59 protein-coding genes, 1 other RNA gene and 1 pseudogene (1 of these 61 only partly in view) are annotated in these 55,023 nt (G+C 60.5%); 33 read left to right on the top strand and 28 right to left on the bottom strand.

Features of this window, described 5'->3' with window-relative positions; genetic code table 11:
• The 3 genes from ACTF58_RS06890 to ACTF58_RS06880 form a co-directional block, all read right to left on the bottom strand.
• Positions 1-375: the start of an 8-oxoguanine deaminase gene (locus ACTF58_RS06890; protein WP_438991235.1), read on the bottom strand. The gene continues 960 nt to the left of window position 1, outside the view; only the first 375 of its 1,335 coding nucleotides appear in the window; the start codon lies at positions 373-375; the stop codon falls past the left edge of the window.
• Positions 376-472: 97 nt separating this feature from the next.
• Positions 473-1,270, bottom strand: coding sequence for a histidinol-phosphatase (hisN, locus tag ACTF58_RS06885; protein ID WP_438991234.1), 798 nt, complete (start codon positions 1,268-1,270; stop codon positions 473-475).
• Between the two features lie 115 nt (positions 1,271-1,385).
• Positions 1,386-1,757 carry a helix-turn-helix domain-containing protein gene (locus ACTF58_RS06880; RefSeq protein ID WP_438991233.1) on the bottom strand — a complete coding sequence of 124 codons (372 nt, stop codon included), beginning with the start codon at positions 1,755-1,757 and terminating at the stop codon, positions 1,386-1,388.
• Between the two features lie 391 nt (positions 1,758-2,148).
• On the opposite strand from ACTF58_RS06880, the gene ACTF58_RS06875 reads away from it, so the two are divergent.
• Both ACTF58_RS06875 and ACTF58_RS06870 read left to right on the top strand, forming a co-directional pair.
• Positions 2,149-3,108, top strand: coding sequence for an NADPH:quinone oxidoreductase family protein (locus tag ACTF58_RS06875; protein ID WP_438991279.1), 960 nt, complete (start codon positions 2,149-2,151; stop codon positions 3,106-3,108).
• Between the two features lie 148 nt (positions 3,109-3,256).
• Complete coding sequence (locus ACTF58_RS06870; RefSeq protein WP_438991232.1) at positions 3,257-3,991, top strand: Bax inhibitor-1/YccA family protein; 735 nt, start codon at positions 3,257-3,259, stop codon at positions 3,989-3,991.
• Between the two features lie 249 nt (positions 3,992-4,240).
• Here ACTF58_RS06870 and ACTF58_RS06865 read toward each other — a convergent pair whose 3' ends face one another.
• Together ACTF58_RS06865 and rpmG are read right to left on the bottom strand one after the other, a co-directional pair.
• A complete protein-coding gene (locus ACTF58_RS06865) occupies positions 4,241-4,813 on the bottom strand; it encodes a CIA30 family protein (protein ID WP_438991231.1) in 573 nt (190 codons plus the stop codon).
• 249 nt (positions 4,814-5,062) lie between these two features.
• Positions 5,063-5,230, bottom strand: coding sequence for a 50S ribosomal protein L33 (gene rpmG / locus ACTF58_RS06860; RefSeq protein WP_274961353.1), 168 nt, complete (start codon positions 5,228-5,230; stop codon positions 5,063-5,065).
• Positions 5,231-5,387: 157 nt separating this feature from the next.
• Between rpmG and ACTF58_RS06855 the strand changes: the two are divergent.
• Positions 5,388-6,182 (top strand): annotated as a pseudogene (locus tag ACTF58_RS06855) (DMT family transporter); the annotation flags it as partial.
• Positions 6,183-6,250: 68 nt separating this feature from the next.
• Here ACTF58_RS06855 and rnpB read toward each other — a convergent pair.
• The 5 genes from rnpB to gatC all read right to left on the bottom strand — a co-directional run bounded on the left by rnpB (position 6,251) and on the right by gatC (position 10,070).
• Positions 6,251-6,645: RNase P RNA component class A (gene rnpB, locus ACTF58_RS06850), an RNA gene on the bottom strand.
• Between the two features lie 161 nt (positions 6,646-6,806).
• Positions 6,807-7,469: an N-acetylmuramoyl-L-alanine amidase gene (locus ACTF58_RS06845; RefSeq protein ID WP_438991230.1), complete on the bottom strand. Its 663-nt coding sequence runs from the start codon at positions 7,467-7,469 to the stop codon at positions 6,807-6,809.
• A 23-nt stretch (positions 7,470-7,492) separates the two neighbouring features.
• Positions 7,493-8,248, bottom strand: a complete 756-nt coding sequence (locus ACTF58_RS06840) for a hypothetical protein (RefSeq protein WP_438991229.1) — start codon at positions 8,246-8,248, stop codon at positions 7,493-7,495.
• Between the two features lie 47 nt (positions 8,249-8,295).
• Complete coding sequence (gatA, locus tag ACTF58_RS06835) at positions 8,296-9,783, bottom strand: Asp-tRNA(Asn)/Glu-tRNA(Gln) amidotransferase subunit GatA (RefSeq protein WP_438991228.1); 1,488 nt, start codon at positions 9,781-9,783, stop codon at positions 8,296-8,298.
• Positions 9,783-10,070: an Asp-tRNA(Asn)/Glu-tRNA(Gln) amidotransferase subunit GatC gene (gatC, locus tag ACTF58_RS06830; RefSeq protein WP_438991227.1), complete on the bottom strand. Its 288-nt coding sequence runs from the start codon at positions 10,068-10,070 to the stop codon at positions 9,783-9,785. The genes gatA and gatC overlap by 1 nt, the downstream gene beginning before the upstream one ends.
• Before the next feature lie 248 nt (positions 10,071-10,318).
• Here gatC and ACTF58_RS06825 point away from each other — a divergent pair, with 248 nt between their 5' ends.
• Positions 10,319-11,014 (top strand): metal-dependent hydrolase, encoded by a 696-nt coding sequence (locus ACTF58_RS06825; protein WP_438991226.1) that lies wholly within the window; start codon positions 10,319-10,321, stop codon positions 11,012-11,014.
• 201 nt (positions 11,015-11,215) lie between these two features.
• Here the strand turns inward: ACTF58_RS06825 and ACTF58_RS06820 are convergent, their stop codons facing one another.
• Entirely contained in the window at positions 11,216-11,662 is a 447-nt protein-coding gene (locus ACTF58_RS06820) for a nucleoside deaminase (RefSeq protein ID WP_438991225.1), read from the bottom strand.
• A gap of 62 nt (positions 11,663-11,724) precedes the next feature.
• Between ACTF58_RS06820 and ACTF58_RS06815 the strand changes: the two genes are divergently transcribed.
• The 7 genes from ACTF58_RS06815 to ACTF58_RS06785 all read left to right on the top strand — a co-directional run bounded on the left by ACTF58_RS06815 (position 11,725) and on the right by ACTF58_RS06785 (position 18,885).
• Positions 11,725-12,555 carry a pseudouridine synthase gene (locus ACTF58_RS06815; protein WP_438991224.1) on the top strand — a complete coding sequence of 277 codons (831 nt, stop codon included), beginning with the start codon at positions 11,725-11,727 and terminating at the stop codon, positions 12,553-12,555.
• A gap of 221 nt (positions 12,556-12,776) precedes the next feature.
• A complete protein-coding gene (locus ACTF58_RS06810; protein WP_438991223.1) occupies positions 12,777-13,655 on the top strand; it encodes a 5-bromo-4-chloroindolyl phosphate hydrolysis family protein in 879 nt (292 codons plus the stop codon).
• 25 nt (positions 13,656-13,680) lie between these two features.
• Positions 13,681-14,880 carry a toxic anion resistance protein gene (locus ACTF58_RS06805; RefSeq protein ID WP_438991222.1) on the top strand — a complete coding sequence of 400 codons (1,200 nt, stop codon included), beginning with the start codon at positions 13,681-13,683 and terminating at the stop codon, positions 14,878-14,880.
• 4 nt (positions 14,881-14,884) lie between these two features.
• A complete protein-coding gene (locus ACTF58_RS06800; protein ID WP_438991221.1) occupies positions 14,885-15,835 on the top strand; it encodes a DUF2927 domain-containing protein in 951 nt (316 codons plus the stop codon).
• A gap of 21 nt (positions 15,836-15,856) precedes the next feature.
• Positions 15,857-16,972 carry an SPFH domain-containing protein gene (locus ACTF58_RS06795; RefSeq protein WP_438991220.1) on the top strand — a complete coding sequence of 372 codons (1,116 nt, stop codon included), beginning with the start codon at positions 15,857-15,859 and terminating at the stop codon, positions 16,970-16,972.
• 161 nt (positions 16,973-17,133) lie between these two features.
• Positions 17,134-18,222: a primosomal protein N' (replication factor Y) - superfamily II helicase gene (locus ACTF58_RS06790; protein ID WP_438991219.1), complete on the top strand. Its 1,089-nt coding sequence runs from the start codon at positions 17,134-17,136 to the stop codon at positions 18,220-18,222.
• Positions 18,223-18,885, top strand: coding sequence for a nitroreductase (locus ACTF58_RS06785; protein WP_438991218.1), 663 nt, complete (start codon positions 18,223-18,225; stop codon positions 18,883-18,885).
• A 6-nt stretch (positions 18,886-18,891) separates the two neighbouring features.
• Here ACTF58_RS06785 and ACTF58_RS06780 read toward each other — a convergent pair whose 3' ends face one another.
• The gene (locus tag ACTF58_RS06780) at positions 18,892-19,401 is read right to left on the bottom strand and encodes a peptidoglycan-binding domain-containing protein (protein ID WP_438991217.1); all 510 of its coding nucleotides are present in this window, start codon (positions 19,399-19,401) and stop codon (positions 18,892-18,894) included.
• Between the two features lie 199 nt (positions 19,402-19,600).
• Here ACTF58_RS06780 and ACTF58_RS06775 point away from each other — a divergent pair, with 199 nt between their 5' ends.
• The 4 genes from ACTF58_RS06775 to ACTF58_RS06760 are packed head-to-tail and all read left to right on the top strand — an operon-like array spanning position 19,601 to position 22,060.
• Positions 19,601-19,924 (top strand): 2Fe-2S iron-sulfur cluster-binding protein, encoded by a 324-nt coding sequence (locus tag ACTF58_RS06775; RefSeq protein ID WP_438991216.1) that lies wholly within the window; start codon positions 19,601-19,603, stop codon positions 19,922-19,924.
• A 2-nt stretch (positions 19,925-19,926) separates the two neighbouring features.
• Positions 19,927-20,697, top strand: coding sequence for an FG-GAP repeat domain-containing protein (locus tag ACTF58_RS06770; protein WP_438991215.1), 771 nt, complete (start codon positions 19,927-19,929; stop codon positions 20,695-20,697).
• Positions 20,698-20,718: 21 nt separating this feature from the next.
• Positions 20,719-21,777 (top strand): alpha/beta hydrolase, encoded by a 1,059-nt coding sequence (locus ACTF58_RS06765; RefSeq protein ID WP_438991214.1) that lies wholly within the window; start codon positions 20,719-20,721, stop codon positions 21,775-21,777.
• A 13-nt stretch (positions 21,778-21,790) separates the two neighbouring features.
• Positions 21,791-22,060: a DksA/TraR family C4-type zinc finger protein gene (locus ACTF58_RS06760; protein ID WP_438991213.1), complete on the top strand. Its 270-nt coding sequence runs from the start codon at positions 21,791-21,793 to the stop codon at positions 22,058-22,060.
• Positions 22,061-22,448: 388 nt separating this feature from the next.
• Here the strand turns inward: ACTF58_RS06760 and ACTF58_RS06755 are convergent, their stop codons facing one another.
• The 3 genes from ACTF58_RS06755 to ACTF58_RS06745 all read right to left on the bottom strand — a co-directional run bounded on the left by ACTF58_RS06755 (position 22,449) and on the right by ACTF58_RS06745 (position 25,571).
• Positions 22,449-24,269, bottom strand: coding sequence for a M3 family oligoendopeptidase (locus ACTF58_RS06755; protein ID WP_438991212.1), 1,821 nt, complete (start codon positions 24,267-24,269; stop codon positions 22,449-22,451).
• A 75-nt stretch (positions 24,270-24,344) separates the two neighbouring features.
• Positions 24,345-25,277: an alpha/beta fold hydrolase gene (locus ACTF58_RS06750; protein WP_438991211.1), complete on the bottom strand. Its 933-nt coding sequence runs from the start codon at positions 25,275-25,277 to the stop codon at positions 24,345-24,347.
• Positions 25,278-25,571, bottom strand: coding sequence for an SCP2 sterol-binding domain-containing protein (locus tag ACTF58_RS06745; RefSeq protein WP_438991210.1), 294 nt, complete (start codon positions 25,569-25,571; stop codon positions 25,278-25,280).
• Positions 25,572-25,639: 68 nt separating this feature from the next.
• On the opposite strand from ACTF58_RS06745, the gene ACTF58_RS06740 reads away from it, so the two are divergent.
• The 5 genes from ACTF58_RS06740 (at position 25,640) to ACTF58_RS06720 (ending at position 30,685) form a co-directional block, all read left to right on the top strand.
• Positions 25,640-26,200 (top strand): hypothetical protein, encoded by a 561-nt coding sequence (locus ACTF58_RS06740; RefSeq protein WP_438991209.1) that lies wholly within the window; start codon positions 25,640-25,642, stop codon positions 26,198-26,200.
• Positions 26,201-26,242: 42 nt separating this feature from the next.
• Positions 26,243-29,077, top strand: coding sequence for a helicase-related protein (locus ACTF58_RS06735; protein WP_438991208.1), 2,835 nt, complete (start codon positions 26,243-26,245; stop codon positions 29,075-29,077).
• On the top strand, positions 29,077-29,463 hold the full coding sequence (locus tag ACTF58_RS06730) for an RNA-binding S4 domain-containing protein (protein ID WP_438991207.1): 387 nt from the start codon (positions 29,077-29,079) through the stop codon (positions 29,461-29,463). Before ACTF58_RS06735 ends, ACTF58_RS06730 begins: the two co-directional genes overlap by 1 nt.
• A 120-nt stretch (positions 29,464-29,583) precedes the next feature.
• Entirely contained in the window at positions 29,584-29,922 is a 339-nt protein-coding gene (fdxA, locus tag ACTF58_RS06725; RefSeq protein ID WP_438991206.1) for a ferredoxin FdxA, read from the top strand.
• A 253-nt stretch (positions 29,923-30,175) separates the two neighbouring features.
• Positions 30,176-30,685: a CarD family transcriptional regulator gene (locus tag ACTF58_RS06720; RefSeq protein WP_298801821.1), complete on the top strand. Its 510-nt coding sequence runs from the start codon at positions 30,176-30,178 to the stop codon at positions 30,683-30,685.
• A gap of 398 nt (positions 30,686-31,083) precedes the next feature.
• On the opposite strand, the gene ACTF58_RS06715 is transcribed toward ACTF58_RS06720, so the two are convergent.
• Positions 31,084-31,683, bottom strand: a complete 600-nt coding sequence (locus tag ACTF58_RS06715) for a biotin transporter BioY (RefSeq protein WP_438991205.1) — start codon at positions 31,681-31,683, stop codon at positions 31,084-31,086.
• A gap of 67 nt (positions 31,684-31,750) precedes the next feature.
• Positions 31,751-32,137, bottom strand: coding sequence for a DUF6314 family protein (locus ACTF58_RS06710; RefSeq protein WP_438991204.1), 387 nt, complete (start codon positions 32,135-32,137; stop codon positions 31,751-31,753).
• A gap of 130 nt (positions 32,138-32,267) precedes the next feature.
• Here ACTF58_RS06710 and purB point away from each other — a divergent pair, with 130 nt between their 5' ends.
• The 8 genes from purB to ACTF58_RS06670 all read left to right on the top strand — a co-directional run bounded on the left by purB (position 32,268) and on the right by ACTF58_RS06670 (position 39,914).
• Positions 32,268-33,575 carry an adenylosuccinate lyase gene (purB, locus tag ACTF58_RS06705; protein WP_438991278.1) on the top strand — a complete coding sequence of 436 codons (1,308 nt, stop codon included), beginning with the start codon at positions 32,268-32,270 and terminating at the stop codon, positions 33,573-33,575.
• A gap of 57 nt (positions 33,576-33,632) precedes the next feature.
• On the top strand, positions 33,633-33,785 hold the full coding sequence (locus ACTF58_RS06700) for a hypothetical protein (protein ID WP_438991203.1): 153 nt from the start codon (positions 33,633-33,635) through the stop codon (positions 33,783-33,785).
• Between the two features lie 157 nt (positions 33,786-33,942).
• Entirely contained in the window at positions 33,943-35,013 is a 1,071-nt protein-coding gene (locus ACTF58_RS06695; RefSeq protein WP_438991202.1) for a flagellar motor switch protein FliG, read from the top strand.
• An 87-nt stretch (positions 35,014-35,100) separates the two neighbouring features.
• A complete protein-coding gene (locus ACTF58_RS06690; protein ID WP_438991201.1) occupies positions 35,101-35,982 on the top strand; it encodes a DMT family transporter in 882 nt (293 codons plus the stop codon).
• Between the two features lie 6 nt (positions 35,983-35,988).
• Positions 35,989-36,870, top strand: coding sequence for a lysophospholipid acyltransferase family protein (locus ACTF58_RS06685; RefSeq protein WP_438991200.1), 882 nt, complete (start codon positions 35,989-35,991; stop codon positions 36,868-36,870).
• Between the two features lie 312 nt (positions 36,871-37,182).
• Entirely contained in the window at positions 37,183-38,553 is a 1,371-nt protein-coding gene (locus ACTF58_RS06680; protein ID WP_438991199.1) for a DUF2927 domain-containing protein, read from the top strand.
• A gap of 6 nt (positions 38,554-38,559) precedes the next feature.
• The gene (locus tag ACTF58_RS06675) at positions 38,560-38,724 is read left to right on the top strand and encodes a hypothetical protein (RefSeq protein ID WP_438991198.1); all 165 of its coding nucleotides are present in this window, start codon (positions 38,560-38,562) and stop codon (positions 38,722-38,724) included.
• Positions 38,725-38,732: 8 nt separating this feature from the next.
• The gene (locus ACTF58_RS06670) at positions 38,733-39,914 is read left to right on the top strand and encodes a vWA domain-containing protein (protein WP_438991197.1); all 1,182 of its coding nucleotides are present in this window, start codon (positions 38,733-38,735) and stop codon (positions 39,912-39,914) included.
• A gap of 146 nt (positions 39,915-40,060) precedes the next feature.
• On the opposite strand, the gene ACTF58_RS06665 is transcribed toward ACTF58_RS06670, so the two are convergent.
• Positions 40,061-40,795, bottom strand: a complete 735-nt coding sequence (locus ACTF58_RS06665; RefSeq protein WP_438991196.1) for a maleate cis-trans isomerase family protein — start codon at positions 40,793-40,795, stop codon at positions 40,061-40,063.
• Between the two features lie 57 nt (positions 40,796-40,852).
• Here ACTF58_RS06665 and ACTF58_RS06660 point away from each other — a divergent pair, with 57 nt between their 5' ends.
• Together ACTF58_RS06660 and ACTF58_RS06655 are read left to right on the top strand one after the other, a co-directional pair.
• Complete coding sequence (locus ACTF58_RS06660) at positions 40,853-42,031, top strand: cytochrome P450 (protein ID WP_438991195.1); 1,179 nt, start codon at positions 40,853-40,855, stop codon at positions 42,029-42,031.
• Between the two features lie 3 nt (positions 42,032-42,034).
• Positions 42,035-42,721 carry a M48 family metallopeptidase gene (locus tag ACTF58_RS06655; RefSeq protein ID WP_438991194.1) on the top strand — a complete coding sequence of 229 codons (687 nt, stop codon included), beginning with the start codon at positions 42,035-42,037 and terminating at the stop codon, positions 42,719-42,721.
• Here ACTF58_RS06655 and ACTF58_RS06650 read toward each other — a convergent pair.
• The 5 genes from ACTF58_RS06650 to ACTF58_RS06630 form a co-directional block, all read right to left on the bottom strand.
• On the bottom strand, positions 42,718-43,257 hold the full coding sequence (locus ACTF58_RS06650; protein ID WP_438991193.1) for an RSP_2648 family PIN domain-containing protein: 540 nt from the start codon (positions 43,255-43,257) through the stop codon (positions 42,718-42,720). The genes ACTF58_RS06655 and ACTF58_RS06650 overlap by 4 nt on opposite strands.
• The gene (locus ACTF58_RS06645) at positions 43,254-44,450 is read right to left on the bottom strand and encodes an RSP_2647 family RNA methyltransferase (RefSeq protein WP_438991192.1); all 1,197 of its coding nucleotides are present in this window, start codon (positions 44,448-44,450) and stop codon (positions 43,254-43,256) included. Before ACTF58_RS06645 ends, ACTF58_RS06650 begins: the two co-directional genes overlap by 4 nt.
• Positions 44,451-44,489: 39 nt before the next feature.
• A complete protein-coding gene (locus tag ACTF58_RS06640; RefSeq protein ID WP_438991191.1) occupies positions 44,490-45,155 on the bottom strand; it encodes a DUF6778 family protein in 666 nt (221 codons plus the stop codon).
• Between the two features lie 155 nt (positions 45,156-45,310).
• Positions 45,311-45,571, bottom strand: a complete 261-nt coding sequence (locus ACTF58_RS06635) for a hypothetical protein (protein WP_438991190.1) — start codon at positions 45,569-45,571, stop codon at positions 45,311-45,313.
• Positions 45,561-48,347, bottom strand: coding sequence for a bifunctional [glutamine synthetase] adenylyltransferase/[glutamine synthetase]-adenylyl-L-tyrosine phosphorylase (locus ACTF58_RS06630; RefSeq protein ID WP_438991189.1), 2,787 nt, complete (start codon positions 48,345-48,347; stop codon positions 45,561-45,563). The genes ACTF58_RS06635 and ACTF58_RS06630 overlap by 11 nt, the downstream gene beginning before the upstream one ends.
• Positions 48,348-48,401: 54 nt before the next feature.
• Here ACTF58_RS06630 and ACTF58_RS06625 point away from each other — a divergent pair, with 54 nt between their 5' ends.
• From ACTF58_RS06625 to ACTF58_RS06615, 3 genes are all read left to right on the top strand, one after another.
• Positions 48,402-48,869, top strand: a complete 468-nt coding sequence (locus ACTF58_RS06625; RefSeq protein WP_438991188.1) for a YbaK/EbsC family protein — start codon at positions 48,402-48,404, stop codon at positions 48,867-48,869.
• 110 nt (positions 48,870-48,979) lie between these two features.
• Positions 48,980-49,405 carry a DUF2852 domain-containing protein gene (locus ACTF58_RS06620; RefSeq protein WP_438991187.1) on the top strand — a complete coding sequence of 142 codons (426 nt, stop codon included), beginning with the start codon at positions 48,980-48,982 and terminating at the stop codon, positions 49,403-49,405.
• A gap of 53 nt (positions 49,406-49,458) precedes the next feature.
• Positions 49,459-49,908 carry an RDD family protein gene (locus ACTF58_RS06615; protein ID WP_438991186.1) on the top strand — a complete coding sequence of 150 codons (450 nt, stop codon included), beginning with the start codon at positions 49,459-49,461 and terminating at the stop codon, positions 49,906-49,908.
• A 66-nt stretch (positions 49,909-49,974) separates the two neighbouring features.
• Here ACTF58_RS06615 and ACTF58_RS06610 read toward each other — a convergent pair whose 3' ends face one another.
• From ACTF58_RS06610 to ACTF58_RS06590, 5 genes are all read right to left on the bottom strand, one after another.
• Positions 49,975-51,417, bottom strand: coding sequence for a Do family serine endopeptidase (locus ACTF58_RS06610; protein WP_438991277.1), 1,443 nt, complete (start codon positions 51,415-51,417; stop codon positions 49,975-49,977).
• Between the two features lie 187 nt (positions 51,418-51,604).
• Positions 51,605-51,808: a DUF2065 family protein gene (locus tag ACTF58_RS06605; RefSeq protein ID WP_438991185.1), complete on the bottom strand. Its 204-nt coding sequence runs from the start codon at positions 51,806-51,808 to the stop codon at positions 51,605-51,607.
• Entirely contained in the window at positions 51,808-52,686 is an 879-nt protein-coding gene (gene hflC, locus ACTF58_RS06600; protein ID WP_089889640.1) for a protease modulator HflC, read from the bottom strand. Before hflC ends, ACTF58_RS06605 begins: the two co-directional genes overlap by 1 nt.
• The gene (gene hflK / locus ACTF58_RS06595) at positions 52,686-53,846 is read right to left on the bottom strand and encodes an FtsH protease activity modulator HflK (protein ID WP_438991184.1); all 1,161 of its coding nucleotides are present in this window, start codon (positions 53,844-53,846) and stop codon (positions 52,686-52,688) included. The genes hflC and hflK overlap by 1 nt, the downstream gene beginning before the upstream one ends.
• Before the next feature lie 88 nt (positions 53,847-53,934).
• Positions 53,935-55,023: FAD-dependent oxidoreductase (locus tag ACTF58_RS06590; RefSeq protein WP_438991183.1), on the bottom strand; the 1,089-nt coding region annotated here is incomplete at its 5' end.

Genomic DNA, 55,023 nt, shown 5'->3' with positions numbered 1-55,023 from the left:
ATAAAGATGGTCCGAGCTCATGGTGCAGCCCGTCAAGGCCAGCTCCGCCAGCCCGACTTGCGCACTCACAAACATCTCCTCAGGGCCGAATTTGGCCCAGATCGGATAGAGCGTCTGGAGCCAGCCAAACAAAAGCGCATCCTGCCCACCGGGCACCGCGCGGGTGAGGCTCTGATAGAGATGATGGTGCGTGTTCACGAGACCAGGGGTGACAACACAGCCCGCCGCGTCAAGCACGCTGCCTTCTGTCGTAAGCCCGTGCCCCACAGCCGCAATCACGCCATCGCGGATCAAAATATCCGCGCCACGCAGCTCCTCGCGCCTGTCGTTCATGGTCAGAATATGGTCCGCGCCGCGGAGTAGTGTTTCGCGCATAAAGCCCCTCTTTCAGGTGCCCCCTCATCTGCTCAAAACAGGGCGCACTGGAAAAGGGCCGAGAAGCGCGCCCGCCTAGCCTAACGCATTATCAAGCTCAAGAAAAGCGCGAGAGAATCTCAAGCGCCGCCGCGTGTTGCTCTTGCCCCGCCGCCGCCAGAACGCGCCCGCCCTCATGGGCTTTGCCGCCCTGCCAGTCGGTGACAATCCCGCCCGCCGCCTCAATCAGCCCGATGGGCGCGCAGATGTCATAATTTGACAGCCCCGCTTCAATCACAAGGTCGATATGCCCCGCCGCCAGAAGTGCATAGGCATAACAATCCATGCCAAAGCGCGTCAGCTTGACCTGCTGCGCCACCGCCTCAAAGCCCGCGCGCTCGCTCGGGCTGCCAACTTCTGGGAAGGTCGTAAACAAAACCGCCTCGCCAAGCACACGGTTGCCGCGCACCCGCAAAGGCCTGTTGCCCATCGGCCCAGTCATCTGGGCCGCACCAAACCCGCCCCAAAAGCGTTCGCCCACATAGGGCTGATCGATCATACCAAAAATCGGGCCACTCGCATCGCAGAGCGAAATCAGCACACCCCAAGTTGGCGTGCCGGCCAAAAAGCCCCGCGTCCCGTCAATCGGATCAAGCACCCAAGTCAGCCCCGAGGCCCCCGTCTCTACGCCAAATTCCTCGCCGATAATGGCGTCCTCTGGCCGCAGATCCGCCAGAACCTTGCGCATGGCCCGCTCTGCCGCGCGGTCGGCCTCGGTTACGGGGTCAAACCCGTTAGAGAGCTTGTTGTCCGCGCTCAGATCGGAGGCGCGAAAATAGGGCAGAACACTGCCCCGTGCGGCCTCCGCCAGCACGTGTGCTGTGGTGACAATACCGTCTATTTCATGCTGCTGCATAAGCGCCCCCTGCCGCGTTTTGCAAAAGACCTGCCTCCAGCTCCCTCAAAACGCTCCTCGCGCAGTATGCCGCCGCTTGCCCATCGGGTGCAAGCCCTGGCGTGTCTTGGCCTGCTTAGGCCACGTCGCTCAAGACCCGCGCCAGATCAAACAGGCGTTTGCGCTGGTTTTCCGGGATGGCATAATAAGAGCGGATCAGCTCCATCGCCTCTTTGTCGCCCATCAAATCCGATGGCAGGCTTTCGCCCTTGTCCGCAGCGGCTGGCACCACATCCAAGCCCTCGAAGAAAAAAGACACAGGCACATCCAGAACTTCGGAAATATCCCAAAGCCGCGAGGCGCTGATACGGTTTGCGCCCGTTTCGTATTTCTGGATCTGTTGGAACTTGATGCCGACTTTCTCGGCCAGTTGCTGTTGTGTCATGCCAACCAGCCAGCGGCGATGCCGCACTCGTTTTCCTACATGAACGTCGACAGGATGCGCCATTTTTTACTCCTCAATTCTTACTCATACACTCAAAACGCCCAAGCCGCCAATCGGTTGACAGGCTCAGAGCCGCAGGGCCTTGGCAGGGATACCCAATTGGGCCGCAAAAACAAACACAAATTCTTGATCACCAGAGTGCACATCACGGGGAAACTACCGCATAAAGCTAAACAAACCCTTTCACACACGCATTACGCGTTTTGCTCGGTCATTTGTCAAGCTTGCGCCCGCAGCGCCTCTGTCCTGAGCTGCTTTACGCTCATTTTCCCCTAATTTTAAGGGGTTTCGCTTTCCCTAACGGCAGGTGCACTATCGGCTGGAAAACCCGCCAAATTCGCGCCAAACTGCTTGAAATAAAGTCAAAGGAGCCCCGATCATGAGCCAGAACACAATGCGCGCCTTACGTTGCATGACCAAAGGTCAACTTCCCCAGCTTGAGGAGATTTCCCGCCCCAACCCAGCCAAAGGCGAGTTGCGCATCAAGGTTTCAGCTTGCGGGTTAAACTTTGCCGATTTGCTCATGGTGCAAGGCAGCTATCAGGATACGCCGCCCTACCCCTTCACAATGGGCATGGAAGTGTCAGGCATTGTCGACGCCTTGGGCGAGGGCGTCAGCGGCCCCGCCGTCGGCACGCCGGTGATCGTGTTTGGCGGCCAGGGGGGCTTGGCAGAGTACGCCTGTTTTGACGCGGCCCGCGTCACCCCCTTGCCCGAGGGAGCCGATATGACGGAGGCCGCCGCGCTTCAGGTCGCCTATGGCACAAGCCATGTTGCGCTTGGCTACAAAGCCGGCCTCAAAGCCGGCGAAACCCTCCTTGTGCTCGGCGCCGCGGGCGGTGTCGGCCTCACAGCCGTCGAAATCGGCAAGCTCATGGGCGCCCGCGTCATTGCCTGCGCGCGCGGCGCAGACAAGCTCGCCGTTGCCCGTGCCGCAGGCGCCGATCACCTGATCGACACCGAAACCGACGATCTGCGCGACGCCGTGCGCGCCCTTGGCGGCGCAGATGTGGTCTATGACCCCGTCGGCGGCGACCTCTTCAAAGCCGCCCTGCGCGCCTGCAACCCCGAAGCGCGCCTCCTGACGATAGGCTTTGCCTCAGGCGATGTGCCCCAAATCCCTGCCAATATCCTTCTGGTCAAAAACCTCACCGTCATGGGCTTTTACTGGGGCGGCTACCTCGCCTTTGCCCCCGCCGTTGTCACAGAAAGCCTCGCCGAGCTGGTCGCGTGGCACGCCAGAGGCAAGATCAAACCCCACGTGAGCCACAGCCTGCCCCTCGCCGAGGCCAACGCCGGCATGGAGCTTTTGCGCGCCCGCAAATCCACAGGCAAGGTCGTGATCACGATTTAGAGCAGCACACCCTAAAAAATCGCACAAATCGCGACACAATCGCTAACGGTAATGCTTGAAAAAGCATCCCACCTCACCGATATTCACAGCGAGGGTTCTGTGAACAGGCAGAACCACACAACGCCTATGCAACTTCGGAGGCTTTAACATGGCAGAATACAACACGGTCCATTCCGGCGCGCAAACCTATGACGCCGCAATTGACCAAGGGCTTCGTGCCCATATGAACAAGGTCTACGGCCTGATGTCGGCCGCACTTCTTGCGACTTTTGCTTTGGCCTATATCGTGGCCCAAAGCCCGGGCGCTCAGCAGGTCTTGCTTGTGCCACCCATCGTTTACGCGGTGATCTTTGGACCGCTGGCCTTCGTTCTGGTCGCAAACTTTGCGTTCGAGCGTCTCAGCGTCGCCAGTATCAATCTGATCTTCTGGGCCTATGCCGGTCTCACAGGCGTGTCGCTCTCGGTGATCTTCATCATGTTCTCCATGTCCAGCGTGATCATGGGGCTGCTCTACACGGCGATTGCCTTCCTCGGCCTCAGCCTCACAGGCTACCTCACCAAGCGCAACCTCGGCCCCATCGGCCAGGTCGCCACAATGATGGCTTGGGGCATTGTAGCCGTCGCCATGTTCAGCTTCTTCACAGGCGGCATGGGCGCAGCAGGCGCATGGTGGATGAACCTCGCAATCCTCGGCGTCTTCGCCGTGCTCACAGCGACCTCCACACAGGACATCAAAAACACCTACCTCGGCGCGCGCCAGCATGGCGGCCAAGAGGCAGAGCTGTTCCTTGAAAAAGCCGCCATCATCGGCGCGCTGCAACTCTACATCAGCTTCATCGCAATGTTCCGCTCGATCATGTTCCTCTTCATGCCGCGCGACTGAGCAACACGCTATTGATCAAAGCCAAAGGGCCAGCCACCGCGCTGGCCCTTTTCTTTTGTCCTAGGCCACACAATAAGACGGCCTCTCGCCTGCCTTGGCCCGCGCCTCTGCCCGCGCCTCTGCCCTGCCTCTAGCGCTCGGGATCACACCAAGCGCTCTTCTCTGCGCCCTCATAGCCGCGCGCAGCCACGAAGCGGTTTAAGCCCTCGGCTTTGGCCTAGCCCCCCTCAAGTGGCTCGCCGCAAAACCCTACTCCCCTGAATAGGCCGCAATCCGCGCCACAGAGACATCCGCCGCATGGTCGCGCCCGTATGCCACCACAGCGATAGACGTCACAGCCCCCGCCGTGAGCTGCTTGCGCAAAAGCCGCCCCTCGGCCTTAAAGCTCGCAAACGGAATCCGCAGAGTGCTCCACTCTTGCCCCGCCTCAAACCGCGCCTGATAAAAGGTCCACGGCAGCACCGTGCCCCCCGTGCGGATATGGATATAATAGGCCTGCCCGTTGCCCCGCACGGTCAGCTCCAGCCCCTCTGCCTCCACAGGCAAAGCCTCAGACAGCGTCAAGCGCGCCTGAATAAAGCCGCCCCTGTTCTGCGTGCTCACATCACCCGTCAAATGCAGATAGCCCCGAGCCCCCTCGCGCTCCAGCGCCACAGCGCCCGTAGACACCCCGCCCATCACCTGATCGGAAATAAACGCCCAGCGTGCCTCGGGTGTTCCGCTAAAATCCTCAATCATCCGCTCGCTCCCGCCCGCAGCAACACCGCCCGCCACCACACCACAACACAAAACCGCCCGCACAAGATGTCCAAATCGACCCATTCCCAAATCCTCTCCTGCCTTTTTCTTTCCCTAAATATCCCGGGGGCGCGGGGGCTGGCCCCCGCTATATCCTGTGTGCGGGGGCTGGCCCCCGCTAAACCCTGCGTGCGGGGTCGGCCCGCGCCAATACCTGCGCGCAAAGACGGCTCCTTCAAAGACCTAAGCACGCCACTGCGCCCAGACCCCCAAGCAAAGAAAAAGGCCGCCCCAAACGGAACGGCCCAATCACATCAAAGTCAAACTCAAGGCTTACTTGATTTTGCCTTCTTTATATTCAACGTGCTTGCGCACAACGGGGTCATATTTACGAATAGACATTTTTTCCGTCATCGTGCGTGCGTTCTTCTTGGTCACATAAAAGTGGCCGGTGCCTGCGGTCGAGTTCAGGCGGATTTTGATCGTGGTTGGCTTCGCCATTGGGCTTCTCCTGCGGCTGGGTCTCGCAATCAGCTGCAGACCCGTGAATTCTCTTGAAGCCTGCCTTTTAAGGATCGCCGCGCCCGAGTCAACCGCAAAGCGCGCAGAAGCCATAATTTTGCTTTGCATCCCCCAAAAGAAGCCGCGAAAAGACAGCATGAAACACAGCTCCGCTCTCGCCCTCTGCGCCATTCTGGCCGCCGCCATCCTCTGGGGCACCACAGGCACCTTGCAGAGCTTTCTGCCCGACACCCGCGCGCCCCTCGTGGTCGGTGCCCTGAGGCTCGCCATCGGGGCGCTCTCGCTGCTCCTGCTCGCAAGCCTGACCCGCGGCGCTGTCGCGGCCCTTCGCAATGTGCCCAAAGCGCCGCTCCTCATCGCCGCCCTTGGTATGGCCGCCTACAACCTGCTCTTCTTTGCCGCCGTGGCCCGCGCGGGCGTCGGCCTTGGCACAGCAGTCACAATCGGCTCTGCCCCGCTCTGGGTCGCCGCCTATGACGCGCTGGTGCTGCGCCGCGCGCCAAGCCGCCGCAAAGCCCTCGGTCAGGCGCTTGCCATCACAGGCGCCGCCGCCCTCGTGCTCTCGGGCACAGAGAGCGGCGTCGCCCCGCTTGGCCTTCTGCTCGCTGCCGCCGCAGGCCTCAGCTACGCCAGCTACTCGCTCGCCTCCTCAAAAATGGTCGCCAAGGCCCCCGCAGCCACCATCGCCGCCAGCACCTTCACCCTCGCCGCCCTCATGACGACTCCGGTCTTCGCAATTGTTCCATGGGGCTGGGCGCTCACAGGCACAGCCCCCGCCACATTGCTCGCGCTCGGGGTCGGCTCCACAGGTCTGGCCTATGCGCTCTACACATGGGGCCTCAAATCGGTGCCCGCCTCAACAGCGGTCACACTGGCCCTCGCCGAACCGCTCACAGCCTGGGCGCTCGCCCTCCTTGTGGTCGGCGAAACCGCCACACCGCTCAAACTCGCAGGCGCCGCCCTGCTCTTGGCGGGTCTCTACGTGGTCACATCAGAAAAACGCGCGGAAAGCCTATAAGCCGGATCTTGTCCAAGCAGGTTGCCCCGCTCTGGATGACCATTCATCTCAAGGCGCTGTTGCCAACGCCCCTCTAGCTGCCAACCCGAACCTCAAAGCCAAGACGGCCCATATCGAGGTTCCTATTCGGCATTGCTCCCGGTGGGGTTTGCCATGCGAGGCCTGTTGCCAGCCCCCCGGTGGGCTCTTACCCCACCGTTTCACCCTTACTCCGCAGCATCGCACGCGATCCCTGCAAAGCGGTCTCTTCTCTGTGGCACTTTCCGTCAGGTTGCCCTGCCCGGGCGTTACCCGGCACCGTTGTCTTGTGGAGTCCGGACTTTCCTCTGCGAGCACCCGCTTGCAGATGTCTCGCAGCGGTCACCCAGCCTTCCGCGCCTGCGCCAGATAGAACGCCCCGCCGCGCCCGTCAATCGCCCAATCCAGACTTTCTTTTTGCAAAAAATATCCCGGGGGGGATGTTTCAAAAGCCACAAGGCGTTTGAAACGGGGGGGCAGCGCCCCCCGGCTGGGCGACGCCAAAGGCGGCGCAAGCCCTCAAAGCGGGTCGCGCGCCACAGGCCACTTGGTCGCCAAATCCGCCATCAAAGCCGCATCCTCGCGGCTCAGCGCCCCCGTCCCCCAAGGCCGGAAGCGCAACCGAAACGCCTCCAGCACAAGCGCATCCTCCACATCCCCGACAGGATAGCCAAACCGCGCCGCATCCGCGTAAAAATCGCCGCGCCCAGCGGCCCCCGCAACAGGCCAGACAGACAGCCCCCCGCGCGCCAGCCGCGCCCAGTCAAACCGCGCCCCGGGGTCGCCCTTGCGCCCGGGCGCCATATCCGAATGTCCAATCACCCGCGCAGGTCCAATGCCCCAACGCGCCATAATCCCAGCCATCAGCGCCTCAAGCCCCGCCATCTGCGGCGCGCCAAACGGATGATCGCCACGGTTGGCCAGCTCGATCCCGATCGAGCGCGAGTTCACATCCCTAACATCCCCCCAGCGCCCCGCGCCCGCGTGCCAGGCGCGGCTCTCCTCCGCCACAAGTCGGGTGATCTGGCCGCGCTCCGAAATCACATAATGCGCCGAAACTTCAGCCTCAGGCGCACAGAGCCGCGCAATCGCCGCCTCGGCGCTCTCCATGGCCGTGTAATGGATCACAATCAAATCAGGGCGCGCAGCCTCTCGCCGCGCGCCCTGATTTGGCGATCTCACATCGCAAATGTTCAGGCTGTCGCTCACTCCTCTGGGCGCGCTGCCAGCCCCGCCGCTTTGGCCGCGCGAAACGGCGCAGGGTCCCAAGAGCAGGCATAGCCGTCGCCGTCAGGGTCAAGCCCGAGACGGTCGCGCTCTGGCCCGCCTTTGGCCAAAAACGCGCTTTGCGCCAAGTCAGGCGCAGGATATTTCGCACAGTTGCGGGTGTATTTTGCCTGCAAATTCAGTCCGACACGGCGATAGATCCCCTGTCCGCGCGGGTTTGAGGTGCTGAGCGCATATTCCACAATATTCGGCCCGCCCTGCCCCGAACGGGTCGGAACCGCCGTAGGTGTCACATCCTGATACTGCGCCTTCAAAGCCGCGCGCCGCGCCGCATCGGCCTCAATGCTGCGTTCTGCGCCCACGGCGTCAAAATCGTTTTCCTGCGAAATCCCCGCCGCATTGATCACCGCTGGCGGCGGGTTGCTGGGGCTGGCCTCAAGCACCTGCCCCTCAGGGCGCGTCGCGTCCAGAACCGCGCTGGCCTCTGACGCCAGATCGCCCTCGGGCGTGCCCGCCAAAGCCGCCGTGTCGAGCGTTTCCGCACTGACAGCATTCGGCGCAGGCAGAGCCGTGCCGTTCAGCTTTGCCTCCCGCGCCGCCTGCTGGGCGTCATAATCTTGATAATTGCCAAAGCCGACGCCTGCGCCCGCATCGGGCGCTGCGCTGTCAGGAATGGCAGGCGCACAGGCAGCCAAAGCCAATCCTGCAAAACTCATCACTATAAAAGTCTTCACGATCAATCCTGCCTTTTTAGCGAAATTCTCTTTTATTTCGCCGCCCCTTACCACCATTTCGCTGGTTTGGCCACAAAACCGGCCGCCTGCTCGAGCGCATAGGCGGTATTCAGCAAATCGCCCTCTTCCCAAGGCCGCCCGATCAGTTGCAACCCCAAAGGCAGACCCTGGCTGTCGCTCCCTGTCGGAACCGCAATTCCAGGCAGCCCCGCAAGGTTCACCGTCACAGTGAAGACATCATTGAGATACATCGCAATCGGGTCCGCCTCAGACATTTCGCCAAGGCCAAAGGCAGCACTTGGCGTCGCCGGGGTGAGGATCGCATCGACACCCGCCGCAAAGACCTCTTCAAAGTCGCGCTTGATCAGCGTGCGCACCTTGCGGGCGCGGTTGTAATAAGCGTCATAAAAGCCCGCCGACAAGACATAGGTCCCGACCATCACACGGCGCTGGACCTCGTGGCCAAAGCCCTCCGCACGGGTCTTTTCATACATCTCGGTGATGCCATCCCCCGCCGCAAGACTGGCGCGGTGGCCATAGCGCACGCCATCATAGCGCGCGAGGTTGCTGGAGGCCTCCGCAGGCGCAATCACATAATAGGTCGGCAAAGCGTATTTCGTGTGCGGCAGGCTGATGTCCACAATCTTGGCCCCCGCCGCCTTGAGCATCTCCGTGCCCTCGGCCCAGAGCTTTTCAATCTCCGCAGGCATCCCCTCCATGCGGTATTCGCGCGGAATCCCGATGGTCTTGCCGCGGATATCTCCCGTCAGCATGGCCTCGAAGTTTGGCACAGCCAGATCGGCGCTGGTGCTGTCCTTCGCGTCATGGCCGCACATGGCTTCCAGCATGATCGCCGCGTCGCGCACGTCTTTGGTCATAGGCCCCGCCTGATCAAGACTTGAGGCAAAGGCCACAACCCCCCAGCGCGACACGCGGCCATAGGTCGGCTTGATGCCGGTGATGCCGGTAAAGGCCGCAGGCTGACGGATCGAGCCGCCGGTGTCTGTGCCCGTCGCCGCAAGGCAAAGGTCCGCCGCCACAGCCGAAGCCGAGCCGCCCGACGAGCCGCCCGGCGTCAGCTCTGCATCACTGCCCTCGCGCCGCCACGGGTTCACAGCGTTGCCGTAAGCCGAAGTCTCGTTTGAAGAGCCCATAGCAAACTCGTCCATATTGAGCTTGCCAAGCATAACCGCGCCCGCATCAAACAGCTGGCTGGTAACGGTGCTTTCGTATTCTGGCTTGAAGCCCTTAAGGATATTGCTCGCCGCTTGGCTTGGCACGCCCTTGGTGCAGAACAGATCCTTAATGCCAAGCGGAATGCCGCACATATCCGGCGCATCGCCCGCCTTGAGGCGTGCATCCGCCGCTTTGGCCTGCTCACGGGCAATCTCGGGGGTGTGGTGCACAAAAGCATTGAGCGCGCCCGCGCCCTCGATCTCGCCAAGACAGGCCTCGGTCAGCTCAAGGCTGGTGACATCGCCCTTTTTGAGCGCATCGCGCGCCGCTGCAATCGTCAGTTTGTTCAGATCAGCCATTATTCCACCACCTTCGGAACCGCAAAAAAGCCCTCGCGCGCATCGGGCGCATTCGCAAGCACTTTGGCCTGCTGGCCGCCGTCGCTCACAACGTCCTCTCGGCGCGGCAGGCGCATGGGCGTGACAGAAACCATCGGCTCCACACCCTCAACATCCACTTCGCTAAGTTGCTCGATAAACCCGAGCACCGCGTTGAACTCTTCGGCCAAAGCCGGCAAATCCGCCGCCTCAACCCTGATCCGTGCCAGCTTGGCCACTTTGGCCGCTGTGTCCTTGTCAATTGACATGGGGTCACTCCGTTTCTGTGTTGCCCATTTTGTGTTGCCCTGCCTTTAGCGCGCAGCGCGCCCCGCTTCAACCTGCTTTGCCAATCTGACTTTGCCAATCTAACAGCCGCACTTCGCCCTTCCCCTGTCCATACTGTGGTCTATACTGCCCGCCATATAGGCTGCCATACAGGATTTCGCACAGGACTTAACACGGAATTTAGCACTGGATTTCGCACTGGCATTTTCGCCCCAATCGGAGACACATCATGCAAATTATCTGGCTCGGCCACGGCGCATTCCGCTACGCCATCGGCGGCAAGGTCCTCTTGGTAGACCCATGGCTCACAGGCAACCCCATGCTGCCCGAGGACAAACACGACGAGGCCGTAGAGGGCGCGACCCATATTTTGCTCACCCATGCACATTTCGACCATGTCGTAGATGTGCTCCCGCTGGCCAAAAAACACGCGATTCCCGTGCTCGGCCAATATGATCTCATGGCCCATTGGCAGGCCAGCGAAGGCATTGAAACTATTGGTTTTAACAAGGGTGGAACGGTCGATCTTGGCTCTGTGCGGGTGACAATGGTCCATGCGGTGCACTCAAGCTCCTTCGGAGGAGAAAACGGCCCCTCGGTCCCGGGAACAGAATGCGGCTATGTCATCGAAGGCGAAGGCCACGCAATCTATCACTCAGGCGACACCGAGGTGATGGCGGATATGCAAATCATCCATGATCTGCACAGGCCTGATATCGGCGTGCTCTCGGCGGGAGGGCACTTCACAATGGATATGCGCCGCGCCGCCTATGCTGCCAAAAAATTCTTCAATTTCAAAACCCTGATCCCGGGCCACTACCGCACCTTCCCGCTCCTTGAACAATCCGCAGAGCTGCTCACCCGCGCGCTGCCCGACGTCGAGGTGATCGAACCCGAAGTTCTCAAACCGATCCGCTTCACCTGACACCGCCCAAAACACCACCCCAAAACGCGGCCTTCGCCCCAGCCTTACCCAAAACCTTACCCCACAACCTTTTTCTTTCTAAAAATATCCTCGGGGGAGTTTGAGGGGGCAGACAGCCCCCTCAAGAGGTCGGGGGAGTTTGAGGGGGCGGCTAGCCCCCTCAACGGGTCGGATGGCCCGAAGGGCCATTCGACCCGAACCTCAGCGCTTGCCTGCGAAAAATTCTTCCAGCAAAGCCGCGCTCGCCCGCGCCCCGATCCCCTCATAAATCTCAGGCACATGATGACATTGCGCATGGTCAAAAATGCGCGGCCCCTGCGCCACACCGCCGCTTTTCGGATCGCCCGCCCCGTAATACAGCCGCGCCACACGGGCGTTGGCGATTGCCGCCGCACACATAGGGCAAGGCTCCAGCGTCACATAGAGCGCCGCACCCTCAAGCCGCTCCTGTCCAAGCAACGCGCAGGCCGCGCGGATCACAAGCATCTCGGCGTGCGCTGTCGGGTCATGCGTCTCGCGGCAGCGGTTCCCCGCCTGCGCCACAATTGCGCCGTCCAGCACAAGACAGGCCCCCACAGGCACTTCGCCCCGCGCGCCCGCCGCCTCGGCCTCTCTCAAAGCCACATTCATATGCGTATCAAACCCCATATCTCCTCTTGCCCCATGAAAGCCCTCTTTCGCAAGAGCCGCGAATGCTCTAAGCGAGGCCCATGAGCAACACACCCAAATCAGACCGGCCCGCACACCAGCCCGCCGCCACCCCCGAAGGGGATCGCATCGCCAAGGTTATCTCCCGCGCAGGCGTCGCCTCGCGCCGCGAGGCCGAACGGCTGATCGAGCAGGGCCGCGTCTCGGTCAATGGCAAGGTCATCACCAGCCCCGCGCTGAACATCACCAGCGCCGATAAAGTCGTGGTCAACGGCAAGCCCCTCAAAGCCCCCGAACCGCCACGGATGTGGCTCTACCACAAGCCCCAGGGCCTCGTCAGCACCAACAGCGACGAACAGGGCCGCGAGACGATCTTTGACAAGCTCCCCGAAGGCCTGCCCCGCGTGATGACGGTGGGACGGCTCGATCTCAATTCCGAAGGGCTCTTGCTTCTGACCAATGATGGCGGCGTCAAGCGCCAGCTTGAGCTGCCCTCCACAGGCTGGCTGCGGCGCTACCGCGTGCGCATCAAAGGCCGCCCCACCGAAGAAAGCTTTGAGCCCTTGCGCCGTGGCCTCACAGTTGATGGCGAAAACTTCCAGCCGATGATCGTGACGTTGGATCGCCAGCAAGGCGCCAATGCCTGGGCCACAATCGGCCTGCGCGAAGGCAAAAATCGCGAGATCCGCCGCGCAATGGAGGCCGTCGGCTTTTCCGTGAACCGCCTCATCCGCGTCTCCTACGGCCCGTTTCAACTGGGTGATCTCAAGCAAGGCGAGGTGCAGGAGCTGCGCGCCAAAGTGATCCGCGACCAGCTCGGCCTCCAGACTCCGGACGCCCCCGCAGAGAAGCCCGCCCGTGGCAAAAAACCGGTCCGCCGCCGCACCCGCTAGGATCAGGCCCCTAGGCCCCCAAAACCGGGCAAAACACGGCCTTGAAGCAAATCTTCGCGGTTTCCCCCTAGCGCCGCGCGCAGAGCTGACCTACCTTAAGCTAAAGCTTAAGCAACGATGGGGACTGGCGGGGGACACATGACCGAAACTGGCTTGCAGAAACTGGCCTTCGCACTTTTGGTGCTGCTCATGCTCTATGCCTCCACCTTCGGAGCGGCCTGATGTCAGAACGCTTTGGCGGAAAATACAGCCCCCAAACAGGCCATGCCGACGCGCGCAACAGCTACCAAGGCGCGCGCCGCTCTCGCGTGGGCGGGCGGGTCAATTTTCTCTTCCTCGCCCCCCTTCCCATGATCTGGCAGGCCTTCACATCCGCGCCCACCGAGATGTTCCTCTGGCTCGTGGCGCTGGCCACGCTGCTGCTGGCCGCTTGGCTCACCCGCGCAGGGCAACAGGCGCATGAGGCCTATGAGGCGCGCAAAGTGGCCCGCCGTCCGGCCCTGCCGCGCAAAATTCTCGGCTCGATTCTGACAGGCGCAGGCCTCGCCCTCGCGGGCTATACCGGCTTTGGCGGGCTTGAAGCCGCGCTCTTTGGGGGGCTCGGCCTTGTGCTGCACTTTGCCGCCTTCGGCCCTGATCCTCTGGCGAACAAAGGCATGGACGGGGTCGACCAGTTCCAGACCGACCGTGTCGCGCGCGCCATCACTCAGGCCGAGGAGCACCTCACAGCCATCAGCGCCGCCGCCCACCGCGCCGCCGACCGTCAGGTATCCTCACGTGTCGAGCGCTTCCAGACACAGGTGCGCGCACTTCTGCGCACCGTCGAGGAAGACCCGCGCGATCTCACCGCCGCGCGCAAATTTATGGGCGTCTATTTAAAAGGCGCGCGCGACGCGACCGAAAAATTCGCAGATCTCTACATCCGCGCCCGCAGCACCGAGGCCAAAAATGACTACCTCGCCCTCTTGAGCGATCTGCAAGACAGCTTTTCTGCCAAAAACCGTCATCTCCTGCTCGATGATCGCAGCGATCTCAACATCGAAATCGAAGTGCTGCGCGACAGGCTCGCCCAAGAAGGCATCCGTTTAGACAAGTCCTAATTTTATCAAGAAAGTGAGGTCCGACATGACCACAGACACCCAGAAAAAAGCCCAAGACGCCCTCGCCCTTGTGGAGGAAGTCAACGCCGTGGTCCTGCCAGAACCGGTGGAGGCCAACGCCGTGGTGCCCATGAGCGAAGCCAAAGGCGCGCTTGGCAAAGAGATCAAATCGCGCATGAGCGAGCTCGATATGAGCGACACGCAGTCAATCGTCAGCTTCGGCTCCGCCGCCCAAGCCGAGCTTCAGGTGATTTCCCAATCCATGCTCGCCGGTGTGCGCAACAAGGATGTCGGCCCCGCAGGCGATAGCCTGCGCGGCATTGTCACCACCATCCGCGGCTTTTCCGTGAGCGAGCTTGACGTGCGCCGCGAGCGCTCGTGGTGGGAAAAGCTGCTTGGCCGCGCAGCACCTTTTGCGAAGTTCACGGCCAAGTTTGAAGAGGTCCAAGGCCAGATCGACCGTATTACAGAGAGCCTGCTTGCGCACGAGCACACGCTTCTAAAAGACATCAAATCGCTCGATATGCTCTATGAAAAAACCCTCGCCTTTTATGACGAGCTGGCGCTCTACATTGCCGCAGGCGAGGAAAAGCTGCGCCTGCTCGACACAAAAGACATCCCCGCCCTTGAGGCCAAAGTCGAAAAAGTGCCCGAGAACGACAAAGTCATGCGCGCCCAAGAGTTGCGCGATCTGCGCGCCGCACGCGACGATCTGGAGCGCCGCGTGCATGATCTGAAACTGACGCGTCAGGTCACAATGCAATCGCTCCCCTCGATCCGTCTGGTGCAGGAAAACGACAAATCGCTCGTCACCAAGATCAACTCGACCCTCGTCAACACGGTGCCGCTCTGGGAGACACAGCTCGCCCAAGCCGTAACAATCCAGCGCTCCGCCGAGGCCGCCGCCGCCGTGCGCGACGCCAATGATCTCACCAACGAGCTTTTGACCGCCAACGCCAAAAACCTGCGCGACAGCAACCGCATGATCCGTCAGGAAATGGAGCGTGGCGTCTTTGATATCAATGCCGTCAAACAGGCCAACGCCGATTTGATCGGCACCATTGAAGAGAGCCTCCAGATCGCCGATGACGGCAAGGCCAAGCGCGCCGCCGCAGAAGTCGAACTGAAAAAGATGGAAGCCGAGCTGCGCGACACGCTCGCCGCCGCCAAGGCCCGCAAAACAGGCACAGGTGACACCGCAGGCACAGCGGTGCCAGCAGGCTAAGCCCATGGCCCGCACGCGCCGCATCTTTGCCCGGACAGGGGCCGCTCTCTTGGGGCTGTCCCTTCTGGCCGGCTGCGATCTGCCCCTGCGCGACAGCCTGAAACCAGAGGCGCGCCCCGAAGCCGTTCCAGCGGCGGAGCTGGCCCCGCCCTCGGCCCGCTCTCAGGCTTTGGCCGCCTATTATCAAAGGCTCGAAAACCGCCTGCTCAGCCAAGGCCTTCTGCGCCGCGACGGCGGCGGCCCCGACACCGCCTTTGACGCCAAGAATCTGGCCGACAATTTTGCCGCCATCGCCTTTTATGACGAGCACGCAAGCGGCAATTTCCTCAGAGGCACCCAAGCTCTGAGCAACTTTCACCCGTGGCGCGGCCCCGTGCGCTTTGAGGCCCACTTCGGCCCCTCCGTCGCCCCCGATCAGCGCGCTGCAGATCGCGCCAGCATCAAGGCCTACGCCGCCCGCCTCGCCCGCGTGACGTCCCACCCGATCAGCATGGCACCGCAGGGCAACTTCCACATTCTTGTCATGAGCGCCGATGACGGCCCCGCCCTGCGCGACACCATAGCGCGCGTCTGGCCCGACTTCCCCCAAGCCCGCATAGAGCGCCTGCTCACCCTGCCGCGCGACATCTACTGCCTTGTGCACACCAACACCCCCTCCGCACAGGAAGGGGAGGAGCGCGCCATAACGCTCATCCGCGCCGAACACCCGCCGCTCATGCGCCTCTCCTGCCTGCACGAAGAGCTTTCCCAAGGCCTCGGCCTCTCCAATGACAGCCCCCTCGCACGGCCATCGATCTTCAACGACGACGAAGAATTCGCGACCCTCACAAGCCATGACGAGCTTCTGCTCAAAATGCTCTACGACCCCCGCTTGAGGAGCGGCATGAGCCTTGAAGAGGCCCGCCCCCTCCTTCCCCAAATCGCAACCGGGCTGACAGGCGACCCCGACAGCTAATACTTTAAAAAGGACCGTCCCATGGGCATTTTTGATTTTCTGACAGGCGAGTTTATTGATGTCATCCACTGGGTTGATGACACCCGCGACACAATGGTCTGGCGCTTTGAGCGCGAAGACCACGAGATCAAATATGGCGCCAAGCTCACAGTGCGCGAAGGTCAGGCCGCGGTCTTTGTTCACGAAGGCCAGCTCGCCGATGTCTTTACACCGGGCCTCTATCTGCTCGAAACCAACAATATGCCTGTCACAACAACCCTCAATCACTGGGACCACGGCTTTGAAAGCCCGTTCAAATCCGAGGTCTATTTCGTCAACACCACGCGCTTTTCCGACCTGAAGTGGGGCACCAAAAACCCGATCATCGCCCGCGATCCCGAGTTCGGCCCCGTCCGCCTGCGCGCCTATGGCAGCTACAGCATAAAAGTCAGCGATCCCGCCCGTTTCCTGACCGAGATCGTCGGCACAGACGGCGAATTTACCATGGATGAGATCAGCTACCAGATCCGCAACATCATTGTGCAGGAGTTCTCCCGCACCCTCTCCCGCGCAGGCATCCCCGTGCTCGATATGGCCGCCAACACCCGCGAGCTCGGCACACTTGTGGCCCGCGATATCGCCCCGCGCCTTGCAGACTATGGCCTTGAAATGCCGGAGCTCTATATCGAAAACATCTCCCTCCCCGAGGCGGTCGAGGCCGTGCTCGATAAACGCAGCGCCATGGGCGTTGTCGGTGATCTCTCCACCTACATGAGCTTTCAGGCCGCCGAGAGCCTGACCACCCAAGGGGCGGGTGCGGGCGCGCTTCAGGCCGGCGTCGGCGCAGGCTTGGGGATGCAAATCGCCCGCGAGGCTTCCCTGCAAACTGGCCCATGGGGCGCGCCTGCGCCCGCGGCCCAAATCGCGCCGCCCCCGCCGCCCCTGCCGCCCGTGGAGCAGGTCTGGCACATCGCAGAGGCGGGCAAAACACAGGGGCCATATTCCCGCGCTGCCATGGGCCGTATGGTCACAGATGGCGCGCTCACCCGCGACACGCTGGTCTGGACAGCAGGACAAGACGGTTGGAAAAAAGCCGCCGAGGTCACAGCCCTCGCCACGCTTTTCACAGTCCTGCCCCCGCCCCCGCCGATGCCCTGACATGAGCGCGCTCACACCTCTCTCAGAGTGCGCCGCCACCTTGCTCACACCTCCGCGCTGGCCAGCCAAGCCCGCGCCCCCCTTTCTTTTTGCTCCAAATATCCTCGCCGAAGGCCTAAAATCTCTTGTCTGACCCCGTTCCCCCAAACGCGCCCCCAAAGGTGAGCACAAATCACCGCTTCCCCTGCACAGCCTGCGGGGCCGACTTGCGCTTTGAGGCAGGCCAAGAGCGGCTCATCTGCGATCATTGCGCCACCACAGAAGAGATCGGCCACGCCTCTGCCCCTGCCATCCGCGAGCTTGACTTCAAGGCCGCCCTGAACGCCGCTCTACCCGCGCAAGAGATGGAAGAAACCCGCGTCTCCCACTGCCCCAATTGCGCCGCCGAGGTCACGTTTGACACGAGGACCCACGCCGCCGAGTGCCCCTTCTGCGCCACCCCCGTGGTCACAGACACAGGCGCCCACCGCCATATCAAGCCGCGCGGGGTGCTGCCCTTCGCCCTTGACGAAAAGAGCGCCCGCAAAGCGATGACAGACTGGCTCGGCAGCCTCTGGTTCGCCCCCAATGGCCTGCAGGATTATGCCCGAAAGGGCCGCGCCCTGTCAGGCGTCTATGTCCCCTACTGGACCTTTGATGCAGACACTGCCTCACGCTACACAGGCGAGCGCGGCACAGTCTATTACGAAACCCGCACCGTCCTGCGCGACGGCAAACGCGAGCGCCAGCAAGTCGCCAAAATCCGCTGGTCCCCCGCCCGTGGCCGTGTCGCGCGCCTCTTTGATGATGTGCTGGTGCTGGCCTCGCGCTCCCTGCCCAAAGGCTTCACAGATGCGCTTGAGCCATGGGATCTGTCCGCGCTCGAGCCCTACCGCCCCGAATATCTCGCAGGCTTTCGCGCCGAGGGCTACACCGTTGCGCTTGAGGAGGGCTATGAAGAGGCCCGCGCCCATATGGCCCGCGTGATCGAACGCGATGTCAAGTTTGACATCGGCGGCGACCGCCAGCGCATCCACGATATCGAAACCTCGGTCAAAGACGTGACCTTCAAGCATATCCTGCTGCCGGTCTGGCTTGCGGCCTATAAATACCGTGGCCGCAGCTACCGCTTTGTCGTCAATGGCCGCACAGGCCGCGTTCAGGGCGAGCGGCCCTATTCTGCATGGAAAATAGCCTTTGCCGTGCTGCTCGGGCTTATCATTGCGGGCGCATTGGGCTATCTCTACGGGCTTGAGCAAGGAGCCTTCTAAATGACATCCGCCCTCGACAAGACACTGCGCGCCCGCCACTCCTGCCGCGCCTACTGTCCTCAGCCCGTGCCGCGCCCCCTCATAGAGCAGGCCGTCGCCACAGCCGCCCGCGCGCCCTCCTGGTGCAATGCCCAGCCGTGGCAACTCGTCATCACCGGGGCCGCCGAAACCGCCCGCCTCGGGACAGCGCTCCACGCCCACGCCCAAAAACACGAGATGCAGCCTGATCTGCCTTGGCCCGAAAGCTACACAGGCCCCTACAAATCCCGCCGCTTTGACTGTGGAATGCAGCTCTATGATGCCGCCGCCATCGCCCGCGACGACAGAGACGCCCGCACCGCTCAAATGCTGGAAAACTTTCGCTTCTTCGGTGCCCCGCACATGGCCCTGGTCACAAGCCCGCGCGAGCTTGGCGCCTATGGCGCGCTGGATTGTGGCGGCTTTGTCACGGCCTTTTGCGCCGCCCTCACAGAGGCAGGCCTTGGCAGCATTCCCCAAGCCGCTCCAGCGGGCCACGCGCCCTTTCTGCGCGACTGGTTTGATCTGCCACAAGACCGCCTGATCCTCTGCACCGTGTCTTTTGGCTACAGTGACACAACCGCCCCGATCAACAGCTTCCGCACCCCCCGCGCCGAAACAGACAGCCTGATCGACTGGCGCTGACAGCCCTTAAGGCGAGCCGCGCGCAATCGCGACAAGCCCGAGCTTGCGCGCCGCCCAAAGCGACAAGATCGAGCTGTCCAGCCCCTCACGCGCCTGAAACCGGCGGATCGCGGCCCGCGTTGGCCCATCCATCTGGCCCGACAAAGCGCCTGTGTATAGCCCCCGCGCCTTCAGCGCGCGCTGCAAGCTGGCAATAATATCAGGCGTCAACTGGTCCTGACAGGGCGTCTCAAACCAAAGCTCGCGCCGCTCCGTCACAATCGCCTGCCGCGTCTCGCGCTTGTAGATCGGCTCGCTCAAAACCGTGCCATCCGAGGAGATCTGCGCCGGCTGCACCAAAATCTCCTCCGTCACGGTCTCAAGCACTGCGGGGCTGACATCCTTGCCCCAACAGGAGTTCGGATCAGAGCCGGGCGGCGGCGCAGCAAAACTCTCCACCCGCAAAGGCGCAACAGGGCTAATGAGGCGCGGCGCAGCACAAGCCGCCACAGCCAACCCCACACTCAATAATATCATCGCCCGTTTCACACGTTTGCTCGCCCGTTTTCGCTTTTGCCCCAAGATACGCGCAAAACCCGAGCGCCGCAAAGCCCGCATCAAACACCCATCACGAAGTTTTTGCCCTGTGACATCCCTGCAGGCACAATTAGGGCTGGCAGTGGCGCGTGCGCTTTTGTAACAAAACAGAAGCAAAATTTTTGAGGAGCGCTGCGCAATGGCGAAAATTACCTATATCGAGCACAACGGCACAGAACACGTTGTCGAGGTGGCCACTGGCCTCACCGTCATGGAAGGCGCCCGCGACAACAACATCCCCGGCATCGAAGCCGACTGCGGCGGCGCTTGCGCCTGCTCCACCTGCCACGTCTATGTGCACCCGGACTGGGTTGGCAAAATCCCCGCCAAAGACGACATGGAAGAAGATATGCTCGACTTCGCCTTTCAGCCCGACCCCGCCCGCTCGCGCCTGACCTGTCAGATGAAAGTCAGCGACGCCATGGACGGCCTCATTGTCCAGATGCCAGAAAAACAGATCTGAGCTTGCAGAGCGCGCTACACCCCTGCGCGCTCACGCTGCTGCGCCGCCTCACCCGCGGCGCAGCCCTCGGTCTGGCTCTTGCAGTTGCAGCGCTCTGCGCCACCACAAGCGCCGCCCAAGAACGGATCACATCCGCAGGCTTCACCGAGCCAACATCCCGTTATGCCCACGCGGTTCTGGGCGACGCTATCGAATATGGCGCGCTTGAGCTGCGCACCGAAACAGCAAATGGCGCAACCCGAACCCTCATTTTGCGCCTGCCCGAACACCGCGTCTTTGAAGACATCGCCCCGCGCCTCTTTGATCTGGACAAAGACGGGCGGCCCGAGGTGATCGCGGTGCAATCAGATGCCGCCCTCGGCGCGCGGCTCGTGGTCTATGGCCCGACAGGCTTGATCGCCGCCACGCCCCATATCGGCCAAAAGAACCGCTGGCTCGCCCCGATCGGGGCCGCCGACCTTGACGGCGACGGCTTTGTCGAAATCGCCTATATCGACAGACCACATCTCGCCAAAACGCTCCGCCTCTGGCGCTTCAAAGACGGCGCACTCACCGAAGTCGCCAGCAAAACAGGCCTCACCAACCATAAAATCGGCTGGGACTTTATCGCAGGCGGCCTGCGCCACTGCGCAGACCTGCCCGAGATCATCACAGCCAATGCAAACTGGACACGCATCCTCGCCACAGAGTTTGACGGCCAGAGCCTCACATCCCGCGAGATTGGCGCCTACAGCGGCCCCCAAAACCTCACCAAAGCGCTTTCCTGCCCCTGAACAGCGTGGCATAAGCGCCCAATGGTAAGCCGCTTTCTGTTCCTCTGTCTGCTCGTTGCGCTGACAGCCTGCACCCGCCCGCAGGCCGAGGGCTTTGTCGCCCCCATCCCCGAAGCCAGCCGCGAAACGCTCTTGATTGCCACCCTGCGCAGCGAAGGCCAACGCGGCCAGATGTTTGGCGAAAAGCGCGCCACAACCATGAGCTATGCCGAAGTCGAGGTTTCGATCCCCCCCAACCACCAGATCGGGCGGATCGAGCGCAGCCACGGCCAGATCAACCCCCGCCGCCACTTCGCCCCGCTCAGCGCCACACCTCTGGCCGACAGCGCCGCCCTTATGAGACGGCTCGCATCAGAGCGTCAGGCCGCCGACGAACCGCTCCTTGTCTTTGTCCACGGCTATAACAATACGCTCGAAGACGCCGCCTTTCGCCTCGCCCAGATCCAGCATGATTTCGAGCTGAAAAATCCGGCACTCCTGTTTTCATGGCCCTCGGCTGGCGACCCGCTCGGCTATGCCTATGACCGCGACTCCGTCTTGTTTGCGCGCACAGACCTCGCCCGCCTGCTGCAAGAGCTCAACGGCGCAGGCCAGCGCCGCGTGATCGTGCTGGCCCATTCGATGGGTGGCTACCTCGTGATGGAAGCCCTGCGCCAACTGGCGCTGGAAGGCCGCAGCCGCACCATAAGCGCCCTGGACGGCGTGGTGCTCATGTCCCCCGATATCGACCCTGATGTGTTTCGCAAACAAGCCCAGGAAATTGGGACATTGCCCCAGCCCTTCGTGATCATGACCACCCAGAAAGACCGCGTGCTCAACGTTGCAAGCCTGCTCACAGGCCGCAAAGAACGCTTGGGCCGCATTCAAAACGCCGAAGACCTCGACGGGCTGGATGTGACCGTGCTCGACTTCTCGCTGTTTGAAACAGGCGAAAACATGGGCCATATGGTCCCCGTCTCCTCCCCCACAGCAATCCGCTTCTTGCGCCGCCTCACAAAAGGAGTGGGCTTGGCAGCCGAGGAATTCTCGCGCTATGTTCTCTTGGGAGAGAGCCGCCGCGACGGCAGATTATTGCAATGACAGGAGAAGAACCATGGCAGGCGGATGGGCCAAAGACGGCGCGGTCAGTGAACAGATAGAAGCCTCGATCACCGACGAACTGGCCCGCCTCAAGGCGCGCAAACAGCCCGTTGGCGACAGCCTGACCCACTGCGCGGACTGCGAAGACCCCATCCCCGAAGCCCGCCGCGACGCCATCCCGGGGGTCAAGCTCTGCATCGACTGTATGCGCGAGCGCGACACAGCCACACAGCGGCGTGGCGGCATCAACCGCCGAGGCTCAAAAGACAGCCAGCTCAAATAAACGGGGCTTGCGCGGCCTTCGGCCGCGCCCCGCTGGGGGCTGCGCCCCCAGACAAACCCGTTTGCACCGCCGCGTGCCACCGACAGGCCAGCCCTCGTTGCGCCCCTGCACTTTGGATATTTAAGGCAAAAAGAAAGGGAGAAAGCGCGGGGGCCCTCTCCCTGAAAAGCGAAAAGCCTTTCTCTTTGCACGGTCATCGGCGTCCCCGCCTGTACCGTAAACCCAGTCTTGCGCAGGTTGGTTAAATCTTCGTTACCCGTCTTTCTGTTTGCTCCAAATATCCCCGCCGGAGGCATCTAAGCGCACAACACACACCCGCAGACAACATGGCGTATCACCTCTCAGCGCGCGTCTTATCAAACCTGCGCGCCGAAGGCGCTCCGCTGGATCACGGCTCCAGCGCCTCAAGCTCGTCGATAAAGCCCGAGATCATGCTGAGGCCTTTGTCCCAGAACTTGGGGTCGCTCGCATCCAGCCCGAAAGGCGCAAGCAATTCGGTGTGGTGCATCGAGCCGCCTGCTTTGAGCATATCAAAATACTTGTCCTGAAACCCCTCAGGGGTCTCTTCATAGACCGCATAGAGCGCATTCACCAACCCATCGCCAAAGGCATAGGCATAAACATAAAACGGCGAGTGCACAAAATGCGGGATATAGGCCCAGAAGTGCTCATAGCCGTCCATAAATTCAAACGCAGGCCCAAGGCTCTCGCCCTGCACAGACATCCACAACTCGCCAATCGCCTCAGGCGTCAACTCGCCCTCGCGGCGCGCGGCGTGAAGCTTGCACTCAAAGTCATAAAACGCGATCTGGCGCACCACCGTGTTGATCATGTCTTCAACCTTGCCCGCCAGCATCACACGGCGCTCGGCGTCTGTCTTGGCCTCAGAGAGCATTTTGCGAAAAGTTAGCATCTCGCCAAAGACACTCGCGGTCTCCGCCAATGTCAAAGGCGTTGAGGAGAGCATTTCGCCCTGCCCTGCGGCCAAAACCTGATGCACCCCGTGCCCCAGCTCATGCGCCAGCGTCATCACATCGCGCGGTTTGCCGAGGTAGTTGAGCATGACGTAAGGGTGCACATCCGTCACCGTCGGGTGCGCAAAGGCCCCCGGTGCCTTGCCCGGCTTCACGCCCGCATCAATCCAGCCCTTGGTAAAGAACGGCTCGGCAATCTCGGCCATGCGCGGATCAAACCCCGCATAGGCGCTCATCACAGTCTCGCGCGCCGCCTCCCAGCCAACCACGCGCTTGTCTTCCATCGGCAAGGGCGCGTTGCGGTCCCAGACTTGTAATGTGTCAAGTCCGAGCCACTTGCGCTTTAGCTCATAGTAGCGGTGGCTCAGCTTCGGGTAGGCCTTCACAACAGCGTCGCGCAGCGCCTCGACCACTTCGGCCTCCACATCATTTGAGAGGTGGCGCCCCGTCTGCGCCGTGGGCATCCCGCGCCAGCGATCAACGATCTCTTTTTCCTTGGCTTGCGTGTTATGAACGCGGGCAAACGTCTTGATATTGCTGCCAAAGACATCGGCCAGCTCGCGCGCCGCCGCCTCCCGCGTCTCGCGGGTCTCGTCGGTGAGCAAATTCAGCGTGCCTTCAATATTCAGCGGCTCGCCATCGACCTCAAACTCCAAGCCCGCGATGGTCTCGTCAAACATCCGCTCCCAGGCGTCGCCGACAACGCCCATATCGTGAAGAAATTTCTCCAGCTCGTCAGAGAGCTGGTAGGGCTTCATGGCGCGGATCCGCTCAAACACAGGCTTGTAGCGCAGAAGTGCCTCACTCTCTGCAAACAGCCCGTCCAAAACACCATCCTCCAGACGGTTCAGCTCCAGCGTAAAAAACACGAGCGGCGTGGTGAACGTGGTGATCTTTTCCTGCATATCCGACAGAAACTTCGCGCGCCCCGCATCCACAGTCAGCTGGTAATAGCGCAGCCCCGCATAAGACATGATACGCCCGGCAATGCCGTTGATCTTCTCGTTGCGCAACACACAGGCCAGAAAACCCGCCGCATCCAGCGCCGCAAGCTGGCCTTCATAGTCGCGCGCAAAGCTGGCGCATTCTTCCTCAAGCCAGGCCAGATCGCGGATCAGTTCGGGCGCGTCTTCACTGGTGTATAGATCGCTCAGGTCCCACTCGGGCAGGTCGCCAAGGCCACCCGCGCCCCCGCCAATGTTTGCGTCACGAACGGGAAAAGGAAGTTGAAACATCTCTGAGCGCCTCTTTGATTATGCTCTCAAAGACATAGAGCGCGAGGAGGGCGATCTCAAGCCGCCCACCGCCTCTCATTCAAAGAAAAACTGCACCATCTCGTCCAGAACCTTGCCGCGCATCGCGGGTTTCTCCATCAAGACCTCGTGCTCGGCCCCCTCAATCAGGCTCAGCGTGCCAGCGCTCCAGCGGCTCATACGGTCTCTGATCCGGGGCACATCGACAATCCGCTCACAGCTGCCCAGAAAGGTGATTGTGCGCATCCTTGGCGAGGGCATACGGTGCAAAGCCCGCGTTTCGCGCAGCGCCTCGGCCAGCCAGCCAAGCGATGGCCCCGCCAGCGTCAGCTCAGGCTGCGCCTCGGCCTGAGCCACCATATAGGCCCACATCTCAGGGTCGGTTGTGAGCATATTGTCCTCAAACGGATCGGCCATAACATATGTCTCGGTCTTGGTGCCGGGCGCAAACCGCGCCCCCTGCCCAACCGTGGCCGCCAAATTGGACAGCCCCCACGCCACAGGGCGCATCTGTGGCGCAAGATAAATCCCCCACATCGGCGCAGAAAACGCCGCCGCTTTCACGTCGATCCCCTCATAGAGCGCCCGCAAGCCGATACAGCCGCCCATGGAGTGACCGAGCAAGAAAAACGGCGCAACAGCGCCCTCGGCCTTGGCCGCCGCCATGAGAGCGCGCACATCGCGCTGATAGTCGCTAAAGGCCTCAACGTGCCCCAGCAAGGCAGGCGCAGCCAGCCTGTCGGCCAGCCCCTGCCCGCGCCAGTCAATCGTCAGGGTCGCAAGGCCCCGCGCCGCAAGCTCAGACGCCGTGCGGCCATATTTCTCGCAATATTCCGTCCGCCCGGGCATCAAAAGCACGGTGCCGCGCGCGCCCTCTTTCGGCCAATGCACCGCCCGCAGGCGCACACCATCATCCGCTGTGAGCCAGAGCGCATAGCCGCCCTCTGGTCCCTCGGCCATTTCGCCAAAAAAGGGCGCCGCGGATGTCATTTAGCTCAAGACCGCGCCAAGCTGCATTGCCATGCCCATGTCGCCATCGACCGAGAGCTTGCCGCCCATAAAGGCCGCCGTCGCGTTCATATCGCCCGAGAGGATCGCCTCAAAGACATCGCGATCCGCCGAGAGCGTCACATCGGCTGCGTCGTCGCCCGCGCGCGCGCCCTCGCTGTCAATCACAACAGCGCCTTCGCCGTTGATCACAAATTTCGCCGTGCCCGCCGAAAAGCCGCCACCGGCCATTTTTTCGTTCAGCGCCTTTACCGCGCCGTCAATCACATCGCTCATCAGTCGTTCCTTCACATTGTTGCGACAAGGCTTGCCTCAGCCCCGCCAGTGGTTATCCTGAGCCTACTATGATGAAGCGCAAAGTCTATCTCAAACCTGCCGTTGCGGCACTTGCGGCCCTGCTCACGCTGGGTCAGCCAGGTTTTGCCGAAAGCCGCGATGTCTCCGAGCTGCTCACAGAGCTGCAAAGCGCCAAAGCGCCCGAAGCCCAGCAAATCGCCCGCGATATCGAAATCCGCTGGTCTGCCTCTGGCTCGGCCTCTGCCAACCTCTTGTTAAAACGCGGCGAAGACGCGCTTGAGGCGCGCGCCTTTGCCAAAGCCGTCGAGCATTTCAGCGCCCTCACAGATCACGCCCCCGATTTTGCCGAGGGCTGGCATGGCCGCGCACGCGCCTTCTTTGGCTTGGGCGCATACGGTCTCGCGCTCGCTGATCTGCGCCAGACCCTCGCGCTCAACCCCTCTCATTTCGGGGCTATCTACGGCCTCGCCGCGCTGCTGGAACAGCTCGACAAACCAGAGGATGCCTATGCGGCCTATAAGATCCTCTTGAACCTCTACCCCGCCCATGAGAAAGCATTGGAGGCTATCGCCCGCCTTGAGCCCTCCGTGACCGGAACCAAGCTCTAGCCTTCCAATAACGCCGCACAGGCCAGCAAAGAGTTCCCCGACATGACCCAGCAAAAGCGCATCACAGCGGTGCTCGGTCCGACCAATACGGGCAAAACCCATTACGCCATCGAGCGGATGCTAGGCTATCGCACGGGCGTGATCGGCCTGCCCCTGCGCCTTCTGGCGCGCGAGGTCTATGACAAGATCGTGGCGGTGCGCGGCCCTTCCGTTGTGGCCTTGGTCACGGGCGAAGAGCGCATTATCCCGCCACGGGCGCAATATTGGGTCTGCACCGTCGAGGCGATGCCCGAGGGCATGGCCGCCGACTTCCTCGCGATTGATGAAATCCAGCTCTGCGCCGATCCCGAGCGCGGCCACGTCTTCACAGACCGGCTGCTGCGCGCCCGCGGGATCAACGAAACGCTGTTTCTGGGCAGTGATTCCATGCGCGGCATAATCCGCGCCCTTGTGCCCGAGGCCGACTTTTTGGGCCGCGAGCGGATGTCCCAGCTCGTCTACGGCGGCTCCAAAAAGATCAGCCGGATGCAGCCGCGCTCCGCCATTGTCAGCTTTTCGGTCGAAAACGTCTACGCCATCGCCGAGCTGCTCAAGCGCCAGAAAGGCGGCGCCGCCGTGGTCATGGGCGCGCTCTCCCCACGCACCCGCAACGCTCAGGTCGAGCTTTACCAAAATGGCGATGTCGACTTTCTCGTCGCCACAGATGCCATCGGCATGGGCCTCAACCTTGATATCAACCATGTCGCCTTTTCCGCGACCGCCAAGTTTGATGGCCGCCGTATGCGCACGCTCATGCCCCATGAGCTGGCCCAGATCGCAGGCCGCGCGGGGCGTGGCATGAGCCATGGCTCCTTTGGCGTCACAGGCGAGGCCGCCCCGCTCGATGACGGCGTCGCGCAGGCGATCATGGAACATCGCTTCGCCCCTGTGAAAAAGCTCATCTGGCGCAACCCCGCGTTGCAATTCGGCCAGCTCGACGCGCTCATCCACTCGCTTGAGCAAAGCCCGACGGACGAGCTTCTCGTCAAAGCCCGTGAGGCCGACGACCTCGCCGCGCTCAAAACCCTCGCCGCCGAAGCCGAGCCGCGCGCCCGCGCCTCCGATGCAGCCTCCGTGCGCCTCCTGTGGGATGTCTGCTGCGTGCCCGACTTCCGCTCGATCTCCTCAAGCGAACACGCCGCCCTCTTGGGGCAGATTTTTTTTCACCTCCACGAGCGCGGCGAACTGCCCGAAGACTGGATCGCACGGCACATAAAACACATAGATCGCCCCCAAGGCGATATCGATACTTTGTCCAAACGGCTGGCCTTTATCCGCACTTGGACCTATGTCGCACAGCGAAAAGGCTGGACAAGGGACGATTCTCATTGGCGCGAGACGACTCGCGCTGTAGAAGATCGCCTGTCAGATGCGCTACACGAGGCGTTGACCCAGAGATTTGTCGACAGGCGCACCTCCGTGCTCCTGCGGCGCCTAAAACAAAAGGAGGCCATGTTGGCCGAAGTAAATGAAAACGGTGAAGTGACAGTCGAAGGCGAATTCGTCGGCCGTCTCGAAGGGTTCCGCTTCTCGCAGGACAAATCCGCAGCAGGCCAAGAGGCCAAGACACTCAAGGCCGCGAGCCTTGCCGCGCTGACCCCGCATTTTCACTTGCTGGCCGACCGCTTTTATAATGCGCCCGACACAGAGATCGACTTTACCGAGCAAGGCGGCCTCATGTGGGGCAACACAGCCGTCGGCAAGCTCGTCAAAGGTGCGGAGGCTCTCAAGCCCGCCGTGAAGGCCTTTGTCGATGACGAAGCCGGCAGCGACGTGGCCGAGAAAGTCACCCGCCGCCTGCAACACTTCATTGATCGCAAAATCGCCACAGCCTTTGAGCCGCTGCTCAATCTGTCGCGCGACGAAACCCTGACAGGCCTCGCCCGTGGCTTTGCCTTCCAGATGGTTGAAGGCTTGGGCCTACTGCCCCGCGCCGTTGTCGCCAATGACGTGAAATCGCTCGATCAGGACGCCCGCTCTGCCCTGCGCAAGCACGGCATCCGCTTTGGCCAGTTCACAATCTTCCTGCCACTGCTCCTCAAGCCCGCGCCGACGCGCCTGCGCCTCGTGCTCTGGTCGCTTGCGCAAGATTTGGCCGAATTCCCCGAAGCGCCACCCGCAGGCCTTGTCACCGTGCCAAACATGACGGCACAGCCGCAAGGCACAGACACAATGGCCGGCTATCGCAACGCAGGCGAGCGCGCGATCCGCATCGATATGCTCGAACGCCTCGCCGATATGCTGCGCGCAGAAGACAGCCGCGGCGGTTTTGAAGCCAAAGCCGATATGCTCTCGATCACAGGCATGACGCTTGAGCAATTTGCCGATCTGATGGCAGGCCTTGGCTATAAGGCCGAAAAAGGCGAACGCGTCAAAGTCAAAGCCGCTCCCGCCACACCAGCCGTGGCCGCAGCCCCCGCTGAAGACGCCGCCGAAGCCGCCTTGGCAGAGACACCCGCAGAAACGCCCGCAGAAGCCGAGGCCCCCGCAGCCGAAGGCGAAACCCCTGCCGAAGCTTCTGCCGAAGCGCCTGCTGAAACATCTGCCGAAGCCACAGCAGAGGCCCCCGAAATGGAAGTCTTCTACAGCTTCACATGGGGCGGCAACCGTGGCGCAAACGCCCGCGCGCCCCGCGCCGAGGGCGACAAGCCCCGCAGCAAAGGCAAACCACAGGGCAAACCCCGTGGCAAGCCACAAGGCGGCGAGCGTGGCAAAGGCAAACCCCAAGGCGACAAACGTGGCGCACAGAGCTTCCAGGCCCGCCCCCCGCGCGAAAAAGCCATCGACCCCGACAACCCCTTCGCCGCCGCGCTGATGGGGCTTGCCAAGAAAGACTGATGGCAGAGACGCCCGCGCCCACCACCGCCCCCGCAAAGCTGCGGATCGACAAATGGCTCTGGCACGCGCGCTTTTTTAAGACGCGCGGCCTCTCTGCCAAGCAGGTCTCGGGCGGCCATGTGCGGATCAACAGCCAAAAGACGCTCAAACCCGCCCATAGCGTCACCCCGGGCGATGTGCTCACCTTCGCCCAAGGCGATCATATCCGCGTGGTCAAAATTCTCGCCCTCGGCGCACGGCGCGGCCCCGCCCCCGAGGCCCAAGCACTCTATGAAGACCTGACGCCGCCGCGCGAAGAGCGCCTGCCAGAGCCGGCCCGCACAGGCCCCCGCCCGACAAAGAAAGACCGCCGCGACATCACCGCCTTCAAAGATGAAGGCCCCTGAGCCACATCGGAGCCACAGCCCAAAACCTGCGGCATAGAGTGCGCTTGAATGATCCGCCAAAAGCGATTAGCTCACAATCAGATCGCCAATATAGACATCCACAAACAAGGGGTCTCGCCCATGACCTACATCGTCAACGACGCCTGCATCGCCTGCAAATATACCGACTGCGTCGAGGTCTGCCCTGTCGACTGCTTCTATGAAGGCGAGAATATGCTGGTGATTCACCCCGACGAATGTATCGACTGCGGCGTCTGCGAGCCCGAATGCCCCGCCGATGCCATCCGCCCCGATACCGACGCAGGCACAGAAAAATGGGTTGAATTCAACCGGAAGTATTCCGAGCTCTGGCCCGTGATCGTGACCAAGAAAGACCCCCTCCCCGAGGCCGAAGAGCGCGACGGCGAAGACGGCAAGCTTGAGAAGTATTTCTCCGAAGCCCCCGGCGAGGGCGGCTAAGCCCGCCGGCAGCCTCCCCCCGGACGTCACCAAGCCCCGCGTCCAGCATGCTTTCTTTTGCCTGCGATTCGTGCTATGATTCCCTCATGTGAAATATGAAACCTGCCTGATCCCATCCCCCGAGCTGCGGCTTGCTGGATGGTTTTGTTTGTCAAACACTCCGCCCCACAAGGGCCTGTCGGGGCCGCGCTCGTCGCGCCCAACAGCGTTTTTGACCTTCCCGCAGGAAAACCGGCAATGCGAGGAAAATTGCATGACCAAATCCAAGAAAGCGGACTTCCGCGCCAATGAATTCGTCGTCTACCCTGCTCATGGCGTGGGCCAGATCATCTCGATCGAAAAGCAGGAAGTCGCAGGCTTTGAGCTCGAGCTTTTTGTCATCTCCTTTGAGAAAGACAAAATGACCCTGCGTGTGCCGACAAACAAAGCCACAGAAATCGGGATGCGCGGCCTCTCCAGCCCCGACGTCGTGAGCCAGGCCATGAAGACCCTCAAAGGCAAAGCCAAGGTCAAACGCGCCATGTGGTCCCGCCGTGCGCAGGAGTATGAGCAAAAGATCAACTCGGGCGATCTGATCGCCATCGCAGAAGTGGTGCGCGACCTGCACCGCTCGGATGACCAGCGCGAGCAAAGCTATTCCGAGCGCCAGCTCTATGAAGCCGCCCTCGAACGCCTCACCCGCGAAGTCGGCGCCGTCGGCGGCGGCGATGAAATGGCCGCCGCAAAACAGATCGACGACGTCCTCGTCAGCCGCGCCGCCTAAAACGCCCGCATCCAAATTTCAAAAGCCCGCGCCTCCCCTGAGAGCGCGGGCTTTTTTTCGTCCCCTAAAAAAACCCATCCTCCAAAGCACCACCCCCCGTTGCCACCACAGAACACACCACAGGACACACCACAGGACACACCACCGTGCAAACAACCGCGCGCCTCCCGTCTTCCTCTTTCTAAAAATATCCTGGGGGAGCGCGAGGGGGCGAAGCCCTCTCGCAAATATCGAGGGGAGCGCGAGGGGGCAAAGCCCTCTCGCAAATATCTAAGGGGGGAGCGCGAGGGGGCACAGCCCCCTCGCCTCACTCGGATCGGCGCAGAGCGCTGATCCGACACAAAAAAGAGCGCGCCAGATCTCTCCGCCGCGCCCTTTCAAACTGTCGCTGTCTCTCTTTAGCCGCGCGCGCGGCCCACAAGCTTCCAGGCCGCCGGCAGGATCATCGCCGCCAGAACAAGCTTCACCGCATCGCCGATCAGGAAGGGCGTGAGGCCCCAGGCGAGGAGCGGCTTGTCAAAGCCGTAAAGCAGACCAAGGCCGATAAGACCGGGCACATAGATCAGCGCATTGCCAATCAGCATCGCACCGGCCATTTTGCCCGCCGAACGGTCCCAGCCCATGCGTGCCAGAACGCCCAGCGCCACGGTCGCCAGCACATAGCCCACAAGATAGCCGCCTGTGCTGCCCATCATATAGGCAAGGCCATAGCTTTCCGCCGAGGATCCGGCAAAGACATCAAAGCCCATGACGCCGACAAGCATATAGGTCGCAATCGTCGCCAGCCCGAGGCGTGGCCCATAAGCCGCGCCAAGCGCGAGCACAGCAAATGTGCCCATGGTGATCGGCACAGGCCACATCGGCACAGCAATCTTGGCCGAAATCGCCAGCGCCATCACACCCGCAATCACAAGGACAACGCGCTTGGCCAGAAGGCCCAAGCCGCTGGTGGCCCCGAATGTTTCAATCAAAACTTTGTTCGTCATGGCAGTGGTCATTCCACGTCCCTCCATTTGTTTGTGCAATTTCTGCACCAGCGAAGCCTTTTTCGCAAGTCAGAACCGCTTATTCCCGAGAATAATGCGAAATCATTTCATAATTTTTGCGAGGCCCAAGCACGGCCCAGCGCACCTGCCAGCGGGGCCAATCGGCAAAATCATAGACCACATCATATTGATCAGGATCACACCAATGCCCCGTGGCCCCGCCCTCGGGCGGCACCTGATGAAAAAACCGCCCGTCCTCAAAATAAACGCTCAGATCCGCGGCCCAGCGGTAGCGCCGCTCCGCCTGCATCGGCGGCTGGCCCGCAACGCGCAAAAGCCCGCGCTCCTCATAGGCGCCCGCAGCCGTCCACGCCGCCATACCCTCAAAGCGCGCCTCGGCCCCCTGTGCAGGCACAATCCGCCGCGACAGTGCCCAACGCCCCGTAAAATCGCTCAAAACGCGCATATCAGCCTCTGATCTTGAGCAAAGCGTCTCATATCCGTCCCAGATCCCCTGTCCTGACTTGAGGTTAAGCCCCCCCCAGTCTATGAGCAGCGCAACCCAACCCGCAACCCGCAACAGCGAAGGCATCCCAATGATCGAGCGTTACTCCCGCCCCGAAATGGTCTCCATCTGGTCCGCCGCGACCAAATTCAAAATCTGGTATGAAATCGAGGCCCACGCCTGTGACGCCATGGCCGATCTGGGGGTGATCCCGCGCGAAAATGCCGAGGCCGTCTGGAAGGCCAAGGATGTCGAGTTTGATGTCGCCCGCATTGACGAGATCGAGGCCGTGACAAAGCATGATGTGATTGCCTTTCTGACCCACCTCGCCGAGCACGTCGGCTCTGACGAGGCCCGCTTTGTGCACCAAGGCATGACAAGCTCGGATGTGCTGGACACCTGCCTCAATGTGCAACTCGTGCGCGCCGCCGATATCCTGATTGCCGATATGGAAAAGCTGCTCACCGCGCTCAAAACACGGGCCATGGAGCATAAAATGACAGTCCGCGTTGGCCGCAGCCACGGGATTCACGCCGAACCAACCACCATGGGCCTCACATTTGCCCGCTTTTACGCCGAAATGGATCGCAACCTGTCCCGTCTGCGCGCCGTGCGTGAAGACATCGCCACAGGCGCGATCTCGGGCGCGGTCGGCACCTTCGCCAATATCGATCCACGGGTTGAAGAGCACGTTTGCGCCCAGCTCGGCCTCACGCCAGAGCCGATCAGCACGCAGGTGATCCCGCGTGACCGCCACGCCATGTTCTTTGCGGTCCTCGGCGTGATCGCCTCAAGCATAGAGAATGTCGCCATCGAAATCCGCCATATGCAGCGCACCGAAGTTCTGGAGGGGGCCGAGTTCTTCTCCATGGGCCAGAAAGGCTCCTCCGCGATGCCTCACAAGAAAAATCCGGTCCTGACCGAAAATCTCACAGGGCTTGCGCGCCTTGTGCGGATGTCTGTGGTGCCCGCCATGGAAAATGTCGCCCTCTGGCACGAGCGCGACATTTCGCACTCCTCTGTCGAGCGCGCCATTGGTCCCGACACAACCATCACCCTTGATTTTGCCCTCGCCCGCCTCACCGGCGTGATCGAGAAAATGCTGATCTTCCCCGAGAATATGCTCGACAACATGAACAAATTCCCGGGCCTCGTGATGTCCCAGCGCGTGCTTCTCGCCCTCACCCAAGCGGGCGTATCGCGCGAGGATGCCTACTCCATGGTGCAGCGCAACGCGCTCAAAGTCTGGGAAGAACGGCTTGATTTCCAAGAGCTTCTCCTGGCCGACGCCGAAGTCGTCGCCGCCCTCGGCGAGGAGGGCATCAAAGCCAAGTTCGACATGGAGTATCACACCAAACACGTCGACACGATCTTTGCGCGGGTGTTCAAAAACGCGTGATTAGGTCACAAGCCCGACCTGTGCTATCCTCTCCTCAGCCACAAGAGAGGATAGCACATGACCAAACTCTTACTCACAACCGCCTTTATCCTGAGCGCCTCCTTGGCCTCGGCCGAGTGCTCGCGCGGTCACGACCAAGCGATGAGCTGCGCTGAAGGCCAGAGCTATGACGCCCAGACAGGCGCCTGCGTGCCGCTGATCAGCAGCTAAAGCGCTGAAAAACTAAACAGTATTTTAGCCAAAGTTTGCACAAAACCTTGGCACAAAACCTCTCGCCGCCGGCCTCCTTCGCAGGCGGCGAAAGGCTTTCTTAGGGGCTTCGCTCTAGGGTCTTCACAGGTCCAATAAGAAGTCCACAGGAAGCCCCATGTCCGTTTTGCAGCCCCTCGGCAGTGTTATCCCCTCTCGTCAGACGCCCGCGCTCACGCCCGCCCAAAAGGCCGCAATCATTGTGCGCTTTCTGCTCAAGGAGGGCGCCGATGTTCCGCTCGAGCGCCTCTCCGATACGAGCCAGCGCACCCTGACAGAAGCGATTGGCGAGATGGGCTTTATCAACCGCGAAACGCTGGCCGATGTCCTCGCCGAGTTCGCCCGCGAAATCGAGGCCATGGGCCTTGTCTTCCCCGCAGGCCTTGCCGAGGCGCTCCAGTCGCTCGAAGGGCGTATCTCGCCCCAGACCGCCGCGCGCCTGCGCAAAGAGGCGGGCGTGCGCCAGATCGGCGATCCGTGGGAGCGCATCCGCGCGCTTGAGCCGGACAAGCTCCTCCCCCTGCTCGAACAGGAAAGCACAGAGGTCGCCGCCGTGCTCCTCTCCAAGCTCCCCGTCGCCAAAGCGGCCGAGCTTCTCGGCAAGCTCCCTGGCCCCGAGGCGCGCAAAATAAGCTATGCCGTCTCCCTCACAGGTCAGGTTACCCCCGACGCCGTCGACAGGATCGGCCTCTCCCTTGCCGCGCAATTCGAGCATGAGCCGCCCCGCGCCTTTGAGGACGACCCCGTCGAGCGCCTTGGCGCGATCCTCAACATCGCCAATTCCGAGATGCGCGACAGCCTGCTCGCAGGCCTCGCCGAGGATGACGCCGTCTTCGGGCAGCGCTTGCAAAAAGCCATCTTTACCTTCGTCCATATCCCCGCCCGTGTCGGCCCCGTTGATGTGCCCAAACTCACCCGCGACATTGACGCCGACACAATGCTCACCGCCCTCGCCTATGCCACCAAAAGCGGCGATGAGGCGCTGCACAGCAGTGCCGAGTTCATCCTGACCAATATTTCAAAACGTATGGCCGAAGGCCTGCGCGAAGAAATCGCCGAAAAATCCGCCATCAAGGCCAAAGACGGCGAAGCCGCCATGAATGCGGTCATTGCCGGTATTGGCAACCTCACGGCCACTGGCGAGTTGCAGCTGATTGTCGAAGAAGAAGAGGACGACAGCGAGAGCTAACCAACACCCGAACCTGTGACGGCATAAGCGCTTTCCCTCGCGTGACAAACTCGTTAACCTGCGAATGAATTTTCGGCAGGACAGCCCATGCCCCTCTCTTCCAAAGCCAAATCCTCCACAACCAAAGCCATCCTGCTCATGCTGGCAGCGATTTTCTGCTTTTCCACCATGGATATGATGGCAAAGCTGCTCTCCGAGCGGGTCGGAACCATGACAACCCTCTGGGTGCGCTACTTGGGCCAGACCCTCTTTGTCACGGCGCTGATCGCCCCCAAGTTCTCCCAGATCATCCGCACCCGCTACCCCAAGCTCCAGCTCGCGCGCTCGGTCTTTCTCCTCTGCGCCACAAGCTTTTTCTTCTTTGGGATCTCAAACATCGGGCTGGCCGAGGCCGCCTCGGTCATGTCCACCAATCCGATTTTCATCACCCTTGGCGCAGCCCTGTTTCTGGGCGAGCGCTTCGGCCTGCGCCGCGCCCTTGCGATTGCCGCTGCCATGCTCGGCGCGCTGCTCGTCATCCGCCCCGGCTCTGATGTCTTCTCGCCTTTTGCCCTACTGCCGCTTGCGGCGGCGGTCTGCTATTCGGCCTATGCCCTCACAACCCGCTTTGTGGGGCGCGATGAAAACGCATGGACCTCGCTGTTTTACACCGCCCTTTTCGGCGCCGTCGTGCTCACACTGGCCTTGCCACAGTTCTGGCAGCCCCTCGCATGGGCCGATGCGCCGCTTGTGGTCGGGATCACGCTTTGCGCCACATTGGGGCAGCTCGCGCTTATTCGCGCGCTCATGGAAGGCGAGGCCGCCATGCTCGCCCCCTTCTCTTATGCAGGCATCCTCTTTGCCATCTGCTATGGCTATTTTGTCTTCTCCGACAGCCCAGACCTCTTCACAGCCCTTGGCGCGCTTGTGATTGCGACAGCAGGCATTTATGTCTGGCACCGCGAGACCTTTGGAAAAACAAAAAGCTAAACGCCCATGCCCGCCGCCCCGCTCCCCCTGCGCAAACGCGCCGGCTACTTTGTCAGCAACCTGCTGTTTCGCGGGCTGATCGGCCTTGGCCTCGTGCTGCCCTATCGCTGGCGTGTGCCTGTGGTCGGCTGGATCGTGTCGCGCCTGCTGGCCCCCCTCGCAGGCTGGAGTGCGCGCGTGCGCAGCAATCTGGCCCATGTCATGCCCGATTTGCCCGAGGACGAGGTCCGCCAGATCTGCCGCGCCGTGCCTGACAATGCGGGGCGCACCCTGATCGAGATTTATTCAGGCGAATCGTTCAAATCCCGCGCCGCCCGCGCCCCCGTCACAGGGCCGGGCCTTACCGCCCTGCAAGAGGCACGCGCCACTGGCCGCCCCGTTATTTTGGTCACAGGCCACTTTGGCAATTATGACGCCGTGCGCGCCAGCCTGATTGCCCGCGGTCACAATATGGGCGCGCTCTACCGCGCAATGCGCAACCCTTACTTCAATGCCCATTACGTCCGCGCCATCTCTGCCATTGGCGAGCCGATGTTTCGCCAAGGCCCCTCTGGCATGAAGCAGCTCGTCAAACATCTGCGCGCAGGCGGCGTGCTCGGCATTCTGACCGACATCAACAGCTTTGGCGGCGAAGAGCTTGATTTCTTTGGCAAACCGGCGATGACCTCAATGATCACAGCCGAGCTGGCGCTCAAATATAACGCCGCGCTGATCCCGGTTTATGCGGTGCGTCAGGCCAATGGGCTGGATTTTGAAATCATTGCCCAAGCCCCGATTGTGCCCTCTGATCCCAAGACCATGACGCAGGATGTCAACCACCAGCTCGAGGAGCTTGTGCGCGACAATCTTGGCCAGTGGTTCTGGATTCACCGGCGCTGGAAGGCCTAAGAAACCGGCCCCGCAAGCAGTGTTGCGAAAACGCCCCACCCGAACCTGTTGATTTTCATAGGCTTTCCGCGCTATCTATAGGTCTTTCCCAGTTAAGACAAATTGTCACTTTTTTGCCCCATTTCATCCTTAAGGAAGACAGGAAGAGCCGCGAAAGTCTGCTCAACGATAAATTTGAAGGCAGAAGCTGACCATGGAACAGAAAGAGCTGGCTCCCGCCGCGCGTCTCGATGCGCCTTGTGCAGCCCTCACCACAGGCCAAAGCGCCTCTGGCCTCGCTCGCCTTGCCCCCCTGATGGGGGTGGCCACCTGATGCGCAAGCTTCTCCTGCCCATGTGCCTCACCCTCGTTGGCTGTATGCCCGGCAATATGGCCGACACCCCCTCGCGCGGCTTTGTTCAAGAAAGCGCCCTTGGCCTGCCGCCGCTCAAATCCTTTGCCACCTCCTCTGTCGCGGCCCCGACGCGCTCCAATGTGGATATCGCCCGCGACATCCTCGAGCTGAGCTTCAGCCTTGAATCAGGCCGCGAGCTGCCCGTGCTCACCCGTTTTGAAGGCCCGATCAGCATCCGCGTCACAGGCGCTCCGCCCGCCACGCTCCTCCCCGATCTGACCCGCCTCGTCTACCGCTTCCAAAGCGAGGCCCACCTCAACGTCAGCCTGACAAACGCCCCCGACGCCAATATCACAGTCCAAGCCGTGAGCCGCGCCGACATCCGCAAAAACCTGCCCCATGCGGCGTGCTTTGTGGTGCCCAATATCTCCGACATTTCCGAATATAAGGCCGCCCGCCGCAGCCCCAAGACCAATTGGGCCCAGCTGCGCCAGCGCGACAAGCTCGCCGTTTTCGTGCCCAATGACGCCAGCCCGCAAGAGGTCCGCGATTGTCTGCACGAAGAGTTGGCCCAAGCCATCGGCCCCTTGAATGACCTTTACCGCCTGCCCGACTCGGTCTTCAACGACGACAATATGCACACCGTCCTGACAGGCTTTGATATGCTCGTTCTGCGCGCCTATTATGCCCCCGAGCTGCGCACAGGCATGAGCAAACGACAGGTCGCCTCGGTGCTCCCTGGGGTGCTCGCCCGCCTCAATCCCGCTGGCGAAAACCGCAGCCCCGAGCGCACAGCCCCCACCCCGCGCAGCTATATCGCCGCCGTCCAGACCGCCCTTGGCCCCGGCGCCTCGATGCCCCAGCGTCGCAAAGCCGCCGCCAAAGCCCTCGATATCGCACGGGCCTTCGGCTGGCAGGATCACCGCCGCGCCTTTGCCCATTACGCCATGGGCCGCATCGCGCTCTTGTCTGATCCCGAAGAGGCGCTCAAGCAGTTTCAGGCCGCCGACCAGTTTTACTCAAACTCCCGCGCCACAACGCTTCACCGCGCCTATGTCGCCTCCCAGCTCGCCTCCCATGCGGTCAGCCAAGGCAATGGCGTGCGCGCCCTGACCCTTGTCAATCCGGCCATGCATATCGCCAAAGAGCATGAAAACGCCGCCCTCCTGAGCACCTTGATGCTCCTGCGCGCCGAAGCCCTCGAACTGACAGGGCGCTCGTCAGAAGCACAGCACGTTCGACTGGACAGTTTGGGCTGGGCGCGTTACGGATTTGGTTCGGAGTGGGCCGTGCGCGCCAAAATGCGCGAAATATCAATGCTCTCTCCGCGACGAGGCCAACGCGGGTAAGACCAAATGATTGTAACATTCGGATTTTTGATTGGTGCCTTGATGGGCGTCCTGATCGCACGGAACAAAGGCGGCAACCGTCTGGATATGGTCCAGCACGCCGCCGTGATCGGCGTTATGGTGGCGCTTGTTGCGCTCTTCCTCAACATTCTCATCTTACGGCTCATCTGAGGCCTGAAATGTTTCTGCCCTTCTTTGAAAACCTTCGAGAAGCAGGCATCCCCGTCTCCCTGCGCGAATATCTGACCTTCCTTGAGGCCGTCAAAGCGGGTCTTGTGACCTATGATATCGAGGGTTTCTATTATCTGGCCCGCACCTCCATGGTCAAAGACGAGCGCCACATAGACCGATTTGATCGCGCTTTTTCCCATACATTCAAAGGGCTTGAAGGCATTTCTTTAAGTGATGCCTTAAATGCGGTCGATATCCCCACAGAATGGCTCAAAAAGCTTGCCGAAAAGCATCTGAGCGCAGAAGAGCGCGCCGAGATAGAAAGCTTAGGCGGCTTTGACAAGCTCATGGAAACATTGAAAGAACGCCTCAAAGAGCAGGAAGGCCGCCACCAAGGCGGCAACAAGTGGATCGGAACCGCAGGCACCTCGCCTTTCGGGGCCTATGGCTACAATCCCGAGGGCGTGCGCATTGGCCAGAGCGAGAGCCGCCACAAAAGCGCCGTCAAAGTCTGGGACAAACGCGAGTTCAAAAACCTTGATGGCGACATCGAGCTTGGCACCCGCAACATCAAAGTCGCGCTCAAGCGCCTGCGCCGCTGGGCGCGCGATGGCGCGCAAGACGAGCTTGACCTTGATGGCACCATCCGCGCCACCGCCGAGCATGGCTATCTCGATGTCAAAACCCGCCCCGAGCGGCGCAACGCTGTCAAAGTCCTGCTTTTTCTCGATATCGGCGGCTCGATGGACCCTCATATCAAGATGGTCGAAGAGCTGTTTTCTGCCGCCAAGTCAGAGTTCAAACATTTCGAGCATTTCTACTTTCACAACTGCCTCTATGAAGGCGTCTGGAAAGACAATGCCCGCCGCTGGGACGCCCAAACCCCCACATGGGAGGTTTTGCGCACCTATGGCGCGGACTACAAATGTATCTTTGTGGGCGATGCCTCGATGTCGCCCTATGAGGTCGCCTACCCCGGCGGGGCCAACGAGCATTGGAATGCCGAGTCAGGTCAGGTCTGGCTTGAGCGCACCCGCGAACACTGGCCCAACACCGTCTGGATCAATCCTGTGCCCGAGAAATACTGGGGCTACACCCATTCGATCGGGATGATTCAGGAGATCTTTGAAAACAGGATGCACCCGATGACCCTTGATGGCATCACAGCCGCCATGCGTGAGCTTCTCTAAGCGCTGCACCGCGCGCTTGATTAACTTAATTTCTGTTAACTTTTAGCGGAGTCAGGCGGTGCACGGGAGGTGCACGGTCGGTGCACGCTTGTCACCCCCCCCGAATCGGCGGATTTTGCCGCCGTTAACTCTGCGGGGCGCGGCCTTTAGAGTTTGTTAAGCGCGCCTGGCCCCCAGCCCTCGGCATGAAGGCCCGCAAGCTTGAGCAAATGCCACAAAAGCGCTTGATTGGACGAAATCACAGGGCAGCCCGCGCGGTGCTCGGCCTCCTCCAGAATGCCAAAGCTGCGCAGGTTTGTGCAGCTCGCAAAAACAGCGTCGCAGTCAGATGTTTTCGCAGCACTTTCAATGGCTTCCAGCGTGCTTTTCTCGCTGATGCGCGCGACTTTTTTGTCCTCGCTTTCCTCAAAGCTGACTTCGCTCACAGCCTCAAAGCCGTTTTGCGCCAAAAGGGCGCGCATCGGTGCTGTGACGTCCTTCACATAGGGGCTGACAAAGCCGATCCGCTTGGCCTTGAGCGCGTGAAGCCCCGCCATCACCGCCGTGATCGGGTCGCTCACCGCGGCGTCAGGATGGCTTTGCCGCACAAGCTCCGCCACCCGCTGAGGGCCAATCACCGTGCTCGCCGAGGTGCAGGCATAGCCCACCGCCTTTAGCCCTTCAGGCAGGAGCTGCGCCACCTCGGGAAGCCTTTTTTCCATCATTTTCAAGGCCTCAGGCGTCACATCCGCCTCCGCCTTGATACGTGCATGAACAAGGCTCACATCGCGCCCCGCGAGCACGTGGCGCGCTTCGTTCTCCAGCGTCTCATCCGTCGAGAGCACAATAAGGCCGAGCTTCGCCGCCCCGCCGTAGCCTTGGTCCAAGTCAAACTGTTGCATTCACGCCCCCAGAAATATCCGCTGGCCCGAATCTGGCCCCGCGCCTAACCTTGCCCCATGAGCACAGCCCCTGTCACGCATATAGACCCCGCCCGATTCGCCGCCGATCCCTATCCAGATCTGGCGCAGATGCGTGCGCACGCTCCGATAACCTTTGTGCCCGAATTAAATGCTACGCTCTTCACACGCCGCGATGACATTTTCACCCAAGAAAAACGCATCGAGATTTTTTCGTCAAAGCAACCCGAAGGTCTGATGACGAGGCTCATGAGCGAGAACCTGATGCGCAAAGATGGCGAAGCACATCTGCTGGAGCGCCGCGCGCTCTTTCCCGCCCTCAGCCCGCGCACCATGCGCGACATCTGGCTGCCCCAAATCGAAGAAATGGCCGATAAGTTACTGAAAAGTATAGCTAAAAATGGAAACTGCGATCTGGTGCGCGACTATGCCATGGTCCTCTCTGCCGAAACATTGAAGCGCGTCACAGGCCTCACAAACATGGAGGCCGCCGAGCTTGACCGCGTCAGCCAAGGCATGATCGACGGCTGCGCCAACTATGCAGGCAAGCCTGAGATTGAAGCAAACTGCCACGATTGCACCGCCTCAATCGACCACCACATCGACGAGATGCTCCCGATTCACGCGAAAAACCCAAACAAATCAGCACTTTGCGTGATGATTGAGGCAGGCTTGCCGATGGCCTCCATCCGCGCCAACATCAAACTGATCATCTCCGGCGGCCAAAACGAGCCGCGCGACGCCATCGCTGGCGCGGTCTGGGCCTTACTCACCCACCCCGATCAACTTGATCTGGTCAAGGCGGGAGCGGCCACATGGGGCGAGGTGTTTGACGAATATCTGCGCTGGATTTCCCCCATCGGGATGTCCCCCCGCGAGGTCGCAAAAGACGAGATCATCAATGGGATCGAGTTCAAAAAAGGCGAGCGCATTTTCTTCATGTTCTCCTCCGCAGGTCACGACGAAGCCTATTTTGAGGCCCCTGAAGTGTTTGATATCAAACGCAATACCGGCCCAAGCATCCCTTTTGGAGCAGGCCCCCATTTCTGCGGCGGCGCGGCCGTGGCCCGTTCGCTGATCACCGAGGTTGCCCTGCCCAAGCTCTTTGCCTCCTGCCCCGATCTGCGCCTCACAGGCCCCGTGCCCTTCACAGGCTGGGCCTTTCGCGGCCCCAGTAAAATGCCCGTTGCGTGGCCGCCTCAAAGCCCCCATATCTGAGAGATGACCAAGCTTCTGCCTCTTCTCCTGCCGCTCCTCTACGGCTATGTCGTCTACCGGTTTTCCGTGCGCAACACACTGAAAGCGCTGGATGCAAAGTCCACAGAGCTGGCCGATCCGGCCTTCCAGCCCGTCCTTGAGCGCCTCGCCGTGGCCCTCGGCATCCCGCGTGTTCGGGTTCATCTCTATGAGATCGAGCCGGTCAACGGCCTCGCCGCGCCAGACGGGCGCATCTTCATAACACGCGGATTTTATGAGAAATTTCGCTCGCGAGAAGTCTCCGCAGAAGAGTTGGCCAGCGTGATCGCCCACGAGCTGGGCCATGTCGCCCTCGGCCACTCCCGCCGTCGTATGATCGACTTTTCCGGTCAAAATGCCATGCGCATGGCCCTCGGCGCGGTGCTCTCGCGCTTCATACCCGTGATCGGCTTCTGGCTCGCCAATTTCGCCACAAGCCTGCTCGCCGCCCGCCTCTCGCGCTCTGACGAATACGAGGCCGACGAATACGCCGCCGCCTTGATGACCAAGGCAGGCTTTGGCGTCACGCCCCAAATCGCGCTGTTTCACAAGCTGGAGAGCCTCACAGGCGCCGTTGCAGGCCGCCCGCCCGCATGGCTCTTGAGCCACCCCAAAACAGAAGAGCGTATACAAGCGATCCGCGCCCTCGAGAGACGCTGGCAGAAGGCCTAAGACAAGGCTTTCGCAAGGCGCGGCAAGCGGGCCTTCTTGAGCAGGCCGCGCATCTCCCACCTGCGCCCAGACAGCGCAGAGGCCTTCGCCAAAATCCGCTCCGCCACAGACGATACCAGCTCGGGTTGCGCCGCCCAAAGCCCACGCAAATAGGCGTCAGGGTCCATCAGGCTCAAACCTTCTTCCGCTAGGATTTGAGCAGGAAAGTCTTTTTTATTCAGTGTGATAATCGCATCTGCCGACCCTGCGACCGCCGCCGCAAGCACATGAATATCGTTTTGATCAGGCAGCCAAAGTCGCGCCTTCAGCCCCTCGCCATAGCGCACCCGCGCGTTCGGCCAACGGGCGTTGAGCAGCGCAATTTCGCCCTCGGCAAAGGCCCGTGCCCCAGCCTCGTGTTTCTCGGCAGTATGCGCCCACTCGCCCTCAATTTCGGCAGACCACAAAGGCTCGAACGCCCCCGCGTCCGCCACGCCAAGCAGCATTTCGCGCATCACAGTCGGGTACAGCACACAAGTGTCAAGCAGCAGCTTCACAGGCGGTAAAACAACGCTTTGAGATAGCCACTTTCCGCCAGCTGCGGCATCAAAGGATGGTCAGGCCCTGCAAAGCCCGTATGGATGAGCTGGCTCGTGCGCCCCGCTCGGCCAATGCCACGGCTTGAGGCGGCGCGAAACTTGCTCAGATCGGCGGCATGAGAGCAAGAACAGAGGCCCAGATAGCCGCCGTCCTTCACCAAAGCCGCAGCCAGCCGCGCAATCCGCTCATAAGCGCGCAGCCCTGCATCAAGGGCCTTTTTTGAGGGTGCAAACGCCGGCGGATCACAGATCACGACGTCAAACTTGCGCCCCTCTTCCGCCAAGGCCACAAGCGCGTCGAACGCATCTGAAACACGTGTTTCAAAGCGCTCGGCCACGCCTGAGGCCTTCGCGCCCTCAGTGGCCAACTCAAGCGCAGCCGCTGATCCGTCCACAGCCAGAGCGCGCGTCGCCCCCCCCGCCAAAGCAGCAAGGCCAAACCCGCCAACATGAGAAAAAACATCAAGCACATCAGCGCCTTGGCTCAGCTTCGCGGCAAAAGCCTGATTGTCGCGCTGATCAAAAAAGATCCCTGTTTTTTGGCCGCCCGTCAGGTCGGCCATATAGGTCGCACCGTTCATTTTGACTGGCACAGGACCACTTGGGGCCGCGCCCGCCAGAACAGCGCTCACATCGTCCAAACCTTCCAAGCCACGGGCGCGGCCGGCGGCGTTTTTCAGTATGGTTGTGATCCCGCCAAGCCCGAGCAGGGCCTCGCACAGCGCGTCGAGCTTCATCTCGGCCCAAGCCGCATTGGGCTGCAACACCACAGTATCGCCAAAGCGGTCAATCACTACACCAGGAAGCCCATCGGCCTCGGCGTGAACAAGGCGATAAAACGGCTCGTCATAAAGGCGCTCGCGCATATCAAGCGCGCGGAGCAGCTTGCCAGCAAACCATTCAGCATCAATCACAGCGTTTACATTGCGTTCCAGCATACGCCCTGAAATACGGCTCTCGGCATTGAAGCCAACCAGCCCCAGAGGCGCGCGATCCGCGTCTTCCAAAAGCACAATCTCGCCCTTGGCGATAGCTTTGGTGCGGCGGTCTAGCACGAGTTCATTGTCAAACACCCAAGGCGCGCCATGACGAATCTTGCGCGCGTCTGCTTTGGGTTTGAGGCGGATAACGGAATAAGGGAGCTGTGTCATACAGCCCCCTTACATCACTTTTCCAAGGTTGTGAAAGCCTTAGTAGAGGCGATCAAAAGATGCTTCTGGCGCCAAAGAGGTTGTGATCTGCTGATTGCGGCTCACGCTCTCTTCAGGCGCGGCTGTGGCTGAAAGTTCTTTGCGAATAACGCGCGTCAGATGGACGCTCACCCGTTTTTTCTGCGTCTCTCCGCGCGCATCTGCTGCTGCGGCCTCTTCTCCGCCAAACGCTTTCAAATCAGTTTTGATTTTACGAGATGGCATAAGCTCAAGGCCCGTCGCAGGATCAACGACACTCAGCATGAACGTTATCGAGTGATTGCCGCCAATACTATAGCGCGCCCTGTTGGTCACACTATGAAAGCGCAAGACATCAATCTCGACAATGGCAGATTGCCCCTGCGTGAAATCCTGCGTTGCGGCTTTAGCGCTGGCTTCAAAGATAGCGCCGACTTGCTCATACCGGTCACCGCGCAGATCACCGCGCCAGACAATATCCGCAACAGGGTAAAAGACTTCGGCCTCAGACACGCGCAGATCCTGTGATACATTTACAGTAATGCCCTGCACAGCCAAAGGCTGGTTGTAAAATTGTTGCTCTTTACCGCCCATAAAGGGCGCATTTCGGGTGGCGACATCCATAGTCGCACAGCCAGAAACACTCAGGCCCATAGCGACAACAAGTGCTGCTTTGATAGGTTTCATTTTGTCCTCCTGGGGCGTGTGCCCGCTCAAATACTTGAGATGGAGAATGGGAGGGCAATAGGACAACTTTAAGGCAGATTATAGGTTATTGCTTGGCACGAACGGGTGTATCCACTGCGCCACACTCAGATGAGAGTCCTGATTTTATTTGAAAATCAGAGGCGTCGCGCTTGCCATCCGCCGCGTCGGCGCGGGCGGTCCTGTGAGGCAAGCCCCTCTTCCAATACTGTGTTCATGGGGTGACCCTCGCAGGTATGGCGCGCCAAAAGCAAGGCAATCGTCTCTCTTTGATCAAGCTCGTCAGGCAGGCTCAGCGCCCAATCCAGAAAGATCGAACGGCATTCAGACGCCGTAATGCCTTCGATATTATAAGCTTCCCGTATCAAAGCTTTGGGATCGTAAATATCACCCTTCATCGTCCGCTCCCTTAAGATTGGCCTCAATTACTTTTGCCGCCGTTGCGGCACAGCTTTGCAACTCCGCCTGCAAAGAGGCAAGGTCTTTCGCCCCAGTCTCACGCAGCACAAGCTCGGTTGGCCCCTCGCCCGCCGTCGCTGCGTCAAACGGAATGTCAGACAGGAAGCGCGTCGTAAGATTGAGCGCCCAGAAGAGTCGATAAGCCCGCATCAAACTCTCGCTTTGTGCCTTGTCAATCAACCCAGCCCTCACAAGCCCCTTTACGCCGGCTTGCACCCGCAGGCTTGAAACCCCACCCACGAGCGCTCCCATCTGTGAAAACAGCTCGATGTCCTGCAAACGTCCTGCGCCGTTTTTTGCGTCCCACGGTCCGCTCGGAGCCTTGGCGGCCGCGATCTTGACGCGCATTTCAGAGACCCCTGTTACACTGCGCCCATGATCTTGGCCCTTTTCGGCCAAAAGCTGTTTGCGAAAGGCAACAAAATCTTGCCCCAAGCTCTCCAGCCCACAAATCGGACGCGCCCGCACCAGTGCAAGATGTTCCCAGAGCCAGGCTTCACCCTCCTGATAGGCCTTAAACGCTGGCCAGCTTGTGGCGACAGGGCCTTGGTTCCCAGACGGGCGCAGACGCATATCAAGCTCATAAAGCCGCCCTTCCGCCATTGGCGCACTCACAGCCGTGACCAACGCCTGCGTGAGCCTCGCATAATAGGGCCGCGTCGCCAGCGGGCGGCGGCCCTCTGACATCTCCGCCTCTTCAGGGTCATATATCACAATAATATCAAGATCAGACGCGCTTGTAAGCCGTCCGGCCCCGAGCGACCCCATACCAATCACTGTCGCGCCCTTGCCTGGGGGCGGACCATGCTTTTCTGCAAACTGCGCAACAACATCTGGCCAAAGCGCGCGCAAAACAGCTTCGGCAAGCTCGGCATATTGCCCGCCGGCCTCATCAGCCCCCGTCAAGCCGCGCAAAAAATGCACGCCGATCCGAAAATGCCATTCCTTCTTAAAACGCCGCGCAACATCAAGCTTGCGCTCGTAGTCCCGCTCTGCCGACAAAAGCGCCGCAAGCTCCGCCGAGAGAACACCCGCCCCTTTCCAATCGGCAAAGAAATCTCCACCAATCACGGCATCAAACACCCCAGCATTGCGACTGAGGTGTTGTGCGAGCGCGGGCGCCGTACCGGCAATATCCACAATTAGGTTCACAAGTTGCGGGTTGGCTTCAAAGAGCGAAAAAAGCTGCACGCCAGCTGGCAAACCAGCCAAAAAACCATCAAACGCCAAGAGCGCACCATGCGGATCGGCAGACTTCGCCAAAGCGCGCAAAATATCCGGTTTCAGACGATTGAAAATTTGCGTCCCCCGCTCTGACCTGAGCGCTGCATAGCTCGGCCAACGGCTGATCACTTCGCCGTCCAGCTCGGGCATCTCAGGCACAGGCGCAACAGCATCTGGCGCAAAAAAGCCCTCGGTCAGCGCGTGCACCTCGTCAAGCCGTTCCGTCAACTCGCGTTCAAGAGCGGCGCGCTCTCGGCCCATAAAGGCGGCCAGCTGCTCCATACCTTCGCCTGTTGTCGGCAACAAATGGGTCTGCTGATCCGCGATCATTTGCACACGGTGTTCGACATCGCGATGTGCGCGGTAATGGCGCGCCAGTGTCTCGGCCACATCCTCAGGAACCCAGCCTTTTTGCGCCAAAACCCCAAGTGCGGGCACAGTGCCACGCAGGCGCAAATCAGTGTCGCGGCCACCCGAAATAAGTTGGCGGGTCTGGGTGAAAAACTCAATCTCGCGAATCCCCCCGCGCCCGAGCTTCATATTGTGGCCCATCAGGTCGATTTTGCCGCCAAGCCCCTTATGCTCACGAATGCGCAGCCGCATATTATGCGCATCTTCAATCGCGGCAAAATCAAGATGCTTGCGCCAGACAAACGGGCGCAGCGTTTCCAAAAAGGCCTCACCGGCGGCCATGTCGCCCGCCCCGCAGCGCGCCTTGATATAGGCGGCGCGCTCCCATGTGCGCCCGAGGCTCTCATAATAGCTTTCTGCTGCGTCCGCAGCCATGCACACAGGCGTCACAGCAGGATCAGGGCGCAGCCTCAGATCGGTGCGAAAGACATAGCCCTCTGCGGTGCGGTCATTGAGCATAGCACTCATGCCACGTGTCGCCTTGATAAAGGCCTTGCGCGCTTCAAAGAAGTCATCGCGCTCAAAGCGGGTCTCATCAAAGAGGCAAATTAGGTCGATATCGGACGAATAGTTCAACTCATATGCGCCCATCTTGCCCATCGAGAGCACAAACATACCCCCAAGTGTCTCAAGATCGTCCATATCCATACCAGGCAATTTGCCGCGCCGTATTTCTGCGCCTAAAGTGGCGCGCAAACTCAACTGGACCGAGAGATCAGCAAAATTTGTCAGTGCGCCCGTGACCTCTTCCAGCGCCCAGACGCCACCAAGATCGGCCAGCCCTGTCAAAAGAGCCACACGCTTCTTTGCACGGCGCAATTCACTTGGCAAATCGGGTGCGCCAACCTCGTGAAGCCGTGCGAACTCGGCCTCAAGCGCAGCCTCAGGCGCATCAAAAGCGGCCGTCATCCAAGCCGCTTCGCGCGCCATCAGAGAGAGCAGATAGGGGCTGCACCCTGCCGCCCCCTCGACAAGCTTGGCCAGATCACCGCCCACACCTCCAAAAAGCGCGCGCCCCTCCGCGCCGCGCTCTGCGTCATAAGCCCTTGGCAGGCGGGTGATTTTCTGTGCAAATCCCATGCCTGAAGATGCGCTGCGTCGAAGTCCGCGTCAATCGCGAAGAGGAGCCGAACCATGTCAAAAAGTCTCAAACGCGTGAGCGCGGCTCTTGAAGGGGAAGCGACAGAAATCCGCGAAACAGGCGAGGCCAAAACCGCGCAGCAAGCCGCCGCCGAACTCGGCGTTGAGGTCGATCAAATCGCAAAGTCGATCATCTTTCAGGGCCAAACCACAGGCGAGGCTCTTCTGTTTGTTACGGCTGGTGGCAATCAGGTCTGCGAACACAAGGCTGCAGCCCTCGCAGGCGAACCTCTCGGGCGTGCCGACGCGGCACTCGTGCGTGCCCAAACAGGCTTTGCTATCGGCGGTGTTTCTCCGCTCGCACACAAGGCCGCGATCCGAAGCTTTTTTGACCTACGCCTGATGGATTTCGCCCTCATTTGGGCCGCAGCAGGCACGCCACACCATGTCTTCAGCCTCACACCTGCCCGTCTCTTGGAAAAATCTAAAGCGCAACTATCTGATTTTTATACACAAAAATAATAAATGTAAACTATATTAACATAGCGCCTTGCGGGATGCTGAGCAAATACCAATATTAGGAATGTGAACGACATTCACATTCAGACACCAACCCGTAAGGAGATTTAACTATGACACAGGCCGTTCCCTATTCTTCCCCCTCCCAAGGGTGGTTTGCCCGCGCCGAGGCTTGGCTTGATGACAAAGGTAAGGGCGCTTGGATCGCCGCTATGGTCCTCAGCTTTATCGCATTCTGGCCCATTGGCCTCGCGCTCTTGTTTTACATGATCACAACCAAGCGCCTTGGCTCAGGGTCTTGTCGTAAAGGCCGAGGCAAGCGCCATACACGCTTCACAGCCACACGCGCCTCTGGCAACACAGCTTTTGACGCTTACAAAGAAGAAACGCTGCGCCGCCTTCAAGAAGAACAGCATAGTTTTGAAGCCTTCCTAGAGCGCTTGCGCGATGCCAAAGACAAGGCCGAGTTTGACCAGTTCATGGACGAACGCGCCGAGGCTCACACCGCCGGCGAAGAGCGCGCGACAGAAAAAGCCTAACAAACCCCGCTTGGCCCTCCTATCATGAGGGCCAAGACCGTTTTCACGAGGATATGATGAACAGCCAAAGCTTTGAGTTGCCCGACCCGCATTACCAGCCAGAATTTTACGCCGACGTGCCGCTCAAGCGGTTGATATCATGGGCGATTGATACAGTCGTTATCGTTATTCTCGTTGTGTTGATCTTGCCGTTTACAGCCTTCACGGGGCTTTTCTTTCTGCCCCTACTGGGTTTCTTGGTCAATTTCGCCTACCGCGTGATCTGCCTTGCCAATGGCTCCGCCACACTCGGGATGCGCGTCACAGCGATTGAGTTTCGCAATCGCCAAGGCGCCAGATTTGCCCTGTCGGATGCGCTCCTCCACACGCTCGGCTACACATTGTCTTGGATGTTCCCCCTCGCACAATTTGTCTCTGTTATTTTTATGGCCTCCCAAGAACGCGGCCAAGGCCTCACCGATATGGTGCTTGGATCCGTCGCGCTCAACCGACGCGCAGCCTGAGCTCTGCAAACAAAAAAGCGGCCGCCCAATCTCTCGGGCGGCCGCCTTTTGTTTAAAGCGTGAAGCTTACTCCAGCGTCAGCGCCACAAACCGTGGCTCACCCGCGCGGCGCACGAGCAAGAGCAGAGACTTTCGCCCAGCCTCTTTCGCCGCTTCGACTTGTGCCTGAAGCTCCGCCGCTGTCGCAATCTTTTGCTGCCCTGCCTCGGTGATCACATCACCGGCGCGCAAGCCTTTCTCAAAGGCCTCGGCGGCTTCGTCCACATCGGTGACAACCAAACCGTTGGCATCCGATCCAAGCTCAAGCTGCTCGCGCAGATCGTCCGTCAGTGGCGCAAGCTTGAGGCCCATCATCTCCAGTTCCTGAACCTCGCCCTGATCACCTGCGTCCTCTTCCATGGGCGCACCACTGCCTTCGGCGTCTTCGCGGCGGCCAAGCGTAATCTTCAGCGTCTGGGTCTTGCCCTCGCGAAACACAACCACCCGAACGGTTTTGCCCACATCGGCATTGCCCACCGTGCGCACAAGCCCGCGTGTATCTTCCACATCAACGCCATCAAAACTCATGATCACATCTCCCGAAAGCATCCCTGCGTCTTTCGCAGGCCCGTCAGGAACATCTGTCACAAGCGCACCAGCCGTCTTCTCAAGTCCAATCGCCTCGGCGACATCCTCAGACACATCCTGAATCCGCACACCAAGCCAGCCCCGACGCGTCTCGCCAAAGTCGCGCAACTGGTTGACGACGCGCGTCACCACATTTGACGCCATAGAAAAGCCGATCCCGATTGAGCCACCATTGGGGCTGAGAATAGCGGTGTTTACACCCACGACTTCACCCTCCATGTTGAAAAGAGGCCCGCCCGAGTTGCCACGGTTGATCGCCGCATCGGTCTGGATGTAGTCGTCATATGCGCCTTGCAGCGCGCGATTGCGCTGGCTGACAATCCCCGCCGAAACAGAGAAGCCCTGCCCAAGCGGGTTGCCCACAGCCAAGACCCAGTCGCCGACACGCGCGGTGTCTGAGTTGCCAAAAGGCACAAAGGCCAGCGGCGTGTCACTCTCGACTTTCAAAAGTGCGATGTCTGTTTTCGGGTCGGTCCCGATCACTTTGGCTTCCAGCTCTCCACCTTCGAAAAACTCGATGATGATCTCGTCTGCGCCTTCAATCACGTGGTTGTTGGTGACGATGTAGCCATCTTCGGAGATCACAAACCCCGAGCCAAGCGCCGAAGAACGGCGTGGGCGGTTGCCCTGTCCGTTGCGGTCCTGAAACTCCCGGAAGAAGTCCTCAAACGGGCTGCCATCCGGCACAATCGCCCCTGGCCCCGTGCCGCGTGCCACCATCGTTGAGGTGGTGATGTTTACCACTGCAGGGCTGACCTTGTCGGCCAAGTCAGCAAAACTGTCAGGTCGCGCCTGCGCCGCAATGACCTGCGCCATCACAAGCCCCGCAGCCAGCATCATCAACCAAAGCGCGCGCACAACGCCCGCCTCAGCCGTCTTCATCGCAATAACTTTTGTTGCCTGTCTCACACTGATGCTCCTTTATCTCGTGTGATCATTCCACGCCAAGCGGCGCGGGTTCAATCTCGTATATATGTAAACTAGGATGTTTCATTATCAACGCCAAGCTTGCGCACCGACGCTCAAACGCGCGTGATCAAGGCGTGAAGGGGCAGAAATATGCCAAAGCTCAGGCCCCAAGCGCCTTGCCTCCCCAGACCAGAAGCAACCCAAGCACCATCATCAGCGCGCCAATCATGCGCCGCGCCTCTGGCGGCAGCGCCCGCAGCGCGCGCAACATCTCCTCAATAAGTGAAGGGGCCAGCACATAGACCAGCCCCTCCAGAAGTAGCACCAGCCCGAGGGCCAGAAGGGCAGTTGCCCAAATCGTCATCAGTTGCCGTTTTCGTTCTTCAGATAGTTGAAGAACTCTGAGTCAGGCGACATGACCATGCTTGTGTTGTTGCCCGTAAGCGCGCCGCGATAGGCGTTGAGCGAGCGGTAAAACTCGAAGAACTCCTGATCCGCACCATAGGCCTCGGCAAAAATCGCGTTGCGTTGCGCATCGGCCTCGCCTCGGATGATCTCGGCTTGGCGGTTGGCATCAGAGGTGATTTCAACACGGGTTCTGTCGGCTTGCGCGCGCACGCGCTGCGCCGCTTCATTACCACGGGCAATCTCGTCTGCCGCTTCGCGTTCCCGCTCGGCCTGCATCCGCGAGAATGTCGCCGCGAGGTTGGCGTTGGGCAGGTCAGTGCGCTTGAGGCGCACGTCGATCACTTCAATCCCCAAGGACCGCGCTTCGGCAATCGCACCGTTGCGAATACGCAGCATCAGCGCGGCACGATCAGAACTCAAGATGTCGTTGGACGACACCGTCCCCAAGACTTCGCGCGTTTCCGAACGCAGGATCGAGTCAAGCCGGCGGCCCGCCACTTCTATGGCCTGATCGCCGCCCGCACCTGTCGCCTGACGGAACTGCTCCACATCAGTAATGCGGTAGCGCGCAAAGGCGTTCACTTCAAGGCGGCGGTCGTCTGACGGTGTCACCTGAAGTTGCGGAATATCGCGGCTCAGGATGCGGTTGTCATAGCGGATAACCTCTTGAATCAGCGGGATCTTAAACGCCAGACCCGGCTCGTCCTTGATATCTACAAGGCGCCCGAATTGCAGAACCAGAGCCTTTTCACGCTCGTCCACAATGAAGATAGACGAGAGCAAACCGGCAAGCGCCAGCACAATCACTGGCAGGATATATGTTGTCGAGCGCATCAGTTGCTCCCTCCTGTTGGCGTGGTTGTGTTGCGGCGCAGCTCGTTGAGCGGCAGATAAGGCACAACGCCCCCTTGCCCGCTCGCATTGCCATCGAGGATGATTTTATCAACGTTACCAAGCACTTCTTCCATCGTTTCCAGATAGAGACGCTTGCGTGTCACTTCTGGGGCTTTGGAATACTCGCTCAAAACAGCGGTAAAGCGGCTGGCTTCACCCTGTGCTTCGTTAACAACTTGGGCGCGATAAGCTTCGGCCTCTTCAAGCACCTGCGCAGATTCACCGCGCGCCGCCGCAAGGACGGTGTTGGCGTAGGCATCAGCCTGCTTTTCAAGACGGTCACGATCCTGCTCGGCAGATTGCACAGCAAAGAAGGCCTGTTTCACTTCTTCGGGCGGATCAGCCTTGTCAAAGTTCACACGCACGATGTTCACGCCACTGCTGTAGCTGTCGAGCGTGGTCTGGATCAGATCCTTGAGACGGTCGGCAATCGGGCCACGGTCACGGTTGAGGATCGGAGCCAGTTCGCTTTGTGCGATAATCTCGCGCATCGCAGATTCCGAAACAGCCCGAATGGTGGCCTGAGGCTCCCGCAGGTTAAAGAGGAACTCTTCGGCGTTATTGATGTTCCACACAACTTGGAAATCGATGTCGACGATGTTTTCATCCCCCGTCAGCATAAGGCCCGCGTCCGCACCTGTGCCGCCACCGATATCTTCGGTGTTTTCACGTGTCACAGGCATAACTTCCGCTGTCACAACAGGCCATGGGGCAAAGTTAAGGCCCGGTCCACCCACACAGGGGCTGTTGCATTCGCCAAGGAACAGCTCAACCGACTGTTCTTCAGGCTTCACAGTGTAAAAGCTCTGGAAAAGCCAGAGCGCGACAGCCACCAGAAGGCCAAGGCCCACGGTGCCACGGTTGAGCGAGGGGCCGTCACCGCCGCTTTGGCCGCCACGGTTCCCACCATTTCCGCCACCACGACCGCCCATCAGGACGCGCAACTGCTCTTGGCCTTTTTTCATCAATTCATCGATTTCGGGGATCGGCGAAGGCTCTTCGCTCGGAGGCCTGCGCCCACCGTTTGGCCGCTGGTCGCGCCCGTTATCCCCGTTATCGTTTCCGCCGCCGCCCCAAGGGCCGCCAGAATTCCCTGCCATCTACAGATTTCCCCTCTGTTTAAAGTCTTTAAGACGCTATGTCTTAACTTGTGTGCCTCTGCCACCATTTCAACCCTTTTGGTAAGGATTAAGACCGCCGCACAGGCTCTTTCAATGTGACAAGCTCTTCGCTCATCGTCGGGTGCACCGCAACGGTGCGGTCAAAGTCTTCCTTTGTTGCCCCCATCTTTACAGCAATCCCCGCCAGCTGGATCATCTCGCCAGCGCCCGCCGCGACAATATGACAGCCCAGAACCTTGCGGCTCGCTTGCGACACCACCAGCTTCATCAAGACACGGTTTGAGCGCCCCGCAAAGCTCTGCTGCATCGGCTTGAACGAGGCACAATAAACTTCAATCGCCTCCTGCGCAGCGGCCTCTTCCTCGCTTAGCCCCACAGTGCCCATCTCTGGCTGCGTGAAAATCGCGGTGGGAATGAGGTCGTGGTCAGGCTTTGTCGGGTTGCCGTTAAACACCGTCTCCACAAAAGCCATGCCCTCACGGATCGCCACAGGCGTCAGGTTCACACGGTCGGTCACATCGCCCACGGCATAAATGCTTGGCACTTTGGTCTGGCTGTAGTCATCCACCAAAACCTTGCCATTGCGGCCCAGCTCCACACCAACGGCCTCAAGGCCCATGTCTTCTGTGTTGGGCGCACGGCCCGTGGCAAACATGACTTGCTCAAAGACTTCCTCGTGTCCATTCGTTGAAATCACGCGGATACCGCCATCCACTTTCTCCATCTCAAGAATGTTCGTGCCAAGATGCAACTTCACACCGTTCTCGATCATCTCTTCAGAGACGAGCCCGCGGGCTTCGTCGTCAAAGCCACGCAAAATTTGCGCACCGCGATAATACTGCGTCACATCCACACCAAGCCCGTTCATGATCCCTGCAAATTCACAGGCGATGTAGCCGCCCCCGAGGATCAGCATATTCTTGGGCAGGCGCTCCAGATGAAATATCTCGTTTGAGGTGATGGCGTGCTCCGCGCCCTTCATATCAGGCTTCACAGGCCGCCCGCCCATGGCGAGCAGAATGTGTTTGGCGCTTCTGCGTGTCCCGTCAGACAGCTCAACCTCATGCGCACCAACCACTTTGGCCCGCGCATCAAAGCTTTCAACACCGTTGTTTTTGAGAATGCCGCGATAGACATTTTCCAAGCGGTCAAGCTC

The organism is Lentibacter sp. (genome assembly GCF_965657785.1).
Classification (GTDB): Bacteria; Pseudomonadota; Alphaproteobacteria; order Rhodobacterales; family Rhodobacteraceae; genus Lentibacter.
Note: the sequence above shows the minus strand (reverse complement) of the source record. Positions and strands in the feature narration are given on the sequence as shown.

Coding starts and splice junctions, on each gene's coding strand:
- hisN (WP_438991234.1), bottom strand. CDS start 1,270: ATGCAGCAGCATGAAATAGACGGTATTGTCACCACAGCACACGTGCTG.
- ACTF58_RS06880 (WP_438991233.1), bottom strand. CDS start 1,757: ATGGCGCATCCTGTCGACGTTCATGTAGGAAAACGAGTGCGGCATCGC.
- ACTF58_RS06875 (WP_438991279.1), top strand. CDS start 2,149: ATGCGCGCCTTACGTTGCATGACCAAAGGTCAACTTCCCCAGCTTGAG.
- ACTF58_RS06870 (WP_438991232.1), top strand. CDS start 3,257: ATGGCAGAATACAACACGGTCCATTCCGGCGCGCAAACCTATGACGCC.
- ACTF58_RS06865 (WP_438991231.1), bottom strand. CDS start 4,813: ATGGGTCGATTTGGACATCTTGTGCGGGCGGTTTTGTGTTGTGGTGTG.
- rpmG (WP_274961353.1), bottom strand. CDS start 5,230: ATGGCGAAGCCAACCACGATCAAAATCCGCCTGAACTCGACCGCAGGC.
- gatA (WP_438991228.1), bottom strand. CDS start 9,783: ATGGCTGATCTGAACAAACTGACGATTGCAGCGGCGCGCGATGCGCTC.
- gatC (WP_438991227.1), bottom strand. CDS start 10,070: ATGTCAATTGACAAGGACACAGCGGCCAAAGTGGCCAAGCTGGCACGG.
- ACTF58_RS06825 (WP_438991226.1), top strand. CDS start 10,319: ATGCAAATTATCTGGCTCGGCCACGGCGCATTCCGCTACGCCATCGGC.
- ACTF58_RS06820 (WP_438991225.1), bottom strand. CDS start 11,662: ATGGGGTTTGATACGCATATGAATGTGGCTTTGAGAGAGGCCGAGGCG.
- ACTF58_RS06815 (WP_438991224.1), top strand. CDS start 11,725: ATGAGCAACACACCCAAATCAGACCGGCCCGCACACCAGCCCGCCGCC.
- ACTF58_RS06810 (WP_438991223.1), top strand. CDS start 12,777: ATGTCAGAACGCTTTGGCGGAAAATACAGCCCCCAAACAGGCCATGCC.
- ACTF58_RS06805 (WP_438991222.1), top strand. CDS start 13,681: ATGACCACAGACACCCAGAAAAAAGCCCAAGACGCCCTCGCCCTTGTG.
- ACTF58_RS06800 (WP_438991221.1), top strand. CDS start 14,885: ATGGCCCGCACGCGCCGCATCTTTGCCCGGACAGGGGCCGCTCTCTTG.
- ACTF58_RS06795 (WP_438991220.1), top strand. CDS start 15,857: ATGGGCATTTTTGATTTTCTGACAGGCGAGTTTATTGATGTCATCCAC.
- ACTF58_RS06785 (WP_438991218.1), top strand. CDS start 18,223: ATGACATCCGCCCTCGACAAGACACTGCGCGCCCGCCACTCCTGCCGC.
- ACTF58_RS06780 (WP_438991217.1), bottom strand. CDS start 19,401: ATGATATTATTGAGTGTGGGGTTGGCTGTGGCGGCTTGTGCTGCGCCG.
- ACTF58_RS06775 (WP_438991216.1), top strand. CDS start 19,601: ATGGCGAAAATTACCTATATCGAGCACAACGGCACAGAACACGTTGTC.
- ACTF58_RS06765 (WP_438991214.1), top strand. CDS start 20,719: ATGGTAAGCCGCTTTCTGTTCCTCTGTCTGCTCGTTGCGCTGACAGCC.
- ACTF58_RS06760 (WP_438991213.1), top strand. CDS start 21,791: ATGGCAGGCGGATGGGCCAAAGACGGCGCGGTCAGTGAACAGATAGAA.
- ACTF58_RS06755 (WP_438991212.1), bottom strand. CDS start 24,269: ATGTTTCAACTTCCTTTTCCCGTTCGTGACGCAAACATTGGCGGGGGC.
- ACTF58_RS06750 (WP_438991211.1), bottom strand. CDS start 25,277: ATGACATCCGCGGCGCCCTTTTTTGGCGAAATGGCCGAGGGACCAGAG.
- ACTF58_RS06745 (WP_438991210.1), bottom strand. CDS start 25,571: ATGAGCGATGTGATTGACGGCGCGGTAAAGGCGCTGAACGAAAAAATG.
- ACTF58_RS06740 (WP_438991209.1), top strand. CDS start 25,640: ATGATGAAGCGCAAAGTCTATCTCAAACCTGCCGTTGCGGCACTTGCG.
- ACTF58_RS06735 (WP_438991208.1), top strand. CDS start 26,243: ATGACCCAGCAAAAGCGCATCACAGCGGTGCTCGGTCCGACCAATACG.
- ACTF58_RS06730 (WP_438991207.1), top strand. CDS start 29,077: ATGGCAGAGACGCCCGCGCCCACCACCGCCCCCGCAAAGCTGCGGATC.
- fdxA (WP_438991206.1), top strand. CDS start 29,584: ATGACCTACATCGTCAACGACGCCTGCATCGCCTGCAAATATACCGAC.
- ACTF58_RS06720 (WP_298801821.1), top strand. CDS start 30,176: ATGACCAAATCCAAGAAAGCGGACTTCCGCGCCAATGAATTCGTCGTC.
- ACTF58_RS06715 (WP_438991205.1), bottom strand. CDS start 31,683: ATGACCACTGCCATGACGAACAAAGTTTTGATTGAAACATTCGGGGCC.
- ACTF58_RS06710 (WP_438991204.1), bottom strand. CDS start 32,137: ATGCGCGTTTTGAGCGATTTTACGGGGCGTTGGGCACTGTCGCGGCGG.
- purB (WP_438991278.1), top strand. CDS start 32,268: ATGATCGAGCGTTACTCCCGCCCCGAAATGGTCTCCATCTGGTCCGCC.
- ACTF58_RS06700 (WP_438991203.1), top strand. CDS start 33,633: ATGACCAAACTCTTACTCACAACCGCCTTTATCCTGAGCGCCTCCTTG.
- ACTF58_RS06695 (WP_438991202.1), top strand. CDS start 33,943: ATGTCCGTTTTGCAGCCCCTCGGCAGTGTTATCCCCTCTCGTCAGACG.
- ACTF58_RS06690 (WP_438991201.1), top strand. CDS start 35,101: ATGCCCCTCTCTTCCAAAGCCAAATCCTCCACAACCAAAGCCATCCTG.
- ACTF58_RS06685 (WP_438991200.1), top strand. CDS start 35,989: ATGCCCGCCGCCCCGCTCCCCCTGCGCAAACGCGCCGGCTACTTTGTC.
- ACTF58_RS06680 (WP_438991199.1), top strand. CDS start 37,183: ATGCGCAAGCTTCTCCTGCCCATGTGCCTCACCCTCGTTGGCTGTATG.
- ACTF58_RS06675 (WP_438991198.1), top strand. CDS start 38,560: ATGATTGTAACATTCGGATTTTTGATTGGTGCCTTGATGGGCGTCCTG.
- ACTF58_RS06670 (WP_438991197.1), top strand. CDS start 38,733: ATGTTTCTGCCCTTCTTTGAAAACCTTCGAGAAGCAGGCATCCCCGTC.
- ACTF58_RS06665 (WP_438991196.1), bottom strand. CDS start 40,795: ATGCAACAGTTTGACTTGGACCAAGGCTACGGCGGGGCGGCGAAGCTC.
- ACTF58_RS06660 (WP_438991195.1), top strand. CDS start 40,853: ATGAGCACAGCCCCTGTCACGCATATAGACCCCGCCCGATTCGCCGCC.
- ACTF58_RS06655 (WP_438991194.1), top strand. CDS start 42,035: ATGACCAAGCTTCTGCCTCTTCTCCTGCCGCTCCTCTACGGCTATGTC.
- ACTF58_RS06645 (WP_438991192.1), bottom strand. CDS start 44,450: ATGACACAGCTCCCTTATTCCGTTATCCGCCTCAAACCCAAAGCAGAC.
- ACTF58_RS06640 (WP_438991191.1), bottom strand. CDS start 45,155: ATGAAACCTATCAAAGCAGCACTTGTTGTCGCTATGGGCCTGAGTGTT.
- ACTF58_RS06635 (WP_438991190.1), bottom strand. CDS start 45,571: ATGAAGGGTGATATTTACGATCCCAAAGCTTTGATACGGGAAGCTTAT.
- ACTF58_RS06630 (WP_438991189.1), bottom strand. CDS start 48,347: ATGGGATTTGCACAGAAAATCACCCGCCTGCCAAGGGCTTATGACGCA.
- ACTF58_RS06625 (WP_438991188.1), top strand. CDS start 48,402: ATGTCAAAAAGTCTCAAACGCGTGAGCGCGGCTCTTGAAGGGGAAGCG.
- ACTF58_RS06620 (WP_438991187.1), top strand. CDS start 48,980: ATGACACAGGCCGTTCCCTATTCTTCCCCCTCCCAAGGGTGGTTTGCC.
- ACTF58_RS06615 (WP_438991186.1), top strand. CDS start 49,459: ATGATGAACAGCCAAAGCTTTGAGTTGCCCGACCCGCATTACCAGCCA.
- ACTF58_RS06610 (WP_438991277.1), bottom strand. CDS start 51,417: ATGAAGACGGCTGAGGCGGGCGTTGTGCGCGCGCTTTGGTTGATGATG.
- ACTF58_RS06605 (WP_438991185.1), bottom strand. CDS start 51,808: ATGACGATTTGGGCAACTGCCCTTCTGGCCCTCGGGCTGGTGCTACTT.
- hflC (WP_089889640.1), bottom strand. CDS start 52,686: ATGCGCTCGACAACATATATCCTGCCAGTGATTGTGCTGGCGCTTGCC.
- hflK (WP_438991184.1), bottom strand. CDS start 53,846: ATGGCAGGGAATTCTGGCGGCCCTTGGGGCGGCGGCGGAAACGATAAC.